56 protein-coding genes and 1 tRNA gene (1 of these 57 only partly in view) are annotated in these 56,250 nt (G+C 56.9%); 31 read left to right on the forward strand and 26 right to left on the reverse strand.

All coding sequences use genetic code 11. The features are described from left to right. Window positions 1–90: 90 nt before the first annotated feature. On the reverse strand, window positions 91–1,209 hold the full coding sequence (locus GPK89_RS01725) for an SLC13 family permease (RefSeq protein ID WP_252261396.1): 1,119 nt from the start codon (window positions 1,207–1,209) through the stop codon (window positions 91–93). 27 nt (window positions 1,210–1,236) lie between these two features. Further along, window positions 1,237–1,806 carry a rhomboid family intramembrane serine protease gene (locus GPK89_RS01730; protein WP_215691237.1) on the reverse strand — a complete coding sequence of 190 codons (570 nt, stop codon included), beginning with the start codon at window positions 1,804–1,806 and terminating at the stop codon, window positions 1,237–1,239. Window positions 1,807–2,161: 355 nt separating this feature from the next. Between GPK89_RS01730 and acpP the strand changes: the two genes are divergently transcribed. The 10 genes from acpP (at window position 2,162) to GPK89_RS01780 (ending at window position 10,052) form a co-directional block, all read left to right on the forward strand. Further along, window positions 2,162–2,392 (forward strand): acyl carrier protein, encoded by a 231-nt coding sequence (gene acpP, locus GPK89_RS01735; protein ID WP_215691238.1) that lies wholly within the window; start codon window positions 2,162–2,164, stop codon window positions 2,390–2,392. A 13-nt stretch (window positions 2,393–2,405) separates the two neighbouring features. Then, window positions 2,406–3,290, forward strand: a complete 885-nt coding sequence (gene accD / locus GPK89_RS01740) for an acetyl-CoA carboxylase, carboxyltransferase subunit beta (protein ID WP_215691239.1) — start codon at window positions 2,406–2,408, stop codon at window positions 3,288–3,290. Continuing rightward, the gene (locus tag GPK89_RS01745) at window positions 3,287–4,246 is read left to right on the forward strand and encodes an acetyl-CoA carboxylase carboxyltransferase subunit alpha (RefSeq protein ID WP_215691240.1); all 960 of its coding nucleotides are present in this window, start codon (window positions 3,287–3,289) and stop codon (window positions 4,244–4,246) included. Before accD ends, GPK89_RS01745 begins: the two co-directional genes overlap by 4 nt. Continuing rightward, a complete protein-coding gene (locus GPK89_RS01750) occupies window positions 4,243–5,196 on the forward strand; it encodes a beta-ketoacyl-ACP synthase 3 (RefSeq protein WP_215691241.1) in 954 nt (317 codons plus the stop codon). Before GPK89_RS01745 ends, GPK89_RS01750 begins: the two co-directional genes overlap by 4 nt. Next, window positions 5,193–6,134, forward strand: coding sequence for a nitronate monooxygenase (locus GPK89_RS01755; RefSeq protein WP_215691242.1), 942 nt, complete (start codon window positions 5,193–5,195; stop codon window positions 6,132–6,134). Before GPK89_RS01750 ends, GPK89_RS01755 begins: the two co-directional genes overlap by 4 nt. Then, window positions 6,131–7,069: an ACP S-malonyltransferase gene (gene fabD / locus GPK89_RS01760; RefSeq protein ID WP_215691243.1), complete on the forward strand. Its 939-nt coding sequence runs from the start codon at window positions 6,131–6,133 to the stop codon at window positions 7,067–7,069. The genes GPK89_RS01755 and fabD overlap by 4 nt, the downstream gene beginning before the upstream one ends. Before the next feature lie 2 nt (window positions 7,070–7,071). Next, a complete protein-coding gene (fabG, locus tag GPK89_RS01765) occupies window positions 7,072–7,824 on the forward strand; it encodes a 3-oxoacyl-[acyl-carrier-protein] reductase (protein ID WP_215691244.1) in 753 nt (250 codons plus the stop codon). Between the two features lie 8 nt (window positions 7,825–7,832). After that, window positions 7,833–9,083: a beta-ketoacyl-ACP synthase II gene (fabF, locus tag GPK89_RS01770; RefSeq protein ID WP_215691245.1), complete on the forward strand. Its 1,251-nt coding sequence runs from the start codon at window positions 7,833–7,835 to the stop codon at window positions 9,081–9,083. Window positions 9,084–9,085: 2 nt separating this feature from the next. Next, window positions 9,086–9,544: a 3-hydroxyacyl-ACP dehydratase FabZ gene (gene fabZ / locus GPK89_RS01775; RefSeq protein ID WP_215691246.1), complete on the forward strand. Its 459-nt coding sequence runs from the start codon at window positions 9,086–9,088 to the stop codon at window positions 9,542–9,544. Between the two features lie 64 nt (window positions 9,545–9,608). Then, on the forward strand, window positions 9,609–10,052 hold the full coding sequence (locus GPK89_RS01780; RefSeq protein WP_215691248.1) for a MarR family winged helix-turn-helix transcriptional regulator: 444 nt from the start codon (window positions 9,609–9,611) through the stop codon (window positions 10,050–10,052). A 294-nt stretch (window positions 10,053–10,346) separates the two neighbouring features. On the opposite strand, the gene GPK89_RS01785 is transcribed toward GPK89_RS01780, so the two are convergent. Beyond that, the gene (locus GPK89_RS01785; RefSeq protein WP_215691250.1) at window positions 10,347–11,099 is read right to left on the reverse strand and encodes a carboxymuconolactone decarboxylase family protein; all 753 of its coding nucleotides are present in this window, start codon (window positions 11,097–11,099) and stop codon (window positions 10,347–10,349) included. Next, the gene (locus GPK89_RS01790) at window positions 11,099–11,638 is read right to left on the reverse strand and encodes a flavodoxin family protein (protein ID WP_215691252.1); all 540 of its coding nucleotides are present in this window, start codon (window positions 11,636–11,638) and stop codon (window positions 11,099–11,101) included. Before GPK89_RS01790 ends, GPK89_RS01785 begins: the two co-directional genes overlap by 1 nt. Window positions 11,639–11,756: 118 nt before the next feature. Between GPK89_RS01790 and GPK89_RS01795 the strand changes: the two genes are divergently transcribed. Next, on the forward strand, window positions 11,757–12,059 hold the full coding sequence (locus GPK89_RS01795; RefSeq protein WP_337557140.1) for a MerR family transcriptional regulator: 303 nt from the start codon (window positions 11,757–11,759) through the stop codon (window positions 12,057–12,059). Window positions 12,060–12,228: 169 nt separating this feature from the next. Here the strand turns inward: GPK89_RS01795 and GPK89_RS01800 are convergent, their stop codons facing one another. From GPK89_RS01800 to GPK89_RS01820, 5 genes are read right to left on the reverse strand one after another with little or no spacing between them, the layout of a single operon-like run. Beyond that, a complete protein-coding gene (locus GPK89_RS01800) occupies window positions 12,229–12,921 on the reverse strand; it encodes a response regulator (protein ID WP_215691254.1) in 693 nt (230 codons plus the stop codon). Continuing rightward, entirely contained in the window at window positions 12,914–14,017 is a 1,104-nt protein-coding gene (locus GPK89_RS01805) for a sensor histidine kinase (protein ID WP_215691256.1), read from the reverse strand. The genes GPK89_RS01800 and GPK89_RS01805 overlap by 8 nt, the downstream gene beginning before the upstream one ends. A gap of 47 nt (window positions 14,018–14,064) precedes the next feature. Then, window positions 14,065–14,202, reverse strand: coding sequence for a hypothetical protein (locus GPK89_RS01810; RefSeq protein ID WP_215691258.1), 138 nt, complete (start codon window positions 14,200–14,202; stop codon window positions 14,065–14,067). 25 nt (window positions 14,203–14,227) lie between these two features. Continuing rightward, window positions 14,228–14,875 carry a potassium channel family protein gene (locus GPK89_RS01815; RefSeq protein WP_215691260.1) on the reverse strand — a complete coding sequence of 216 codons (648 nt, stop codon included), beginning with the start codon at window positions 14,873–14,875 and terminating at the stop codon, window positions 14,228–14,230. Window positions 14,876–14,891: 16 nt separating this feature from the next. Further along, a complete protein-coding gene (locus GPK89_RS01820; protein WP_346344812.1) occupies window positions 14,892–16,229 on the reverse strand; it encodes a TrkH family potassium uptake protein in 1,338 nt (445 codons plus the stop codon). A 323-nt stretch (window positions 16,230–16,552) separates the two neighbouring features. Between GPK89_RS01820 and GPK89_RS01825 the strand changes: the two genes are divergently transcribed. The 16 genes from GPK89_RS01825 (at window position 16,553) to GPK89_RS01900 (ending at window position 35,626) form a co-directional block, all read left to right on the forward strand. Then, window positions 16,553–17,323 carry a LytR/AlgR family response regulator transcription factor gene (locus tag GPK89_RS01825; protein ID WP_215691261.1) on the forward strand — a complete coding sequence of 257 codons (771 nt, stop codon included), beginning with the start codon at window positions 16,553–16,555 and terminating at the stop codon, window positions 17,321–17,323. Continuing rightward, window positions 17,311–18,588: a GHKL domain-containing protein gene (locus GPK89_RS16575; RefSeq protein WP_215691263.1), complete on the forward strand. Its 1,278-nt coding sequence runs from the start codon at window positions 17,311–17,313 to the stop codon at window positions 18,586–18,588. The genes GPK89_RS01825 and GPK89_RS16575 overlap by 13 nt, the downstream gene beginning before the upstream one ends. Before the next feature lie 219 nt (window positions 18,589–18,807). Beyond that, window positions 18,808–21,774 carry a glycoside hydrolase family 3 protein gene (locus GPK89_RS01835; protein ID WP_215691264.1) on the forward strand — a complete coding sequence of 989 codons (2,967 nt, stop codon included), beginning with the start codon at window positions 18,808–18,810 and terminating at the stop codon, window positions 21,772–21,774. Between the two features lie 15 nt (window positions 21,775–21,789). Next, window positions 21,790–23,406: a bacterial Ig-like domain-containing protein gene (locus GPK89_RS01840; protein WP_215691266.1), complete on the forward strand. Its 1,617-nt coding sequence runs from the start codon at window positions 21,790–21,792 to the stop codon at window positions 23,404–23,406. Window positions 23,407–23,515: 109 nt separating this feature from the next. Then, window positions 23,516–25,936: a glycoside hydrolase family 3 C-terminal domain-containing protein gene (locus GPK89_RS01845; RefSeq protein ID WP_215691268.1), complete on the forward strand. Its 2,421-nt coding sequence runs from the start codon at window positions 23,516–23,518 to the stop codon at window positions 25,934–25,936. Between the two features lie 13 nt (window positions 25,937–25,949). Then, window positions 25,950–26,495 carry a GtrA family protein gene (locus GPK89_RS01850; RefSeq protein WP_215691270.1) on the forward strand — a complete coding sequence of 182 codons (546 nt, stop codon included), beginning with the start codon at window positions 25,950–25,952 and terminating at the stop codon, window positions 26,493–26,495. A gap of 373 nt (window positions 26,496–26,868) precedes the next feature. Beyond that, the gene (locus tag GPK89_RS01855; protein WP_215691273.1) at window positions 26,869–27,447 is read left to right on the forward strand and encodes a GntR family transcriptional regulator; all 579 of its coding nucleotides are present in this window, start codon (window positions 26,869–26,871) and stop codon (window positions 27,445–27,447) included. Beyond that, window positions 27,444–28,100, forward strand: a complete 657-nt coding sequence (locus GPK89_RS01860) for a GntR family transcriptional regulator (protein WP_078784746.1) — start codon at window positions 27,444–27,446, stop codon at window positions 28,098–28,100. The genes GPK89_RS01855 and GPK89_RS01860 overlap by 4 nt, the downstream gene beginning before the upstream one ends. A gap of 371 nt (window positions 28,101–28,471) precedes the next feature. Next, complete coding sequence (locus GPK89_RS01865; protein WP_078784747.1) at window positions 28,472–29,746, forward strand: SLC13 family permease; 1,275 nt, start codon at window positions 28,472–28,474, stop codon at window positions 29,744–29,746. Between the two features lie 44 nt (window positions 29,747–29,790). Next, the gene (gene ttdA, locus GPK89_RS01870; RefSeq protein WP_078784748.1) at window positions 29,791–30,690 is read left to right on the forward strand and encodes a L(+)-tartrate dehydratase subunit alpha; all 900 of its coding nucleotides are present in this window, start codon (window positions 29,791–29,793) and stop codon (window positions 30,688–30,690) included. Next, the gene (gene ttdB / locus GPK89_RS01875) at window positions 30,690–31,322 is read left to right on the forward strand and encodes a L(+)-tartrate dehydratase subunit beta (protein ID WP_215691275.1); all 633 of its coding nucleotides are present in this window, start codon (window positions 30,690–30,692) and stop codon (window positions 31,320–31,322) included. The genes ttdA and ttdB overlap by 1 nt, the downstream gene beginning before the upstream one ends. 92 nt (window positions 31,323–31,414) lie before the next feature. Continuing rightward, on the forward strand, window positions 31,415–32,698 hold the full coding sequence (locus GPK89_RS01880; protein WP_215691277.1) for an SLC13 family permease: 1,284 nt from the start codon (window positions 31,415–31,417) through the stop codon (window positions 32,696–32,698). A gap of 261 nt (window positions 32,699–32,959) precedes the next feature. After that, entirely contained in the window at window positions 32,960–33,130 is a 171-nt protein-coding gene (locus GPK89_RS01885; RefSeq protein ID WP_215691279.1) for a hypothetical protein, read from the forward strand. A gap of 107 nt (window positions 33,131–33,237) precedes the next feature. After that, window positions 33,238–34,017, forward strand: a complete 780-nt coding sequence (locus tag GPK89_RS01890) for a tyrosine-type recombinase/integrase (RefSeq protein ID WP_215691281.1) — start codon at window positions 33,238–33,240, stop codon at window positions 34,015–34,017. 161 nt (window positions 34,018–34,178) lie between these two features. Continuing rightward, window positions 34,179–35,354 (forward strand): tyrosine-type recombinase/integrase, encoded by a 1,176-nt coding sequence (locus tag GPK89_RS01895; RefSeq protein WP_215691283.1) that lies wholly within the window; start codon window positions 34,179–34,181, stop codon window positions 35,352–35,354. Continuing rightward, window positions 35,351–35,626, forward strand: coding sequence for a hypothetical protein (locus GPK89_RS01900; RefSeq protein WP_215691291.1), 276 nt, complete (start codon window positions 35,351–35,353; stop codon window positions 35,624–35,626). Before GPK89_RS01895 ends, GPK89_RS01900 begins: the two co-directional genes overlap by 4 nt. Before the next feature lie 226 nt (window positions 35,627–35,852). Here GPK89_RS01900 and GPK89_RS01905 read toward each other — a convergent pair. Then, a tRNA-Arg gene (locus GPK89_RS01905) sits at window positions 35,853–35,929 on the reverse strand. 598 nt (window positions 35,930–36,527) lie between these two features. On the opposite strand from GPK89_RS01905, the gene GPK89_RS01910 reads away from it, so the two are divergent. Next, complete coding sequence (locus GPK89_RS01910) at window positions 36,528–37,100, forward strand: cysteine hydrolase family protein (RefSeq protein WP_215691293.1); 573 nt, start codon at window positions 36,528–36,530, stop codon at window positions 37,098–37,100. 51 nt (window positions 37,101–37,151) lie between these two features. Here the strand turns inward: GPK89_RS01910 and GPK89_RS01915 are convergent, their stop codons facing one another. The 13 genes from GPK89_RS01915 to feoB form a co-directional block, all read right to left on the reverse strand. Beyond that, entirely contained in the window at window positions 37,152–37,748 is a 597-nt protein-coding gene (locus GPK89_RS01915) for an AAA family ATPase (protein WP_215691295.1), read from the reverse strand. Window positions 37,749–37,989: 241 nt separating this feature from the next. Beyond that, window positions 37,990–39,051, reverse strand: a complete 1,062-nt coding sequence (locus GPK89_RS01920) for a glycosyltransferase family 2 protein (RefSeq protein WP_215691297.1) — start codon at window positions 39,049–39,051, stop codon at window positions 37,990–37,992. Further along, window positions 39,048–40,271 (reverse strand): glycosyltransferase family 4 protein, encoded by a 1,224-nt coding sequence (locus GPK89_RS01925; protein ID WP_215691299.1) that lies wholly within the window; start codon window positions 40,269–40,271, stop codon window positions 39,048–39,050. Before GPK89_RS01925 ends, GPK89_RS01920 begins: the two co-directional genes overlap by 4 nt. Before the next feature lie 121 nt (window positions 40,272–40,392). After that, window positions 40,393–41,370, reverse strand: coding sequence for a glycosyltransferase family 2 protein (locus GPK89_RS01930; RefSeq protein ID WP_215691301.1), 978 nt, complete (start codon window positions 41,368–41,370; stop codon window positions 40,393–40,395). A gap of 2 nt (window positions 41,371–41,372) precedes the next feature. Next, window positions 41,373–42,389, reverse strand: a complete 1,017-nt coding sequence (locus tag GPK89_RS01935) for a glycosyltransferase family 2 protein (RefSeq protein ID WP_215691303.1) — start codon at window positions 42,387–42,389, stop codon at window positions 41,373–41,375. A gap of 115 nt (window positions 42,390–42,504) precedes the next feature. Then, window positions 42,505–43,506, reverse strand: a complete 1,002-nt coding sequence (locus GPK89_RS01940; RefSeq protein WP_215691305.1) for a glycosyltransferase family 2 protein — start codon at window positions 43,504–43,506, stop codon at window positions 42,505–42,507. Continuing rightward, on the reverse strand, window positions 43,503–44,768 hold the full coding sequence (locus GPK89_RS01945) for a glycosyltransferase family 4 protein (RefSeq protein ID WP_215691307.1): 1,266 nt from the start codon (window positions 44,766–44,768) through the stop codon (window positions 43,503–43,505). The genes GPK89_RS01940 and GPK89_RS01945 overlap by 4 nt, the downstream gene beginning before the upstream one ends. A 164-nt stretch (window positions 44,769–44,932) precedes the next feature. Continuing rightward, complete coding sequence (locus GPK89_RS01950) at window positions 44,933–46,153, reverse strand: hypothetical protein (RefSeq protein ID WP_215691309.1); 1,221 nt, start codon at window positions 46,151–46,153, stop codon at window positions 44,933–44,935. After that, window positions 46,154–47,143, reverse strand: coding sequence for a glycosyltransferase family 2 protein (locus GPK89_RS01955; protein ID WP_215691310.1), 990 nt, complete (start codon window positions 47,141–47,143; stop codon window positions 46,154–46,156). It lies immediately after the preceding gene. Beyond that, window positions 47,140–48,255, reverse strand: a complete 1,116-nt coding sequence (locus tag GPK89_RS01960; RefSeq protein WP_215691311.1) for a glycosyltransferase — start codon at window positions 48,253–48,255, stop codon at window positions 47,140–47,142. Before GPK89_RS01960 ends, GPK89_RS01955 begins: the two co-directional genes overlap by 4 nt. Continuing rightward, window positions 48,255–49,124, reverse strand: coding sequence for a PPK2 family polyphosphate kinase (locus tag GPK89_RS01965; protein WP_215691312.1), 870 nt, complete (start codon window positions 49,122–49,124; stop codon window positions 48,255–48,257). Before GPK89_RS01965 ends, GPK89_RS01960 begins: the two co-directional genes overlap by 1 nt. 196 nt (window positions 49,125–49,320) lie before the next feature. Beyond that, complete coding sequence (locus GPK89_RS01970) at window positions 49,321–49,473, reverse strand: FeoB-associated Cys-rich membrane protein (protein WP_215691313.1); 153 nt, start codon at window positions 49,471–49,473, stop codon at window positions 49,321–49,323. Between the two features lie 28 nt (window positions 49,474–49,501). Next, on the reverse strand, window positions 49,502–51,874 hold the full coding sequence (gene feoB, locus GPK89_RS01975; RefSeq protein ID WP_215691314.1) for a ferrous iron transport protein B: 2,373 nt from the start codon (window positions 51,872–51,874) through the stop codon (window positions 49,502–49,504). Between the two features lie 179 nt (window positions 51,875–52,053). Between feoB and GPK89_RS01980 the strand changes: the two genes are divergently transcribed. Continuing rightward, window positions 52,054–52,548 (forward strand): N-acetyltransferase, encoded by a 495-nt coding sequence (locus GPK89_RS01980; RefSeq protein ID WP_215691315.1) that lies wholly within the window; start codon window positions 52,054–52,056, stop codon window positions 52,546–52,548. A gap of 210 nt (window positions 52,549–52,758) precedes the next feature. Here GPK89_RS01980 and GPK89_RS01985 read toward each other — a convergent pair whose 3' ends face one another. The 3 genes from GPK89_RS01985 to GPK89_RS01995 all read right to left on the reverse strand — a co-directional run bounded on the left by GPK89_RS01985 (window position 52,759) and on the right by GPK89_RS01995 (window position 55,609). Beyond that, window positions 52,759–53,295, reverse strand: a complete 537-nt coding sequence (locus GPK89_RS01985) for a hypothetical protein (protein ID WP_215691317.1) — start codon at window positions 53,293–53,295, stop codon at window positions 52,759–52,761. 125 nt (window positions 53,296–53,420) lie between these two features. Continuing rightward, the gene (locus GPK89_RS01990) at window positions 53,421–54,929 is read right to left on the reverse strand and encodes a sensor histidine kinase (protein ID WP_215691319.1); all 1,509 of its coding nucleotides are present in this window, start codon (window positions 54,927–54,929) and stop codon (window positions 53,421–53,423) included. Beyond that, window positions 54,926–55,609 carry a response regulator transcription factor gene (locus GPK89_RS01995; protein WP_215691321.1) on the reverse strand — a complete coding sequence of 228 codons (684 nt, stop codon included), beginning with the start codon at window positions 55,607–55,609 and terminating at the stop codon, window positions 54,926–54,928. Before GPK89_RS01995 ends, GPK89_RS01990 begins: the two co-directional genes overlap by 4 nt. Window positions 55,610–55,737: 128 nt before the next feature. Between GPK89_RS01995 and GPK89_RS02000 the strand changes: the two genes are divergently transcribed. Beyond that, window positions 55,738–55,962: a hypothetical protein gene (locus GPK89_RS02000; protein ID WP_215691323.1), complete on the forward strand. Its 225-nt coding sequence runs from the start codon at window positions 55,738–55,740 to the stop codon at window positions 55,960–55,962. A gap of 67 nt (window positions 55,963–56,029) precedes the next feature. Beyond that, window positions 56,030–56,250, forward strand: the start of a protein-coding gene (locus GPK89_RS02005; RefSeq protein WP_215691325.1) for a glycerophosphodiester phosphodiesterase family protein. 631 nt of this gene lie beyond the right edge of the window; the window shows 221 of its 852 coding nt (coding positions 1–221); it begins with the start codon at window positions 56,030–56,032; its stop codon lies off the right edge, out of view.

The raw sequence follows: 56,250 nt of genomic DNA on the forward strand, positions 1-56,250 counted from the left end.
GGCGGCGCTCGCTTTTGCTTGACTGCGCGACCATTTACGAATGTGGATTTTCGTTTAAAGACGTTAAATGGCAATAGAATTACGGAAATATCAGGTCAGGGCCCAAGCGCCCATCAGAAGGGCCAGAAACACTACATTGGAAATAGTAAACATCGCAAAATAGTGCCCTTTTTCAGCAGGTACTTCATTTGCAATCTGTCGATAAGAAATCAGGCTTGCCATGGATGCAATTAATGTGCCAAGGCCACCAAGGTTTGTGCCAATAATCAGCGCACGGAAATTATCGGTAAATCCAGAAAGCAGGATGGCAGCAGGCACATTACTGGTCACTTGAGAGGCCAGAACGGATACGAAAACCTCATGGCCGGCCAGAATATTCTGCAACCATCCAGAGAACGCTTCAATCCGACCTAAGTTCCCGATGAAAATGAACAGTGCTACAAAGGTAAGAATCAGAGAATAGTCTACGCGGCCAAGAGTGGGGCGGTCGGCAAAGAAGGCGCACAGCAAGATAGCGACGAATGCAACACCGTATGGGAGAACACGCAATACAACCAATAAACAGGCGACGAACAGAATACCGTACAACGCAATGAGTTTCTTGTTGGGTTCTGAGTTTACCGCAGAATGAGTTACAACAATGGCGGAACCTTCACGGCATAGCCATACTGCCCATATAGCAATAAGCACTAATGCTATGATGGAATAGGGGAGCATCAACAGAACAAAAGAGCTCATATCCATCCCGCTCTTGCCATACAAATACAGGTTTTGGGGATTGCCCAGTGGTGTAAGCATACTGCCAAGGTTGGCAGCTATCGTCTGCATACAGACGATAGGGAGGAGCAGTTTTCTACGAACAGATGCGTTCAAACGATTCAGAACGACAAACGTAAATGGCACGAATGTTAGCAGCGATACATCGTTTGTTATCAGCATACTGCTGAAGAAGCATAGGCCAGCGAGAACAACTGTTAGCTGCAAAGTGGTGCGGGTATGAGATAGGAGGGCATGGCCGAGTCTATCAAATACGCCTTGCCCTCTCAGTCCGGCCATAACTGTCATTAGCGAAAACAGGATTGCAAGAGTACGGAAATCGATATATCCGAGGTATTCTGCGTCCGGGGGGACAAAGAAAGCGGAAATGATCGCCAAACAAGTGGCAATGCTCAGGACAGGTTCTTTCTGAAAAATGTGCTTACTCATCATAAATAAGATTCTCTTCCCAATCATTCGTTATCTCTTCCGGACGGCAAAACCAAAAGCTGTACCGCAAATACCACCGACAATGTGCATAAAGTTAGCTACATTATCTTGTATAAAGAGGATACTGTATACCTGCTGGCTTAAGTACAGCACGCCAACCAAGATGAAGGTGATAGGGATATCTCCATTCTTACTGCCGGCCAAACTGGAGAGCATGATGAGCATGAATACGATACCGGATGCGCCAAGCAATGCAGAAGTGGGGAACAGCACACACTGCAATATGCCGGATACCAGCGCGGTCATAAGGATACCGCTTAGAAGTGTTCGGCTTCCATATCGTTCTTCCAAGGGTGGAGCGATAACAAGGAAGAGGAGCATATTGTTTATAAAGTGATTCCAACCGCCGTGGCCAAGGACATGACCGAACAACCGGACATAGAATAGCGGATCCGTCATCGACGAGCGATACACACTAAACAGGTGCGAGGTTGTCCAGCTGTTTGTTAAGTAGCCCAATACCAGAGAGGCGAGGGACAAAAAGAAAAAGGTCAGTGTGACGGGGGCATTGTATTGGAGTCGGATGCTGCTGCGTTTCATAGAAGTTCCTCCATCGTTATTGGATATTATTAGTATAGCACATTAGAGCGAAATATGTTGCAGAATAGAAAATAATCTGGAAGAGTAAAAAAAGTAAATAGAAACCATTTAAAGACGATTGGATATTTCACAGGGAAGATACGCAGCAGTGGTCAAATAGTAGTCAGCAAGGGCTGCCCCTGCAGCGGGATAATTTGTGTGCTATCCTTTTATAATACCGGAAGATGAGCACAATGACGCTTCAATTAGATAAATATTTTTATCTAATAATATTGACATTCGAAGCAAATGTGCTATAATGACCTCATTGGCAATTACGTCAATTTATTTAGTTAAATTATGTGAGGTACGTAGTATGAGCTTTGAAGAATTGAAAGAAGTATTTGTTGACACCCTGAGCTGCGATGCTGACAAGGTCACAATGGATGCCAGCCTGACCGAGGACTTGCAGGCGGACAGCTTGGATGCTGTAGAGCTGAACATGGCGTTTGAGGACAAGTTCGGCGTTACGATCGCCGACGAGGATCTGGGGACGCTTAAAACCGTGGGCGATATCTTCAACTATCTGGCTGCACGGGCAGCCTGAAGGGTATTGCGGAATGAGTGCCATTGAAAAGCTGTTCCCGACCAGCCCGCAGGAGCGCAGCTTTCAGATGAAAGCCCGCCGCGATGCCGGTACGGCTGCGCCCAACTGGGTGCCGCCGCAATTTGTCGCCTGCAAAAAATGCGGCCGCCGCGCCACCCGTCAGGTTTGGACCAAAAGCCTGTATGTTTGCCCCAACTGCGGGGTGCATCTGCCCATCGGGGCCTATTATCGGTTTAGTACGGTTTTGGATCACGGAACCTTTAAAGAACTGAACCCGGACATTGCGCCCAACGATGTGCTGCATTTTCCTGATTATCCGGAAAAGCTGGCCGCTGCTTCGGTCAAGACCGGCCTGAAAGAAGCCGCCGTTACAGCAACCGGCAAGATCGGCGGCGTGCAGGCGGTGGTCGCTGTGTTGGACAGCCGCTTTTTTATGGGCAGCATGAGCACCGCTGTTGGTGAGAAAATCACACGTGCGATCGAGTACGCTGCCGACAAGCACCTGCCGCTCATCATTTTTTCTGCCAGCGGCGGCGCACGGATGCAGGAGGGGATTTTCAGCCTGATGCAGATGGCCAAAACCAGCGCTGCGCTGGAACGGTTCAACCGCAGCGGCGGGTTGTACATCAGTGTGCTGACTCACCCCACCACAGGCGGAGTTACGGCAAGCTTTGCCAGTCTGGGTGATATTACGCTCGCCGAACCGGGGGCGCTCATCGGCTTTGCAGGGCCGCGCGTCATTGAACAGACCATCGGTGAAAAACTGCCCGACGGGTTCCAACGCAGCGAGTTCCAGCTGGAACACGGCTTTGTGGATCAGGTCGTGCCGCGCACCGAGTTAAAAGAGGTCTTAACACGGCTCTTGCAGCTCCACACACAGGGGAGGAAGCGCAGATGATCAAGGAAGTTTTGCAGCAATTGGAACCGCTGGACGCGCAGATCGACGCGCTGTGCAGCCGTGCCGATGACGCCGAAATGGCGAACACGACCGCCCATGCGGCCGAACTGGCCGAGCTTTCCGCAGAGGAAAATGCGCTTTTACAGCGCTGCACCTCGCTGACGGCGGAGGACCGTGTTTTTCTGGCCCGCCGCCCTGACCGCCCGCACATTACCGAAATAATCGATAACTTGTTTACTGACTTTTTTGAGCAGTGCGGCGACCGACAATGCAAAGAGGATGCGGCCATTTTATGCGGAATCGCACGGTTCCACGGGATGCCCGTTACCGTTTTGGGGCACCGCAAAGGGACCACGCTGGAAGAGAACCTGCGTTGCAACTTTGGTATGCCGGGACCGGAGGGCTACCGCAAGGCCCTGCGCGTGATGAAACAGGCAGAAAAATTTCACCGTCCCATCATCACTTTTATTGACACTCCCGGTGCTTACCCTGGCAAGGATGCTGAAGAACGCGGTCAGGGGGAAGCCATTGCCCGCAACCTGATGGAAATGAGCGGCCTGACCGTCCCGGTGTTGGCCATTGTCACAGGCGAGGGATCCAGCGGCGGCGCACTGGGGCTGGGCGTTGCCAACCACATTCTGATGCTGGAAAATGCCGTGTACTCAGTGCTCAGCCCCGAGGGATTTGCCAGTATTTTGTGGAAAGATGCTTCCCGCAGCGGTGAGGCATGCACCATGATGAAGCTGACGGCACAGGACCTGTACGCAGATGGCATCGTGGAAGAGATCATCCCCGAACCGCTGGGCGGCGCACAGCGTGGGCGGCAGCTGCTTTTCAGCCGGTTGGATACCGCTATTGCGGTACACCTTGCTGCCTTATGCAAGATGAGCGGCAAGGCCTTGGCCGACCAGCGATACAAAAAATACCGCCGCATCGGAGAAATGAGGGGCGCATGAAAGGTTTACAGCTGCTGGCTACCGGTGGGGCATTGCCCAACCGTGTGGTGACGAACGAGGATCTGCGCCGGCAAGTGGACACCAGCGATGAATGGATCACGACCCGCACCGGCATCTGCCAGCGCTATTACTGCACCGAAAACGAGGATGCCGCCACGCTGGCCATCACCGCCGCCCGTCAGGCCCTGACACACAGCGGTCTGACGGTAAACGACATTGCCTGCTGTGTTGTGGCAACGCTCTCGGCCCCAACGGCCACCCCAAGCATTGCCTGCCGCGTACAGGCTGCCTTGGGTCTGCCGGAAGACCGGCCTGCCTTTGATGTGAATGCGGCTTGTTCGGGCTTTATTTATGCCGCCGCCGCGGCCCACGGGCTTCTGAACACGCTGGGCGGGCGGTATGCGCTGGTCATTGGCTGTGAGGCACTCTCCCGTATGGTGGATCCGACCGACCGCACGACCTGTGTATTATTTGGCGATGGCGCGGGTGCGGCTATTTTTGAGCTGGCCGAAAATGTACCGTTCGCCGTAACTTTAGGCGCACGGGGCAGTGAAGCAATCCGCGCAGGCGGCCCTGCGGCCCGCGATACCGCACCGATCACGATGGACGGCAAGGCTGTTTTCCGCTTTGCCGTGGAGGCTATGCCGCGCTGTCTGCAAGCCGTGCTGGACCGCAGCCAAAAAACATTGGCTGACCTGGACTGGGTAGTCTGCCACCAGGCCAACAGCCGCATAATTGACCATTGTGTCAAAAGCTTACACGCAGAACCGTCAAAATTTTACAAAAACATAAGCCGTCACGGCAACACCAGTGCTGCCAGCATCCCGATTGCCCTGCATGAAATGGCGGAAAGTGATTTGCTGCGCCCCGGCCAGACGCTGGCCTGCATCGGCTTTGGCGGCGGGCTGACATGGGGCGGGATGCTGCTGACGTATGAGGGTAGAAAATGAAGCTGCTCAATGAAATTTTAGGTACAAAATATCCCATTATACAGGGCGGCATGGCCAATATCGCCACGGGCGAGTTTGCCGCTGCCTGTTCCAATGCTGGGGCGCTGGGGCTGATCGGCTCCGGCGGCATGGACGCGGATTCCCTGCGGGAAAACATCCGCCGCTGCCGCGCCCTGACCGATAAGCCCTTTGGCGTGAACATCATGCTGATGCACCCGCAGGCGGATGAATTTGCCAAAATCGTGGTGGAAGAGGGCGTAAAGATCGTCACCACCGGGGCGGGAAATCCGGGGAAGTACATGGCCGCCTGGAAAGCAGCCGACATCACGGTCATCCCCGTGGTGGCGGCGGCCATTTTGGCCAAACATCTGGAACCCCTCGGCATTGACGCCGTTATTGCCGAGGGTACCGAGAGCGGCGGTCACGTGGGTGAGATGACAACGATGGCACTTGTCCCGCAGGTCGTCGATGCCGTCCATGTGCCTGTCATTGCTGCGGGCGGCATTGCCGATGGGCGCGGGTTGGCTGCAGCGCTGGCATTGGGGGCGTGCGGTGTGCAGGTCGGTACCTGTCTGCTGGCAAGCACCGAGTGCCCGATCCACGAAAACTATAAAGCGGCCCTGTTGAAGGCCCGCGACAGCGATACCATCGTGACCGGGCGCATCAGCGGGACCCCTGTGCGCGTACTGAAAAACCGCATGAGCCGCGAGTACGTCCGCCAGGAAAAGGCCGGGGCTGACAAAATGGCGCTGGAACGCTTTACTTTAGGCAGTCTGCGCAAGGCTGTGTTTGACGGCGACACCGAGAGTGGCAGCCTGATGGCCGGACAGGCTGCAGGGCTGCTGCACGAAGTCCGCCCGGTGGAAGAAATCTTTGCCTTGATGGTAAACGATGCCAAAAACTGCATTGGTGGGCTGCACAAGGAGATCACCTTATGAAACTAGCATTTTTATACGCCGGGCAGGGCAGCCAGCACGTCGGCATGGGCCAGGACCTTTACGAGACTTTCCCGGCTTTCCGCGCCGCTTTTGACGAAGCCGACGCGGCGGTGGATTTTGATTTGAAAGAAGTCTGCTTTACCGACGCAGCAGGCGTATTGAACGAGACCCAATACACCCAGCCCTGCATGACGGCGTTTGCCGCTGGCCTTACTGCCGTACTGCGGGAGGCAGGTGTCACACCGGATTATGCGGCGGGGCTGTCACTGGGGGAGTATTCCGCCCTGACCTGCGCGGGGGTGTTCGATGTGCAGACCGCAGTCGCTTTAACCGCTTTCCGTGGTAAGGCAATGGCGGCGGCTGCGGCTGGGCGCACCTGCGGGATGACAGCCGTTTTAGGGCTGGACGAAGCACCCCTCCAGGCATGCTGCAATGCAGCTGCCGACAAAGGCGTTGTGCAGATCTGCAACTACAACTGCCCCGGCCAGCTGGTCATTGGCGGTGACAAAGCCGCTGTGGACGAAGCTGCCGCGCTGGCGCTTGCTGCCGGGGCACGGCGCTGCCTGCCGCTGAATGTCAGCGGCCCTTTCCATACCTCATTGATGCACCCGGCCGGGGATGCACTGCGGGAAAAATTTAAGGCTACCCACTTTGCGCCGATGCAGTTCCCGGTGCTGTTCAACTGCTTGGGACACGAGAGGGAGGCAGCCGACACCATTGCCGCACTGCTGGAAAAACAGGTGCAGTCCGGCGTGCGTTGGGAAGCGACCGTCCGCCGTCTGGCAGAATTGGGCGTGGACACTGCCATTGAGATCGGCCCCGGCAGGGCGTTGACCGGGTTTGTCAAAAAGACTGTGGGAAGTGCCATCTCGTGCTACCCGGTGGAAACTGCCACGCAGCTGCAACAGCTGCTGCGCACCCTGAAAGGAGCCTGACCATGCCGCAAACCGAAAACTTGCGCCGTGCCGCCCTGATTACGGGCGGGGCCAAAGGCATTGGCCGTGCCATTTGCCTGGCTTTGGCCGAAAACGGCATGAACATTGCCGTCAACTATGCCGGCAGCGCTGCCGCTGCCGAGGAAACGGCCGCAGCCTGCCGCGCCCTTGGTGTGCAGGCTATCACACTGCAGGCGGACGTGCGCAGCCCCGAAGCATGTCAGAAACTGGTAGAAGACACCGCGGCCGCTTTTGGGCGGATCGATGTGCTTGTCAACAACGCCGGCATTACCGCCGACAAATTGCTTCTGCGCATGACCGAAGCCGATTTTGACAACGTGCTTGCCACCAACCTGAAAGGGGCGTTTTTCTGCACCAAAGCGGCCTGCCGCTTTATGATGCACCAGCGATATGGGCGCATCATCAGCGTCAGCAGCGTTGTCGGTCTGCACGGCAACGCGGGTCAGGCCAACTACGCGGCCAGCAAGGCGGGACTGATCGGCCTGACGAAAAGCACTGCCAAAGAGTATGCTGCCCGCAATATCACCGCCAACGCCGTGGCTCCCGGCTTTATTGCAACGGATATGACCGCCGTGTTATCAGAACCAGCCCGTGCCGCAGCGGAAGCAGCCATCCCGGCAGGCAAAATCGGCCATGCCGAGGATGTTGCAGCGGCGGTGGCTTTTCTGGCAGGGGAGCAGGCCGGATACATTACCGGCCAGGTCCTTTGCGTTGACGGCGGAATGGGAATGTGAGGTGTGCAATGGACACAAAAAAGAAACGCCGGGTCGTTATCACCGGCCTTGGCACGGTAAATCCTACCGGCAATACCGTGGCTGAAAGCTGGGCCGCTGTTAAGGCTGGCCGCTGCGCCGTTGGGCCGATCACCGCTTTTGATGCGACCGATTTTAAGGTAAAGCTGGCCGCAGAGGTCAAGGATTTTGACCCCGCCGAACGTATCGACAAACGTGAAGCCCGCAAAATGGCGCGCTTTACCCAGTTCGCCGTGGCCGCCGCTGAGGAAGCGGTTCGGGACAGCGGTCTTGCACTGGAAGAAATCGACCGCGCACGGTTCGGTGTTATCCTTTCCAGCGGCATCGGCGGCCTGCCCACGATCGAGGAAGAACACACCCGCGGCCAGCAGCGTGGCTTTGAAAAAGTCAGTCCCTATTTTGTCCCCATGGCCATTGGCAATATGGCGGCGGGGCAGATTGCCATCCGTTTTGGCTTGCAGGGCATGTGCAGCTGCCCCACCACCGCCTGTGCAGGCGGTACCAATGCGATCGGCGATGCGTTCCATCGTATCCGCGATGGGTACGAGGACCGTATGCTCTGCGGCGGCAGCGAAAGCTGCATCAGCCCGCTGGGCGTGGGCGGCTTTGCCAGCATGAAAGCCCTTTGCACGGCGGACGACCCGGCCCGGGCCTCGATTCCTTTTGATGCCCGCCGCAGCGGCTTTGTGATGGGCGAGGGCAGCGGCGTACTGCTGCTGGAAGAGTTGGAAGCTGCCCGGGTACGCGGTGCCAAAATTTATGCCGAGGTCGTAGGCTACGGTGCCAACTGCGATGCTTACCACTTTACTGCCCCGGCCCCGGGCGGCGCAGGCGGTGCGGCCTGTATGCAGCTGGCGCTGGCCGATGGCGAGGTAATGCCTGAACAGATCGGCTACATCAACGCCCACGGAACGTCCACTCACCTGAATGACAGCTGCGAGACAGCGGCCATCAAAACGGTGTTCGGCGACCATGCGTACAAGCTGGCCGTGTCTTCTACCAAGTCGATGACCGGTCATTTGCTGGGCGGCGCCGGCGGGGTAGAGGGCGTATTCACCGCGCTGGCCCTGCACGATGCCTTTTTGCCCGCCACTGTCAATTTGCAGGAGCCGGACCCGGAGCTGGATCTGGACTATATCCCCAACCAGGGTCGCGCGGCGCAGGTGGAGTATGCCATGAGCGATAGTCTGGGCTTTGGCGGCCATAACGCCTGCGTGGTATTCAAACGCTGGGAGGGATGAGGATGAACTGTACGCCAAATGAACCGCCCCGGACCATGACCGCGGCAGAAATCGAAAAGATTCTGCCGCACCGCTATCCGTTTGCTTTGGTGGATAAGATTCTGGACTACACCCCCGGCCAATGGGCACGGGGCGTCAAATGCGTGACCCGTACGGAACCGTTTTTTGAGGGGCACTTCCCGGGACACCCCGTTATGCCCGGTGTGCTGATCCTGGAAGCGCTGGCCCAAACCGGAGCGGTAGCCGCGTTAAGCCTGCCGGAAAACCGCGGCAAGCTCGCCCTGTTCGGCGGCGTAAAAAACGCCCGCTTCCGCCGTCAGGTCATACCCGGCGATGTGCTGACATTGGAATGCGAGCTGATAGAACAGCATGGCCCGGTAGGCATCGGCAAGGCCACCGCATGGGTGGATGGCGTGCGCGCGGCCAACGCCGAGCTGACGTTTGTTCTCACGGATGCCTGAGGGCTGGTTTTGCATGGCGGAATGTGCTATAATAAAACCACTAACCTACAGGGGGATTCTCGCTATGCTGGACCAGACATTCGGACGGGTATATACCAAATTCAAACTGCATTTTTATAAGCAGATCTTCAGTCGATTCGAGGACCGCGAAGCCACGCTGACGACGGTAGAATCTTTCTGCATGGAAGTCATCATGGCATTGGGCGAACCTACGATTGCGCAGTTCAGCCACATGATGAATCTTTCTACCCCCAATGCCGCCTATAAAATCAACTCGCTGGTCAAAAAAGGCTATGTAGAGCGCATCCAGTCCACCACCGACAAGCGGGAATACCGCCTGCGCCCGACCCAAAAGTACATTGATTACTATAACATCAGCTATTCCTATTTGCACCTGGTCATGGAGCGCGCTAAACAACGCTTCACTCCTGATGACTTGGCTAAATTGGAGGAAATGCTGCAAGTCGTCTCCGATGAACTGATGCCGGAGATTCAACTGCCTAAATAATTATACCAATTCTAAAATCGTCTGCGATGGCGACCCAAACCCGCAATTGGTAAGCCGGGCAGAGGAAAGTTATCTGCCGGTCAGCTTACAAAGCGGCGAGCAAGTTGTTGCAGGTTCCGAAGAACAGCAGCCAGCAGAAAAAGCAATATAAAAATAGCCACCTGAGATTCCGAAGGTTCCCGGATTTCAGATGGCTATTTCTTATATTTGTTTAGCACTCCCGCATTCTTGCAAGGAGGGAAAATTTTGCATTGGTTTCAGTGCATTTTTGCGGTATTGATGATCCTGTGTTTATCACTGCAGCTCCTTATAGGTTTCTTCCTGCACCGGCTCGCACCACTCGTTAGAGGTGCCTTCGCCGGGCACTTCCACTGCCAGATGAGAGAACCAGCAATCGGGTGCAGCACCGTGCCAGTGCTTGACCTCCGGGGGAATGTTCACCACATCGCCCGGATGCAGCTCCTGCGGCGCTTTGCCCCATTCCTGATAGTAGCCCCGGCCTGCCACGCAGACAAGGATCTGCCCACCGCCCTTTGCGGCATGGTGGATGTGCCAGTTGTTCCGGCAGCCCGGCTCAAAGGTGACGTTGTAAATGCCAACCTGTGCGGTGGACAGGGGGGCCAGATAGCTTTTTCCGCTGAAATACTGTGCAAAACCGTCGTTGGATGCACCGATGGGGAACACCATTTCACTCTGGTGCTTTGCCTTGGCATCCTCTGCAGCGTCCTCTGCCCAGACTTCCTTTGCCATGCGGAAAGCCGCCCACGCCTTGGGCCAGCCTGCATAAAATGCCGCATGGGTCAGGATCTCTGCAATCTCAGTCCGGGTAATACCGTTGTTTTTCGCTGCCGTCAGGTGATACCGAAACGAGGAGTCCGTCAGTCCCTGCGCCATCAGTGCCACCACCGTCACAAGGCTGCGGTCCCGGAGGGAGAGTTTATCCTCTCGGCTCCACACCTGTCCGAATAGTACCTCGTCGTTAAGTTCCGCAAATTTGGGCGCAAATTCGCCCAGAGCATCCCGCCCTGCTGTCTGTTTCACTGCCATTATACGTTCCTCCCCATCTCGTAAGCCTGTGCCATGGCAGAGGTGTTCCGCACCGCACCCGGCTCGTAAACACCACCTGCTACAAGGACTCCCTTTTCCGCGGCACCTTCCACACAGTCTGCATAGCCCCGGAAGCAGGCCAGCGTAGTGTCCGCAGAGGCTTTTTCCTCGTCTGCCATGGTGGTGATGTAGTAAAATTCCTTGTCTTTGACCTCAAGCCACCGTGCCACGGTACGGTCGATCACTGTCTTCAACTGGGCACTGATGGAGTAGAAGTATACCGGGCTTGCCAGCACAATGACATCGGCATCGATCATCTTTTGCAGGATGTCTGCCATATCATCCTTGTGGACGCAGGCTCCACCGTGGGTGCTGCAGTAGTAGCAGCCGGAACAGGGAGCTACCTTTTTCTCAGCGACCCGGATCTTTTCTGCTTTGTGCCCGGCATCCTGTGCTCCACGCAGAAATTCATCGCATAGAATATCAGAGTTACCGCCCTTCCGTGGACTGCCAGACAAAATCAATACCTTCTTGCTCATAGGAACCTCCTTGACAGCGGAGTGCATCCGCATTATGGCTTTTGATAAAGTTTGATTTTATCATACAACTTAAAGCGCACTTTAAGTCAAGGGCTTTTTGAAAAAACGGAGGCTTCAGATGATCTATACCGTAGGCGAAATGGCACAAAAGCTGGGCGTACCTGCCTCCACCCTGCGCTACTACGACAAAGAAGGGGGACTTCCCTTTGTGGAGCGTTCCTCCGGCGGCATTCGGATGTTCCGGGGAACCGACTTCGAGTGGCTGCAGGTCATCCGCTGCATGAAAAAAGCCGGAATGTCCATCAAGGATATCCGGCAGTATATTGAGTTTTCCATGCAGGGAGCTGAGCTACGATCGCTTATGTATGAAAAACGCAGTTACAGCGTATTTCAAGCCTTTGAAGTCGTCAATTTCCAATAGTGGTCAAATGGTGGTCAAGCGTCAAGCGACATATCGACCAAGCAGGAGGGCTGATTCCGCCCAGCGTAAATTACATTGGTAACATACGCGAAAAGATTAAGTTCATCAATCCAGAAATAGATATAATAATATTCATCGCTTTTATTATATCCCTTTAGGGTAGATTCTTTTACACTTTCAGCATCCTGTACCCAATGCCGATATGCGTCTGGATATACTGCGGTGAATCCGCCTCGGATTCCAGCTTTTTGCGCAGCGTAGCCATAAAAACGCGAAGGGAAGCTACGTCATTGCCCCAGGAACTGCCCCAGACTTCGTGGGTGATATAAGTATGGGTCAACACTTTGCCGCAATTCTTGGCCATGACGCAGAGCAGCTTGTATTCGATAGGGGTCAGGTGCAGTTCCTGCCCTTTCAATGTGGCACAGCCCGCCGCAAAATCAATTTGCAAATCACCGTTGGTAAAAACAGAACTACCGGCGGCGTTTTGCAGCATCAAGATGCGGCGGAACGTTACCCGCAGCCGTGCCAGCAGCTCTTCTACCGAGAACGGCTTCGTCAGATAGTCATCCGCGCCGCTGTCCAAGGCTTCGATTTTATCGCTGTCCTCGCTGCGGGCGCTGATAACGATGATGGGCATCGCAGACCAACTGCGAATACGGCGAATCACCTCGATGCCGTCCAAATCAGGCAGACCAAGATCCAGCAGCATCACATCCGGCGCATGGATTGTTGCTTGTTGGAGCGCTTCTGAGGCAGTAGCCGCTGCAATGTACTTGTAATCCTGCGTTTTCAGTGTTGTGGTAATCAGGTTGCGGATAGGCGCATCGTCCTCCACGACCAGAATCAAGGGTTTATTCATGCAAAGAAACCTCCCCAAGGGGCAGTGTAAAAGTAAAAATGCAGCCGTGCGGCTTATTGTCGGACAGTGTAATGGTGCCGCCGTGGGCTGCGATGATCGTGCGGCAAAGAGCCAATCCCAACCCAAGGCTGCGGCGGCTGTCCGAGATTCGTTTTTCCCCGGTGGAGAACATCTCAAACACTTTTTCTTTTGCTTCATCCGGGATGCCGGGGCCGTCATCGCTTACCTGGATTACGGCGTTTTCCCCCTGCGCCGCGGCGGAAAGGACAATGTGTGACCCTGCGGGCGTGTATTTGATGGCATTGTCCACCAGATTGATCAACACCTGCACAACCAGCTTGGCATCCATGCGCGCCAGCAGCAGGTCATCGGCCATCTGCACAGTAATCGTGTGCTGTCCACTGTGCCGGTTGGTATGGCGCAGCGCCTCTTCGAACACTTCACTTACCAGTTCTGTGGAGATGGACAGATTCATCCTTCCATCCTCAATACGGGAAATGGAAAGAATGTTCTCCACCAGATTGATCAGCCACATGGAATCGTCGTAGATGTCCAGAAATGTTTGTTTCCGGGTGGGGGCATCCATCATCTCATAGTTGCTGATGAGGTTGGAGGCATTGCCGGAAATGGATGTGAGCGGGGTTCGCAGATCGTGGGAAATCGTGCGCAGCAAATCGGCGCGCAGCTGTTCGTTCTTGGCATGGACGGCAGCGCGCTCTTTCTCTTCGGCATTGCGGATATTCTGAATCGCCAATGTAACCGTGATGATGGAAACGATCAGCATAATGGCAAAGGTGACTGGGTAGCCGCGCTCGTATGCGTGCAGCGTCAGGCGGGGCTCTGTAAAACAAAAATTGAAAAGCAGCACGCTGGAAAACGAGCTTAAAAAGCCGCAGAAATAGCTTTTGGTAAAAAGCGAGGTCAGCAATGTCCCCAGAACATACACCGATATGATATTTTTGGTAAAAGAGAAATACCAGAAAATATTGCCAATGCCGGTTGCTGCGGCCAGAATCAACACGGTAATCAAAAGATCCTTTACCTGTCGGACGGCCTGCGCTTTCACTGTATCGGGAGATGGCTTTTTAATGTTCATGGCAAATCCTCCCTTCTGAAGGGTATCATATCATATTTTGGGCTGTATTACCAGCGGCGAAAGCCTTCCTGCCGCTCAAATTGTGCGCGGCGGGCGCCGCGCCAGAACGCATTACATCGGACACCGATAAAAACAAGAAAAAGCCCGGCAGCCAGAAACAGCAAAATCAGCAGTGCTGTTTTCAAATGAACCACTTCCCTTGGAAAACGATCAGATATGAAAACACCGGCTCAGGGCTTTTCCCTCGCCCAGTACCAACAGGGTGGTGTCACCGGGCAGGACTGTGTCCGAGTCGATGTTGACATCGGCAATTCCATTGCGTTTGATTCCTAGAATATTGATGCTGTATTTCTTGCGGATATTGATGTCGCCAACGGTCTTTCCAATCCATGCAGAAGGCACAGACACTTCCAGAATGGCGTGGTCGTGATCCAGTTCGATATAATCCAGCACATGGTCGGAGCCGTAACGGATGGCTGCCCATTTTGCCAGCTGCTTTTCCGGGTAAATCACTTCATCTGCACCGTTGCGCAGCAGAAATTTGGCCTGCACATCCCGTTCCGCACGGGAAACAACCATTTTTGCTCCCAGCTCCTTCAGCAGGGAAGTGGTTTCGAGAGAACTTTGAAAGTTTCCGCTGATTGCCACAATGCAGACATCAAAATTACGGACGCCCAACGCCTCCAGAAATTCCGCGTTGGTGCTGTCGCCGATCTGGGCGTTGGTCACAATGCTCAGCACTGCGTTGACGCGCTCCTCGTTTTCGTCTACTGCCATGACCTCATGGCCGAGTTTATTTAATTCTTCTGCAATATGGCGGCCAAATCGGCCCAAGCCGATCAATAAAATAGCTTTCATGGGATCTACCTTTCTTTTATCCTACGGTTATTCGTTCCTGCGGCAGCCGCGCCACGCTGCTTTTGCTGCCGGAGAGTGCTGCGTAGATCATGGTCAGTCCGCCGACACGCCCAATGAACATCAAGAAAATTAAAATCCCCTGCGAGACGATTCCCAGATGCGGTGTCAATCCCAGCGACAGTCCTACGGTAGCAATGGCCGAGGTCGTCTCAAACAGGCATTCGGACAGCGGCAAGCCCTCGACGGTGCTGATGATGAATGCCCCCGTCAGCGAAAGGACGAGATACAGTGTAAAAATGGCTGCGGCATCATGGACCGCTTTTTCTTCCATCCGCCGCCCGAACATTTCTGGGCTCTTCTGCCTGCGGAATACAGCAAAAGCATTGGCGACAAGCACCGCTATCGTTGTTGTCTTGATGCCGCCGGCAGTAGAACCCGGTGAACCGCCGATGAACATCAGCAGAATCGTAAGGCCGCGCCCGCTGCTGGACAAGGACGTGTAGTCTGCCGTATTAAAACCGGCTGTCCGGGGCGTTATGGACTGAAACAGAGAGAGCAGCAGCCGCTCCTGCGGTGTGACTCCTTTGAACTCAAAAAAGAAGAAGTATAGTGTTGGCAGCAAGATCAAGAGTGCCGTCGATGTCAGAATAACTTTGCTTTGCAGCCGATAGCGATGAAAGCGGAGCCGATTGGTCCGCACGTCATCCCATGTCAGAAAGCCAATGCCGCCTATAACGATCAGGGCGGAAATCGTCAGGCTGATAACCGGGTCGGCGCGATATGCGGTCAGAGAAACAAAAGGCGTGTCGGGAGTACCCATTAAATCAAAGCCCGCATTGCAGAAAGCGGAAACGGAATGAAACATGGCTTTCCATATCCCGGAAACGCCGAAATCACGGCAGAAAACCGGGAGCATACAAAGTGCACCGATCCCTTCCATCACCAAAGAGCTACGGATCACAAAGCCTGTCAGCCGCACAATGCCGCCCACTTTGGGGGCGGACATGGCCTCCTGCATCCGCCCGCGCTGTGAGAGGGAAATGCGCCGACCGGATAAAAGCGAGAAAGACGCGCCGACTGTGATCACACCCAGGCCGCCGATTTGAATCAGCACCATCAGAACAGCCTGACCAAACGCCGACCAGTGAGAAGCCGTATCCCGCACAACCAGCCCCGTAACACATACGGCGGAGGTTGCCGTAAACAATGCTTCATGGAAAGGGGTGACGGTATGTGCTTGTGCAGAGATTGGCAGCATCAAAAGCACTGCCCCGATAAGGATAACCATTGCAAACAGCAGAATAATGGACTGAAAGTAATTGAGCTTACAGGTTAAACGCCGATGAGATGGCAAAGAAAATCACACTCCAGCAGAATTTTCGTACAATACAGTATAGCGCCGCCCGTTTAAAGATGGTATTAAGCTTTTCTGCCGGGGTATTAAGATTGTGTTAAGACGACCGGGCTTGTTTGGTATATTTTTCACATTGGCACTTTGAGCCTAGTGCGACTGCACAGTAGTGGTCAAACGGTGGTCAAGAATCTTCCATGCGCAGCACGCGGCGTTCCGGAAATATCTTGAAAAAATTGGGCGATTCGCTCGTAAAAGGTTGACGCGGCTGCGTTCGGGGGTATATCATATTTGTATAGATCCTTGCGCGGAGGGAGGAACGCACGATGATCCGAATCGGCATTGTGGACGATGAAAAACAAGAAAGAGACCAACTGAAACAGGCACTGGCGCGGTTTGGCGCGGAGAACGGCACAGAACTGAACGTACAGGAGTTCGACTGCGCGGCAGTCTATCTGGCGGCGCAAGACCGTGATTTTGATATTTTATATCTGGACATTGATATGCCGCAGATGTCCGGCATGGAATTGGCCGAAAAAATCCGGGAGACAGATCAAGACGTCATCCTCATTTTTTGCACGAATTTGCAGCAATTCGCGCTGAACGGGTACAGTGTCGGCGCACTGGGCTTTGCACTGGGCTTTATTGTAAAGCCGATACAGTGGTACTCCTTCCATATGTATCTGACGCGGGCGCTGAAGGTGCTGCAAAAGCGCGCCGATCAAAAGGTCACGCCGCCGCACATTGTCGTCAAGGACGGCACCGTGACGCGGCTGCTGGATGCAGCGGAAATCGCCTATGTGGAGGTGCGCCAGCACGACCTGCTGTACAACCTGTGCAGCGGGGACGGTAAGACCGAGATCATCAAAAACCGCGGTTCGATGCAGGAAATCGCGGCGCAGCTGACGCCCTACGGCTTTGTGCGATGCAGCGCCAGTTACCTTGTGAACCTGCGCTGTATCACGGCGGTAAGCCGTATGAATGTCTATATCGGCGGGGCGGCACTGCCCATCGGGCGCACCTACAAGGACGCCTTCACCGAAGCATTCTCTCGATATATGGCAAAAAAGGAGTGGGAAGACCCGTGCCGGTCATAAATTGGATACTGAACCAGCAAGTCCAGCTGGGCATGATTCTATGCGCTGGCCTGTTTGTCCCGTGGGGGCAGCGCCGCAGCTGCTTCGTTCCGCGGCTGGCGGCGGGTGTATGGGGCTTTCTTGCGCTGACGGACACCCTGGCATTCCTGCCGCTTTGGGCAAAATTGCTGCTGTATACGACGCTGCTGTTTGGTCTGATATGGTTCAGCTTTGACTGCAGCCCGCTGCACGCCCTGTTTTATACAACCTGCGCCTACGCGGTGCAGCACATTGCCAGTAAGCTGGCCTATATGCCTATTATTTGGCTGATTCAGCATGGGCGCACGGACAGGCTCGTTACCTTTGTCATTCTGCTTTTCAGCAACCTTGTGGTCTGTCTGGTCATCTACCTGCTGCTCACCCTGCGCATCCGGCGCGGGCGCCTGCTGTTTGACAATGTCAAGACCGTGCTTTACTCCGGCTTTTTCCTGATTGCCGCGGTCTACCTGAGTGTTGTGCTGGAGGATGTCCTGGACAGCAGCGCAGAGTCCTACCTGACCGCCTATCTGGCGCTGAATGCGTTCTGCATCCTGTTTGCCATCACGATTCTGGCGCTGGAATTTTCAAATTGCAGCATCAAGAGTCTGGAACACGAGAATGAAATGCTGGCGCAGCTGCTGGAATGTGACAAGCAGCAGTATGAGCAGGCAAAAAAAGACATGGAAAAAATCAACATCCGCTACCATGACCTGAAACAGCAGTATTCCCGCGCCACAGATGAGGAACGCGCCCGTCTGGAAGAAGAGATGGACAACCTGAACCTGCGCTATCTCACCGGGAATAAGGCGCTGGACATCACGCTGACCCAAAAGTCGGCACTCTGCGGGCAGGCAGGTATTCAGCTGGTCTGCTCGGCAGACGGCAGCTGTCTGGAGGATATGAAGCACTACCACATTTACTCCCTGCTGGGCAATGCGCTGGACAATGCCATTGAGTGTCTGACGCAGGTAAACGATGCGTCTAAGCGGGTCATCACACTGGACATCAGCCGCTGCCGTGACATGGCGGTCATCCGCGTGCAGAATTACACCCCCGCACCGCCGACGCTGCGGGACGGCGCTATCGTCACAACCAAGCAGGATACCGAGGAGCATGGCTACGGCATAAAAAGCATCAAAAGCATTGCCGAGCAGTACGGCGGCACGGCAGACTGCTTTGTGGAGGACTCGATTTTTTATCTGGTGGTCACCTTCCCCTGCGGGAAAAGCCAAAAACAAACTGCATAACCCAAAAGCGACTGCCGAAAGGCGGTCGCTTTTCTTCTTTGTCATTTGTGCCGTGTTTTTTGACATTTACGCCAACTGCATTGACCCGGTCAACGCTTCCCTTTATGATAGCTTTGTGAAAAAGATATGAACGGTTTCTGCAAAAGGGGAAGTGCACAGCCCTTGGCAGCAAGCGCATCGTATCATTCATCTGTGACAGTTTAGGAAGGAGAAAAACCTATGGCACAAAAGGAAACCTCAAGCAAGTCCCGCCGTTGGCTGGGCTTGTCCGGCGCGGCTGTGCTGGTGGCCAACCTTGTCCTGACCGGAACGACTATTGCGTTCCAGCAGGAAGGCGAAGTCAACCACGCACTCGGCATCGAAGGCGCTGGCGCATCTTACGGCGGCACGGAGTTCTCCGCTGACGGCACCCTGTCTGATGCAAGCTACGAAAAGTACATCGAAGCCGCTTATCAGTTCTGTGAGCAGGAAGAAGAAGAGGGCAGCGTGCTGCTCTACAACCGCAACAACGCCCTGCCGCTTTCCGAGTCTGAGCGCAACGTCACGGTCTTTGGCCGCGGCAGCATCGACCCGGTGTTCCGCAGCACGGCAGGCGGTTCCTCCACAAACCCGGATTACCAGAAAACCCCCGTTGACGCCCTGCAGGATGCCGGCTTCAACGTGAACCAAACCGTGCTGGACGCCTACGCTTCCGCCGCCGCGCCGAAAGAAAGAAGCGTTTCCAGCGTGGGAGAATATGACCCGGCGCTGTTCACCGGCAGCGTCACCGACTCGTTTGCGTCCTACGGCGATGTCGCGTTTGTTACGCTGTCCCGCTTTGCCACCGAGGGCAATGACCTTGCGATGGTCAACGACGAGGGCAAGCGTATGCTGGAGCTGGACGACAACGAGAAGGCTATCTTCCAGCAAATCAAGGATTCCGGCAAATTCAAGAAAACCGTCGTCCTGCTGAACTCCGTCTTTGCGATGGAGATGGACTGGCTGGACGAGTACAATGTTGACGCTGTGCTGTGGGTCGGCAACCCCGGCTTCTACGGTATGCCCGGCGCCATCCGCGTTGTGACCGGTGAGGTCAACCCCTCCGGTCACACCACCGCCACCTTTGCCGCCAACTCCCTGTCCGCGCCCAGTGCCGAGAACTTCGGTCTGCACGCTTACAACTACGGCAGCAAAACGCCCCGCGCGGCAGGCGACAGCTTTGTCAGCTATAACGAAGGCATCTACGTCGGTTACCGCTACTACGAGACCCGCTACGAGGACACCATCCTCGGTCAGGGCAACGCCGATTCCACGGTTGGCACCAAAGCCTCGACCGACGGCTGGAACTACGCCGAGGAGGTCTGCTTCCCCTTCGGCTACGGTCTGTCCTACACGACCTATGAGTACAGCCTTGACAAACTGGACTACAACAGCGACACCGACACCTTCACGGCGACCGTCACGGTGAGCAATACCGGCGATAAGGACGGCAAGGCTACGGTGGAGCTGTACGGACAGTCCCCCTACACCGACTACGACAAGCAGAACAATGTCGAAAAGTCCTCGATCCAGCTGCTGGGCTATGACAAAATCGACGTGGCCGCAGGTGCATCCGAGACTGTCACGGTCGATGTGCCCGGCTACTTCCTCGCGTCCTATGACGCCAACGGCGCAAAGGGCTACATCCTCGATGCGGGCGATTACTACTTTGCCGTCGGCAACGGCGCACACGAGGCACTGAACAATGTGCTGGCCGCCAAGTGCGGTGACGCCGTTGCGGGCAAGCTGATCGATCAGGACGGCAATGTCGTCACCGGCAACACCGCCGCCGTGGCCACCTGGACCGCCCCCAACACCGAGGTCGATACCGAAAAGTACCGCAAATCCCGTTACAACAGCGATGTGGAAGTCACGAACACCTTCGACGACGCTGATGTGAACTACTGGGCGAACGACGACGAAAAAATCACCTACCTGTCCCGCAGCGCGTGGGATACGACCTACCCCACCACGCTGGAGACCCTGACGGTCAACGATAAGCTGTACAACGGTCTGAATATGCAGACCTACGTCAAGGCAGCCGATGCCAAGAGCGTTTCCGACTTCAACCTCGGCGTGGAGCTGGATGAGAAGATCAACTTCAGCGATATGATCGGCGTCGCCTTCGACGACCCGAAGTGGAACGACTTCCTTTCTCAGCTGACGCTGAGCGATCTGCTCATCAACATGGGCGACTCCAAGGGCATCAAGGCTGTCAAGGCTGTCAACAAGCCCGGCTGCACCATCGTCGATGGTCCCGAGGGCATGAACGGTCAGTTTAAGTACGGCGACCGCCGCAACTGCACCGGCTGGGCTACGCTGCCCATCGTCGGCGCAACCTGGAACCACGATGTGCAGACCCGCTTTGGCGAGATGTACGGCGAGGATGCACTGTATGCGTCCATCCCCATCGCCTACGCGCCCGGCGCGGACACCCTGCGCTCTCCCTACTCCGGTCGTACCTCGGAGTATTTCTCCGAGGACGGCGTTCTCAGCTACTATGCTGCCAAGGCCGTTTCCCGCGGTATGCGCAACAAGGGCCTGATCGGCACGGTCAAGCACTTCTTCCTGAATGAGCAGGAAGCCGGTCGTCAGGGCATCTCCACCTTTGCGAACGAGCAGGCCATCCGCGAGATCTATATGCGCGCCTTTGAGGGCTCTCTGGCTGAGGGCGATTCTCTCGGCGTTATGACCGCTTACAACCGTATCGGCGTTATGTACGCTGCCGCCAACCAGGGCATCCAGCACATCCTGCGCGATGAGTGGAACTACGGTGGCTACATCATCGACGATGCGCTGACTGCGTCCGAGTATTCCTCCGCCCCCGAAATGCTGATGGCAGGCAACAACATCTTCTGCCTGGATACCGCCCGCCCGAACGAAATCGAGAAGCTGATCACCAGCACCGATGACGGCGACCTGCTGCAGAAGGTCATCGACTCCAACCATTATCTGTACTACATCATGCTGCAGTCCTCTATGGGCGGCTCCGGCGCGGAGGACGTTGTCGTTTCCGACGCAGCCCCGTGGTGGCAGACGACCCTGCGCGCTCTCGATGTTGTGTTCTGCGCACTGGCCGTTGCCGCTGTCGTGATGTATGTGCTGCATACCTACACGGACGTTTTCTCCGAGGAAAAGCGGAAGAATCGTGCCGCCAAAAAGAATTGATGGAGGTGGAACCTGATGAATAAAGGCTTGAAAAATAAAGGGCTGGGCAGCTGGTTCTGCCTTGCCGCAGCGCTGGTCGCGCTGATCACCGGCATTGTATTCCTGCTCACACAGGCCACGGCCGCCCCTCTGGGTCACTCCGGCACGATGGCCGGCGTGGTGCTGCTGGTCGGTGCTGCAGCTTCGCTCGTTTTCTTCTTTGTTTCCGTTCCGTTCAGCGCACTGATTCAGGCGGTCATTTATAATATCGCCCTGTATCTTGTCGTTGTGCAGTTGTATTTCGTCTTTGCCGACGTCATCAACCATGTCACCTTTGCGGGCGGCAACGCCGGTCTGTGCGTGTTCTATATGGTCGGCACGTTCATTGCCTGCCTGCTCAGCGTGATCGCCTGCTTCTGCAAGCAGACGAAAACCGGCGAGGCAAAAGCCACCGGCAAACAGTTTGCTGCCGCCGGTGCGGTGGTCGTGGTCGCTGCGGTCTGCGTGGGCGGTTTCTCCCTGCAGAGCAGCAGCCTGCCCTCGGCCGACAATGCGGAGGTTGCCCCCGATGCGGCGCAGACCTCTGCCGAGGGTCCCGTTATGAACTACAGCGACAACGAGTTCACCTCCAAGACGCTGGATGACCTGGTTGCCATCCCGCAGGAAACCTGGGAAGCCAAGGAGCCGAACGGGGAAGTTGCCTACTTCTTCGAGGGGCAGTACACCGAGGGCTTCAGCACCATCGTGGATCCGGCCTGTCTGGATATGTACTGCTACACCGACGGTTCGATGTGGGGTTCCTTCAGCGGTCCCAGCACCTCCGTGGGCGGTGACTCTATCTCCCATGTTTACGGCTACTGGTACAACTACGATGAAAACGGCGAGAAGAACTTTGTCATTCATCTGCTGGGCAATCAGGACGCCGACGGCACTGTGCGCCCCACCGATGTGGATGGCGGCGCAGATGCGGATGTCTTCATCTTTGACACCGACCACGGCGCATACAGCATGGAAGCCAGCCTGAGCTATGGCGTTTATGGCGGTGCGTTCACCCGCAACATCAACATCTACGGTCAGCCCTATGCCCCTGCCAAGAGCCTGACGATCGATGCCTCCAACCTGCGCACCTTCTACACGGGCGACACCTTCAACCCGGGTGAGCTGGTTGTGACGGCTACCCGCGCCAACGGTGCGGAGGAGTCCATCTGGGGCGGTCGCTTGACCTTCACCGGTTACGACAGCGACACCACAGGCACCAAGACCGTGACGGCCTCCTTCCTGGGTGCGACCGCTACGTTTGAAGTGCAGGTCGAGGATCTGGTCACCGAGCAGTACACCGGCAGCTATGAGCTGGTGCAGGGCGAAACGCCCACCGCAACGGATGCCGTGCTGCTGGTGGATTACTCCCACAAGGTCTGCACGCTGACTGCCGCCGACGGCTCTGCCTCCATCACCGGCACGCTGGTGGATGCGCAGGACGATGCCCTTACCATGACCCTGAACGGCAGCGATGCCCTGACGGTGCCCATCACCGAGGGTGAGGACGGCAGCAAGCAGCTGACCATCCCCGCCCACGACGAAATCGTCTCCGGCTGGGGCTCCAGCACCACCTACTCCATCAACGAGGCTGTGGTCACGCTGGCGGCAGAGTAAGCGTCCATTGCCCCTGATAAAACATAATGGTACTTGCTGAATGAAAGCCGCGTCTGATGTCTGCTTGCAGGCGTTGGATGCGGCTTTTCTTATGAGAAGGGAAAAATATATGCAAAATACAGAACTTTTGCTGAAAAAATTGACCTTGGAAGAAAAATGTGCGCTGCTTTCCGGCGCGGAAACCTTCAAAACGCGGGGTATGCCCGAACACGGCATCCCGCAGATCTGGCTGTCGGACGGTCCCCACGGCTTGCGCAAGCAGGCGGGGGAGAGCGACCACTTGGGGCTGAACCCCAGCGTGCCTGCCACCTGCTTCCCCACGGCGTCGGCTGTTGCAAACAGCTGGGATGCCGCGCTGGGCGAGGAAATCGGCGCAGCCTTGGGCGAGGAAGCCGCTGCGCAGGAAGTGTCGGTGGTGTTGGGACCGGGGCTTAACATGAAGCGCAACCCGCTGTGCGGGCGCAGCTTTGAGTATTTCTCCGAGGACCCGTATCTCGCGGGCAAGCTTGCGGCGGGATATATTCGGGGCATCCAGTCCAAGGGCGTTGCCGCCTGCCCGAAGCACTTTGCCGTCAACAGCCAGGAAACGCGGCGTATGGCTTCGGATTCCATCGTGGACGAGCGCACCCTGCGGGAAATTTACCTGACCGGGTTTGAAATTGCCGTCAAAGAGGGGCATCCCCGCAGCATTATGTCGTCGTACAATCTTGTGAACGGTACGTATGCCAACGAGAATAAGCACCTGCTCATGGAGATTTTGCGCGGTGAGTGGGGCTTTGATGGCGCGGTCATCACCGACTGGGGCGGAAGCAACGACCACGCGCTGGGTGTGAAAAACGGCTCCACGCTGGAAATGCCCGCGCCCGGCGGGGACAGTGTGCGCGAACTGCTGGCGGCGGTGGAAAGCGGGAAAATCTCTGAATCCGACATCGACGCTCGCTTGTCAGAGTTGCTGCCGCTGGTGTTTGATACCAAGGCTGCGCTGGACGCTGCCCCGCGCGAGTTTGATGCGGCAGCCCATCATGCGCTTGCCCGCCGCGCCGCCGAGGAAAGCCTTGTGCTGCTGAAAAACGAGGGCTCTTTGCTGCCGTTGGCGGCGGGTACCAAGGTGGCTGTCATCGGCGACTTTGCCAAAAATCCGCGCTATCAGGGAGCAGGCTCCAGCATGGTGAACTCGACACAGGTGGATGTGCTGCTGGATAAGCTGATTGACTCCGAGTTGAACGTCATCGGGTATCAGCAGGGCTTTGACCGCCACGGTAAGCCGGATGCCGCTTTGCAGAAATCCGCCTGCGAACTGGCAGCACAGGCAAATACAGTTATTTTGTGCATGGGTCTGGATGAAATCGCCGAGAGTGAGGGTCTTGACCGCAGCAATCTGCGCCTTGCGCAAAATCAGGTGGATCTGCTGCAGGCTGTGGCAGCCGTCAACCCGAAAATTGTCGTGGTATTGTACAGCGGCAGCGTAGTCGAAACGCCGTGGCTGGACAACTGCCAAGCCCTGTTGTACGCCGCCTTAGGCGGTCAGGCGGGGGCGGGCGCCGTTGCGGATGCACTGACCGGCAAGGTCAACCCCTGCGGCAAGCTGGCAGAAACATGGCCGTTGGCCTACGCCGACATCCCCAGCGCCGCCGACTTTGCCACCCGCCGCAAGACTGTGGAGTACCGCGAGGGGCTGTACATCGGCTACCGCTACTTTACCACGGCGGAAAAAGCTGTGCGCTTCCCGTTTGGCTATGGCATGAGCTATACGACATTCGCGTACAGCGATATGGTCGCCGATGAACAGGGGGTCAGCCTTACCGTAACGAACACCGGCAGTGTGGCAGGAACGGAAATCGTGCAGATGTATGTTGCTAAAAAGAACAGTGAGCTTTTCCGTCCTGCAAAGGAACTGAAAGGCTTTGCCCGCGTAACGCTTGCCCCCGGTGAGAAACAGCGCATCACCATCATGCTGGACGATAAGGCGTTCCGTTTCTGGAATGTCAAGGCTAACCGCTGGGAGATCGAGGGCGGCGAGTACGAGCTGCTTGTCGGCGCAAGCGTGGAGGACATCCGGCTGTGCGAGAAAATCTCCGTGCATGGAACGGCTACCGTGCATCCGTATGAAGATGTGGACTTGGATTGCTATTATAAGGGCGATGTGCTGAGCGTTTCCGATGCGGACTTTGAAAAGCTGCTGGGGCATCCCATCCCGAACGGCAAAACCAAAATTGACCGCAATCTGACCTTGGGCGAACTGAACCACGCCCGCAGCCCGCTGGGCTGGCTTGTCTGGCTTGTGCTGACGATCCTGCTGGATGCCAGCTACAAACGCGGCAAGCCGGACCTGAACATCTTGTTCCAGTACAATATGCCCCTTCGCGCCTTGGCAAAGATGACGAATGGTGCCATCAGCATGGGCATGGTGGACGGCATTGTCATGGAATTGCAGGGCTTCTGGATCCTGGGTCTTGTGCGGGTGATTTATGAAGCGATTAAGAATGTGGTGCTGAATGCGCAGATGGAAAATCGTCTGCGCGGCGCTTGATGGAGGTTGCATTATGCAGTTTTGGAATAATTTTGCGGCAAAACACCCCGCCGCAGCCAAGTGGGTGCGCGAGGGCGGTCTGTTCGTCATCGTGTCGAACTTGATTACCGTGTTCAAGTATCTGCTGCTGCAATTTCTGCCCGCTGCGTTCAGCAGTCTGCCGGTGGTGGATTTCGGCTGGCCCGGCGTGGATGTGACCCTGTTTGGGGAAACCTTCAAGTGGAACATCCTCGGCTACGATGCCGCCCACGGCGGGCTGCCGTACTTCTGCGCGTATATGATCGCCATGGTCATTGGCGAGTGCATTAACTTCCCGATCCAGCGCAATTTCGTGTTCCGCAGCAAGGGCAATTTAGGCAAGCAGATTGCGTGGTATGTGTTGGCATTCTGCGTCATTACCTGCATTGTCAACTCCATCAACTGCGTATGGGTTGCCGTAGCCGGGCTGCTGGTGCCGGACTTCATCTATAACATCGGCACGACGGTTTTGAACGGCGGCGTGTCTATGGTGATTTTCTTCTTCGTCAACAAAATCATCTTCCCTGAAAGCGGGAAGTGATTCTGAACCAAAATCACATCAAGCCAAAAAGCGCATTGCAAAAGTACATTGCAATGCGCTTTTTAAGTGCGCCCGAAGGGATTCGAAGCTCCGGCACCTCGCGTCGGAGAACTACGACAGGACGGTATAGACTGGCGTTGGAATGTAAATTCTGTTGGTTTTGCACAGTGGCCTCCAAAACAAGAAAAAGCCCATTGTTGGTTGTCACAATAGGCTTTTCCGAGATTTTGCAGCACCACTGCACAGTAGTGGTCAAATGGTGGTCAGGCATGGCGGGGCATAAAAGCAGAAACATAGAATACGCTCCTCGCCACTTGACGCAACGAATGATTTTGTATACAATATTAATAAACAACAAATATGGAGGCGCTTGATGAAAAGTGTTTCTCTTGTTTCCTTAAAGGACCAAGCTGCCGCGGCGCTGCGGCGGGAAATATACGCGGGTGAGCTGCCGGATGGTGCCGAGCTGCGGCAGGAGGATATTGCCGCGCAGCTGGGTATCAGCCGATTGCCGGTGCGCGAGGCGATGCAGCAGCTGCAAAACGAGGGGCTGCTGGAACGCCTGCCCAACCGCCATGTGCGGGTGGTGGGGGTGACCGCCGCGCGTCTGCGGCAGAGCTTTGCCGTGCTGGCGGCTATGGAGTGCGAGTTGTTCGCGCTGGCAGACACCGCCCTGCGGGAAAAGGGGCTGCCCGACCCGGCGTGCGATGCGGAGTTCCATTTGGCAGCCGCCGAGGTGCTGGACAATCCAACGCTGTATCAGCGCTTTTTTACCCAGCGGCAAGGGTTGTTGGACGCCGCGCAGGCGCTGGGGGCGGCTGAACCCGCCGCATTGATCGAGCGCAACCGCGCCATTGCCGAGGCGTTCACGGTGGGGAAGGATACCGCGCCGCACATCCGCCGTTACTATGATGATCTGACCGAACAGACCGCAAAGGAGCTTGTCGTATGAGCCTTGCACCATTAAATCCCATCCAGATGCTGCCCGCCCGCGACCGTGTGGCGGCGGCACTGCGGGAAGCTATTTTAAGCCACCAGTTTGCCGAGGGCGAAGAATTGACCCTGAAGGACACCGCCGCCCAGCTGGGCGTGTCGTCTACGCCGATCCGCGAGGCATTCCAGATGCTGGCGCGGGAAGGGCTGATCGAGCTGCGCCCCAACCGCGGAGCCATCGTGCTGGGTATGAACGAGAAGCGCTTGCGCGACCACTACGAGACCCGCGCTGCGCTGGAACGCGCCGCTGTGGTATTGGTATGCCGCAAAAAGGCAGACATTGACCCCGTCAAGCTGGCCTACATACAGGCAGCGTCCGCGCTGGCGCAGAATGACAGCGCGGGCTACAGCGCGCAGAACCAAGCGTTCCACATGGCGATCTGGACTGCAGCCGACAACGACGCCATGAAAGAACTGCTGTCGAGTCTGTGGAACGGTCTGTCCATGGGTCACAAGGTCACGCAGGAGCACTACGCTGAAATCAGTATGAACGAGCATTACAAGATTCTGGACGCGCTGAAAGCCCGCGATGAGGTGCTGGCGGGCAATCTGATGGAATCCCACATCATGCGCAGCTTGGAAAATGTGCTGACGCATTTGAGAGCAGAGTGATTGACGGCGTAAGGAAAGCCGGATGTTCGCCCTTACAAGGCTGCAAAAACCGCCGCGTTGTTCATCCTGCACAAAACCATAACGGCAAAATTTGCAGTTTCGACAAACTTCAAAACACCCTATTGACATTTTCGGTCATTGGGTGTATTCTCTGATTGTCGATTGGATACATTATCAATTATCACCCACGACGTTTCACAGATTGGTTTGCGGCAGACCTCCTCTCCTTGCTGCCGCAAACCGCCGTATCCATCGGGGCAGCCGGAACGGCCGCCCCGTGAAAACCCGGACAGGGGCCCGTCCGGGTGATAGATTCCCCTGCGGTTTGGATACAATATTAAATATCAAAGCAAAAAAGGAGGCAACATCCAGTGAATCCCACAGTTATCACCCTCTGCTTTCTGGCATTTGCGATCATTATGTTCGTGCTGGAAAAGATTCCTCTGGGCCTGACAGCCACGATCGTTTCCGTGGGTCTGTGCGTGACCGGCGTCCTTGAACCCAAACAGGCGTTCGCCGGGTACGTCGATTCTAATGTCATCCTCTGCGTGGCTATGTTTGTGGTTGGGCAGGCGTTGTTTGAAACCGGCATGGCCAACAAAATCGGTGGTCTGGTCACCAAGTTCGCCAAATCGGAGCGTCAGCTCATCATCGCCATCATGGTCATCACCGGTCTTATGTCCGGGTTCCTGTCCAACACGGGCAGCGCGGCCGTACTCATTCCTGTGGTAGTCGGCATTGCGGCCGAGAGTGGTTACAGCCGCAGCCACCTGCTGATGCCGCTGGTTTTTGCGGCGGCACTGGGCGGCAACATCTCCATCATCGGTGCGCCGGGCAACCTGATGGGCGTCAGCGCCCTGAACGAGCTGGGCATCGAAACGAGCTTCTTTGAGTACCTGATCGTCGGCGGTCCTATGATGCTGGCGGGCATCCTCTACTTCGCCTTGTTCGGCTACAAGCTGCTGCCCAAAAACAGCGGCGCGGCATCGCTGGAGGATGACCAGTTTGCTGTCAAGGATTACTCCGACGTTCCCAAGTGGAAGCAGTATATGTCGCTGGCTGTGCTGGTCATCGCTATTCTTGCGATGGTGTTTGAAAAGCAGATCGGCATCAAGCTGCAGGTGTCCGCATCGGTTGGCGCCATCATTCTGATCCTGACCGGTGTCATCAGCGAAAAAGAGGCACTGAAGTCCATCGACCTCAAGACCGTGTTCCTTTTTGGCGGTTCGCTGGCACTGGCAACGGCGCTGGAGCATACCGGCGCGGGCAGCCTGATTGCTGATACGCTGATCGGCGCTATGGGCAACGAAGTCCACCCGCTGATCCTGCTGGTCGTCATCTTTGTCATCACCTGCACAATGACCAACTTTATGTCCAACACTGCCACCACGGCGCTGATGGTTCCCATCGCGGTGTCGCTGGCGCAGGGCTTGGGCGCAGACCCCCGCGCGGTGGTCATTGCCACGGTCATTGCAGGCAGCTGTGCCTACGCAACGCCGATCGGTATGCCCGCCAATACAATGGTTGTCGGCATCGGCGGCTACAAATTTATCGACTACGTCAAGGCAGGTCTGCCGCTGATCCTCGTCAGCTTTATCATCTGCATGGTGATCCTGCCGGTAGCGTATCCGTTCTTCCCCGCATGATCTCATAAACAAACATTTGAAATTTACATAGGAGGCATCCAATCATGACCAAAGAACAAAGTGTTGAACTCATGACCGACAAGATGGCGAAATTCGTCGCCTATGTCGGCAAGAAGCTGCCCGACGATGTCGAGGCTAAGCTGCAGGAGCTGCGTCAGCAGGAGACCACCCCGCTGGCAACCGCCATCTATGACACGATGGCGCGCAACCAGAAGCTGGCTGTTGACCTGAACCGCCCCTGCTGCCAGGACACCGGTGTGCTGCAGTTCTGGGTAAAGTGCGGCGTCAACTTCCCGCTGATGGGTGAGCTGGAGGCTCTGCTGAAGGAGGCCGTCGTCCGCGCTACCTTCGCCGCACCCCTGCGCCACAACAGCGTGGAAACCTTCGACGAAGTGAACACCAAGCGCAATGTCGGCAAGGGCACGCCCACCGTTTTCTGGGACATCGTACCCGATGACGACCACTGCGAAATCTACACCTACATGGCAGGCGGCGGCTGCACGCTGCCGGGCAAGGCGATGGTGCTGATGCCGGGCATGGGCTACGAGGGCGTGACCAAGTTCGTCCTGGACCAGATGACCAGCTACGGTCTGAACGCCTGCCCCCCGCTGCTCGTCGGTGTCGGCGTGGCTACCAGCGTGGAAACCGCCGCGCTGCTCTCCAAGAAGGCGCTGATGCGCCCCTTGGGCAGCCACAACCCCAACCCGCGCGCTGCCGAGATGGAGAAGCTGCTGGAGGACGGCATCAACTCCATCGGTCTGGGACCCCAGGGCATGAGTGGTAAGAACTCCGTCATGGGCGTGCATATCGAGAACACCGCTCGCCATCCGTCCACCATCGGCGTTGCCGTCAACGTTGGCTGCTGGAGCCACCGCCGCGGTCACGTGGTATTTGACAAAGACTTGAACGCAACTGTAACGACTCATTCGGGGGTGCAACTGTAATGGTAGAAATCAGAGACGGTAAAAAGGTTTTGGTCACGCCTGTCAGCGCCGAGGATCTGGCTGACATCAAAATTGGTGACATCGTGTATCTCGACGGCGATCTTATGACCTGCCGTGACGTGGCGCACCGCCGCCTGGTCGAGGGTGGTCGTGAGCTGCCCTACGACATCCGCAACAAGGCCATCTTCCACGCAGGTCCCATTGTCCGCCCCATTCAAGGTCAGGACGATGCCTACGAGATGGTTTCTGTCGGTCCCACCACCTCGATGCGCATGGAGAAGTTCGAGTATGAGTTCACCCAGCACACCGGTGTCCGCGTCATCGTTGGCAAGGGCGGTATGGGTCCCAACACCGAGCGCGCCTGCAAGGAGTTCGGCGCCATCCACTGCGTGTTCCCCGCCGGCTGCGCCGTTGTCGCCGCAACCGAGGTACAGCGCATTGCCGAGCATCACTGGGACGAGCTGGGTATGCCCGAAACGCTCTGGTGCTGCAAGGTCAAGGAGTTTGGTCCGCTGATCGTTTCCATCGACGCCAACGGCGACAACCTGTTCGAGAAGAACAAGGTTGACTTCAACAAAAAGAAGGACGCTGCCATCGAGGAGATCTGCAAGCACGTCAGCTTCATCAAATAAGCCATTCACTATTTCTCTATACAGCCATAAACGCACAAAGGGACACTTCGCATTCGTGCGGGGCGTCCCTTTGTGTTTCCGGGAGGAATTCTATGACCCTATTGGAGATTACTCTGCTCATTCTGCTGGCGACGATCCTTGCGTTTGTCAGCGGCAAAATCCCGTTTGCCGTCATCTCGTCCGGCATCATTCTGGCGCTGATTTTAACAGGCGTAATGACCCCTGCCGAGGCGTTCGGCGGGTTTATCAACACGAACGTCGTTATGTTTGTGGCGATGTTTGTGATTGGCGCAGGGCTGACGAAAACCGTCCTCATTGACAAGGCGCAGAGCCTTGTCGTGCGCTACAAGGACAACCAGCGGATCCTGATTTTTCTGTCCTGCGCAGCGGCGGCGTTTTTGGGTGCCATCACCAGCGCCACGGCAACGGCAGCCATTATGATCCCGCTGCTGGTGGGCATTGCCAACGACATCGGCACCAGCCGCAGTAAGCTGCTGTACCCGGCGATGGCGTGCGCCAACATTGCCACCCAGATGACCTTTATGGGGCAGGGCGCCAGCAATATGGCGTGGAACGATGTTATGATGAAAGCCGGTGCGCCCAACCCGCTGCACGTCTGGGATTTTACCGTGGCGCGCATTCCAATGCTGGCAACAGCGATTTTGTACATGACCTTTGTCGGCTACAAGCTCATGCCTGATATTCCGAACGGGAAGTTCTCGGATGGCGCATCGGGGCAGACCGGCAGCGAAAAAATCAGCCCCGCCAAGCAAAAGCTGGCTATGATCATCATTCTGGCAACGATTGCCCTGATGCTGCTGGAAAATATCATCGGCATCAAAATGTACCTGACCGCCTGCCTTGGCGCAGTGCTGCTGGTGCTGACGGGCGTGCTGAGCGAGAAGGAGGCGCTGGCATCCATCCACCAGCCGACGATCTTCCTGTTTGCGGGCGTGCTGGCGCTGTCCGATGCCATCCAGAAAACAGGCGCCGGCGATGTTGTGGCGGATTGGATGATCAAAATCCTGGGCGGTACGACGAATACCTACTTGATTATGGCTGTATTCTTCCTTGTGCCGTTTGTGCTGACGCAGGTCATGTCGAACCTTGCCACGCTGACGATTTTTATTCCTCTCGTCACATCTGCCTGCCTTAAGATGGGGCTTGACCCGCGTGCTGCCGTGGTGGGTGTTATCACCGCCAGCTGCATTTCCATTATGACCCCGATGGCCGCGCCCTGCCAGATCATGATCATCGAGCCGGGCGGGTATAAGCTGAAGGACTACTTAAAATGCGGCACACCCTTGGCGGCGCTGCTCTGCATGATGTCCATCCTTGTGCTGCCTATGATGTTCCCGCTGTATTATCTGCAATGATATTGGGGTAACACCGCACAATTCCCGCCTAACGGCTTAAGCACCGCTCCGGCGGCTGCGGCACGGCATCTGCGTTGCCAAAATGCTCGATAATACACAAAGTATTATCTGCGCTTTTGGCTTAGCAGCTGCCGCACCTTGCTCGCCGTATCAGCACTTAGAATTATGCGGTATGGCCTTAGAATTCTAGAATTAGAATATCCAGTTTACACCAAAGTTGGTGCAGGGGATGGCGTATTCATTCTTATTCAGCAGTATGTCATGGCTGAAGCGGAACGCATCGAGAAAAAGTTTAAGTATGGTGTCGAGGAAAGCGACCAGACCCACTTTGAACAGTACGCCGAAAATTGGCTCAAACGGCAGGAACCGTTTTTCAAAGCTACCACTTACGCAGGGTACAAACGCAATCTGGATATTGTGTCTACCCGTTGATTGGAGGGATCCCGCTTGCAAAGCTGCTCCCCATGACCCTAGAGGAAATGTGCGAGGAACTTCGGAAGCGCCCCGGACGGGGCAGGAAATGCATCAAGGAAACAACGGTGCAGAAATACCTCGAAACGGTTTCCTCGGTGCTGGAAGATGCCAAGAAAAATGACATCATTCCGTTTGATCCGGCGCACCGTGTCCGCAAGAAGCATTTTGAGAAGGAAGTGCAGCATATTCCGCAGAAATATGAAATGGGTAAACTGATGCGGGCAATTCAGAACGAACCGATTCTGTATCGGGCGTACTACACACTGGCAATCACGACCGGATTGCGGCGTGGGGAACTGTGCGCCCTGCAATGGAGGGACATAACCGGTGCTTGTGAACTGACCGTCCGCCGTTCCCGTAGCTGCGCATCCGGGCAGATTGTTGAGAGCGACACCAAGAGCCATCGGGAACGGATTGTAACCATTCCGCTGGGGATATGGGAGCTTCTGATGGCGCTGCGACAGCAGCAGGTGCTGCATAGCGGTGTTCCGGATAGAGAGCAACCGATTTTTACAGACCCCGACGGTCATGTGCCGCACCCGGATACTTTTACACGGCATCTGCGCAAGCTGTATAAAAAGTGTGGGCTATCGGAAGATTATCACCTGCATACCCTGCGACATTTCTACGCAACCTATCTGCTGCAGGAAGGCACCAGCAAACAGGTAGCGGCATCCCTGCTGGGTCATGCGGATACGGCATTTTTGGAGCGCACCTACTGCCACCCGCAGGAAGTGGCGAAGCGTCAGGCGGCAAACCTGATGCAAGATCTGCTGAACAACCAAAATCCGTGCTATGTTGCATTTATGAAAAATAAGAATAGAAAAGCCAAGAAGACAGGTTAAATAACAGGCGGCACCGTCAGAGATGGCGGTGCCGCTTTTGTCAGTAATAGGTAGAATTTTGGGTGAAAGATTGTTGGGTGTGGTGATAGCTTTCTGTCGCAGTTGTCGGTATGCTTTGTTGTGCTGCAGGTCAACAAAAAACACAAAGGAGCGTGCAAAGCATGGCATCTATCAGAAAACGCGGCAGTAATAGCTATTTGATTGTAGTATCCCGTGGGTATGATTATGAGGGAAATCGATTAAAATCAGTTCAAAAGACCGTTAAGCCACCCAAGGAGTATACGCCCAAACAGGCAGAGAAGTGGGTAAAGGAACAGGCAATTTTGTTTGAGAGAGAAGTACAGCATACGCCTGGACCCATCAATCGAAGCATTACGCTGGCAAAGTACATTGAGCATTGGGTGACCGACATTGGACCGAAAAAGCTGGCGGATTCTACATATCAACGCGATTTGCAGGACATTCGACGCATTCTGCCAGCACTGGGCAACTACAAGTTGACTGATTTGCGTAAAGAGGTTATCCGGGATTTTTACGAGGAAATGCGGCACACGCCGCGTCTGGACGGCAGAGGAAGTCTATCCGAAGAGTCGGTCGAGGGCTTGCACAACACGCTATGCGGCATTCTGTCGGCGGCTGTGGACGAGGGTTATTTGACCCACAATCCCGCATGGAGATGTTACAAACCGAAAGGACAAAAGAAAGAACGCCCGGTAGCTGATGAGGAAACAGTAAGGAAACTGATTACGGCTTTTGAAGGACAGAGTATGAAGTATGAAACTTATTTCAAGCTTGTGCTTGCTACTGGATTACGCAGGGGAGAAGCCTGCGGGCTGAGATGGAGTGATATCAACTGGCGAAAGCGTACCATCCATGTACAGCGCGGTGTAGTCAAGCTTAGTCACCAAGAATCCATCACTAAGGACCCCAAGACCAGCAGCGGTGACCGCATGGTGTATTTGAGTAAAGAAATGTGCCAGCTACTCAAGGCGTGGCGGAAAGAATGCGAGTGGGATAGGCAGCAGACAGCAAATGAAACTGTGGATGAGGATGACTACCTGTTCCGCCAGGCTAACGGCAAGCCGATGAACCCTTGCACATTCACATACAGATTCAAGCTGATTTTGAAAGCAAACGGCTTGCCGCTGGATTTGAATGTGCATAGCTTACGGCATACGAACGCCAGCCTGCTGATTGCGCAGGGCGTGGATGTGCGCACGGTGGCTAGTCTATTGGGTCATGCACAAGCAAGTACAACGCTGGATATTTATGCCCACGCCTTTGACAAGAACAAGCGAAAGGCACAGGAAAAGTTGGGAAAGGCGATTGGACTATGATGAAGAAAATCAAATTAACCAGAGCAAACAAAAGTATTACGCTGAAAGCACTCGCACCTTACTATTACCAGCAAAGGGCGCTTGGGCATGGCACACAAGAAGTTGGAAAGCTAATACTGAAAATCAATGCTCTCCCAGCCGATAAAAAAGCAGGTTTCTACGCAGAAGAAATTTTCCTTATGCGAAGCACCATAAATCAGTTGAGAAATGATCAACTGGCAAAAGGGCAATACACTGATGCCGCAGATGATATGCTGCTAAAATTATTCTAAATCTAAATAACATTAAAACAAAAAGCGCATTGCAAAAGTACATTGCAATGCGCTTTTTGGCGCGCCCGAAGGGATTCGCCAAGCCGCGCCCTAGAAACGCCCCGCCGGGGCGTTTCCGCCTCGCGGGACGCAAAGCGCGGGGCACGGGCTGTTCGAATCCTCCCTTTTGCTGCCCCATAAAATCCATGCAAAACAAAAAGAGCAGCACCCCATAAGGTGCTGCTCTTGGTGCGACCGGGAGGATTCGAACCTCTGGCCTTCCGGGTCGGAGCCGAACGCTCTATCCAGCTGAGCTACGATCGCTTATATATGAAAAACGCCGTTACAGCGTATTTCAATCTTGTAAAGTAGTCAATTTCCAATAGTGGTCAATTCGTGGTCTGACTACCGTTGACCACCGCGTTTTTGCAAGCGCAAATCACGCTGTATCGAACAAAAACAAGCCTAAAACCTGCGATGTCGCAGTTGTCGGAGCCGAACGCTCTATCCAGCTGAGCTACGATCGCTTATGTATGAAAAACGCCGTTCTGACGTATTTCAATCTTGTAAAGTAGTCAATTTCCAATAGTGGTCAATTCGTGGTCTGACTACCGTTGACCACCGCGTTTTCGCAATCACAAACGACGCTGCATCGAACAAAAACGCATCGAAAACCCGCCCTGTCGCAGTTGTCGGAGTCCAACGTACTACCCAACCGCGCCACAATTACTTATGGCTTACATAATTGACTTTATACAGTATAGCAAATCTCACAGAAAAATGCAAATGTTTTCTTCAACTATTTTTCTTCTTCTCCTAAAAAATCGCCCAAATATCCGCCCGTCCCATGCTCACCGCAGCCCTTTACATCCCGCGCATATTGCAGTATACTGGTTGCAAACGCAGAGAGGAAGTTGCAGCTATGAGCGACAAAAAAATCATCATCGACGTGGTAGTCGATGTGCAGAAGGACTTTATCACTGGGGCGTTGGCGAACGAGCAGGCGCAGGCCAATGTGGCGCATTTGGCGAAGGTTGCCAAGGCGCACGCTGAGGCGGGGCATTGGATGTTTTTCACCCGTGACACGCACGAGGACAACTATCTGGACACGCGGGAGGGCCGCCGCCTGCCGGTGGAACACTGCGTCGAGGGCGAGGACGGCTGGAACTTTGCGCCCGAGTTGGAGGACGCCATGGCCGCGACCGAGCCGGAAGTCACCCATATTGTCAATAAGCCGACATTCGGGAGCTATATGCTGCCCAGCGACATTCTGGACGAGCTGATGGCCCACAACAAGGCCGCGACCGATATTGAAAAGTTCGTCATCTACGGCTACTGCACCGACATCTGCGTCATCAGCAACGCGATGGTGCTGCGCGCGGCCTTCCCGGAAACGGAAATCGAGATTCAGTCTGATTGCTGCGCCGGGGTCACGCCCCGGTCGCACCAGACCGCGCTAGATGCCATGCGGAACTGCCAGTTCACCATCGTTTAAAGTTTACATCACAAAAATGCCGGTACAGCGTAAGTGCTGTACCGGCGTTTTTCAGTCCTCGGCGTCCTCGAGAATCGCCACGCACTTTTTCATAGAGACGGCAAATTCCTCGTCGTTGTTGTTCTGGAACAAAATCAAGTTATCTTTATGCTGGGGGTCGGCCAGGTTTTCCGGGATGGCAAAATTACACTGCTTAATGTACTCGTCCCAATGGGTCAGCTTCCAGGTGTCGCGGTCGGAGTTGCGGTCGATCATCCGCTGGTGGACGACCTCGGGCGAGGTCTCGACCCAGATGACGGCCAGCGTCGCACCTTTCTCAGCCAGTTTGGCCTTCAGATTGGCTATGAACGCATTGTCGCGCACTTCTTGAGTGAACGGCGCGTTAATGAGTACGATATCGTCATAGTCCAGCGCCTCCATGGCCAGGGCCAGGACGCAGTCATACTCATAATCGCGGATGTTGGCCTGGAAAAACGCGCTGCTGCGATCATACGGCTGCCCGGCTACCTTAAAAATCTGTTTGGACAAGACGATCAGCGTGTCCTTATCCAGGTAGACGATATGCTGCAATTCGTGAGCCAGCGCCTTGGCAACGTAGGTTTTGCCGCAGGCGGGCGGAGAGGTTACGAGGATCAGTTTTTTATCCATGGAGAGCCCTTCTCTATACAAACGTTATACGCTTGGCGTATAAACGTATTGTACGACAAACATTTAACAATTTCAATAGGAAACGTTTCCAAAAAGGACAAACCTTGCAAAGTGTATCAAGAAAAGGGCGGGAGCATGAGGAGAACGAAAGTGTGAATATGGATTTTTGTGCGCGACATAGAGGATTCGCGCCACAGCCCTCATAACACAAAAACAGCGGCCAGGCACCGCGGTTTTACGTTTAATCTCTGCGCATTTTTCCGCGCAGCAGGTAATAGCCAGCCCAATCCAGCTTGCCGTACAGGGGTGAGCCGGTGCGCTTGGCCTCGGCCAGCGCCCAGATCAGGCGGGTACTGTGCCAGCGGCAGGGAAGGTAGTAGGCCGAATAGGCTCCCTCAATTTTCATGCGTTCCAGCAAAGCGTGCATCCAGGGGCTGCGCAGCGCGGCGATGGCCTTATCCCGGCGCACGCGGGCACTCTTGGCCGGGTCACGGCGCAGGATGTCGGCGACACCCTCGGCAAAAACGGTCAGCTCGGCACGGTGCAGGGGGCGCATATCCTCCTGTGGGCAGTGGGCGGCGTTGCAGGCACGGTTCAGCTTGGCAAAATGCTCGGGCCAAATCTTGCAGTAATCTGCGTGATATCGGGTCGAGAGTGTCCCGCCGCGGCTGCAATCGTAAAAAGTCAGCGGTGCGGTCAGGGCCGTATAGGCGAAATCCGGGGTAATTTTGCCCAAAAGTTCGACATAATCCAATACGAACTGTAAATCTTCGCCCAAAGTATACTGTCTGTCAAACTGTACCTGCTGGGCATAGACCGTGCGGTAGAGTTTATTCCAAGGCATCGCCAACAGGCAGTCCAGCCACAGCCGGGCCAGGCCGCTCTGGGGGCGGGTTTCGGCGGCGGCTGTTACCGGCGCAGTGTCGTTTTCATCGGTGGTGTAGTGCCAGCAGACGAAAGAATTCGGTGCGGCGTTCTGGGCGTCCAGGGCAGCCTGCAAAGCCCCGGGGCGCAGGGCATCGTCCGAGTCAAGAAAGACGATATACTCGCTGCCCGCTGCGGCCAGACCGCTGTTGCGCGCACCGGAAACGCCCAGGTCGTCCTGATGGATGACCGTCACGCGGGGGTCACGCGCGGCCCAGGCGTCGCACAGTTTGCCGCTGTTGTCAGGGCTGCCGTCGTCCACCAGGATGCAGGCCAGCCCGCCTGCCACGTCCTGGGAGACAACGCTCTCGACGCAGCGGTCCAGCGTAGCCATGGCCTTGTAGACCGGCACAATGACGGTGATGGTCGGCTTGCTCACTGGGCACCTCCGTTTTCGGTCATGTCGCGCACGATGCGCACAAATTCCGCATAGTAATGTTCTACCGAGAACGCCTTTGCGCGCTCGGCCCCGGCCGCGCCCATCTCGGCGCAGAGGGCCGGGTGCTCGTACAGCATACGGATACTCCACGCCAGCTGGTCGGCCACGGTGTCGCCGCGCTCGACAAGCACTGCCTGGCTTCCTTCCAGGTACTCGGGCATACCGCCGCTGCGGGTGGCAAGCACCGGGCGGCCGCAGGCCATGGCCTCCACCGCTACAAGACCTGCGGCTTCTTCCACCAGGGTGGGCACGCAGCATAGGTCGGCGAGGCGGTAATAGTCTGGTAAATCTTCATTAGGGATATAACCGGTGAACTGCACCCGGTCGCCCAGACTCTTGGCCTGCTGCTCCAATTTGCGTTGGAACACACTTTGTTGGGTGCGGGCAAAGAAGGGGCTGCCCACGATCAGCAGTTTGACGTAGGGCAGCGGCAGCGACGCGACGGCCTCCATCAATTTGTGGATGCCCTTGTCCGGGTCAAGGCGGCCGCAGTAAAGGACGATGAAATCCTCATCGGTAAAGCCCAGCTGGGCGCGCAGCGTTTTGGACGCCGGGCCGGGGCGAAAGCGGTTCGTATCAATGCAGTTATGCAGAATGTAGGCGCGCTGGTGGTCAATGCTGCTGGTGGAAAGGTACTCGCCGCGGATGAACTCGCTGATGGCCAGCACGCCGCCATAGATGTCATCCATGACCGGGGTGCAGGTCGTTTGGCCGTGCAGGTGCGCCAGGCAGCGCCTGCGGCCATACATACGGCTGATGGCGCTGCATTGGGTCAGGTTGCCGCCCTCGCCGATAATCAGGTCGGGCGGGGGCAATTCCAGTGCGAGGGAAAGCTGAACTTTTTGATACCAGGGGTCATAGGGGGCGGCGATGCCGACGCACCGTTCCAGAAAGACCATTGGCCAGTAGCGGCGGTGCCCGCTGGGGCGCGGCACGTAAAGCATTTTGGTGTGCTGCCAGCCCTCGGCAGCGCGGCGGGCGACATCATCGGGCACACTGGCGCACAAAAGCTCCAGCTGACCCTGTTTCTCGTTTTCACGGATCAGATGGGTCAGCAGGGTTTCCACCGCACCGCCCTGCACCGCAGGCACCGGCAGATCCGGCGGCGGTATCAGCAGCACGCGGGGACGCTTTTCTTTGTCGTGATTTCGTAACGCCAATGCAGGCTCCTTAGAAAGTGGATTTTGAACAGATATAGGCTGCGTGTAGGGGCCGGGTATGCCCGGCACGCAGCTTTCCCGCAGGAAGGCAGTTCCCGGCAGGTTGAGGGCCGCGCGAACCTTACTTGATCGGGCACAAACTTTGTGCGCTCATCATGGCCCAGCGGGCGGCGCTAAGCTTTTCGGTCATCTTCATGTTGCGGCAGTTGGGCAGGTAGCTGATTAAGCCCTGCATCAGAAACTGCTCCTTGCTGATGGCCTTGACCAGCTCGGGCGTCGGGGCCTGGCGTACCTTTGCGCAGAGGAACAGATACCGCCGCCAGCAGGCCGCATAGGCGGCATCCACGACCGTGCGGTCAGCGCGGTTCTCCACATAGAAGCGGTAGCGGTCGGCCAGACCGTCCACAGCGTCAAAGGCTTCAGGTTTGATGTTGGTGCGGCAGATGCTGCCGTTGCGCAGGCGGTAATGGTAGAGCGGCTTGTCCACACAGACGACCTTATCGCAGCGCCAGAACAGGCGGTGTGCCACAAAATCATCCTCATGCAGGCGGCCTTCGGGGTAGTGCAGCAGCTTCCAGACCTCGGCGCGGTAGAGTTTGTTCCAGGCCACGGTGTAGACCGTGCCGTAGGGGGTGTAGAACTCATTCAGCAGATTTTTCCCACAGAAAATACCCTCCTGCGTGGGGCGGGTAAAGTAGGCCGGGTCACAGCTCTTGCCGTCCTCCTGCACGTCCTCGACCGAGCAGAGGGACATATAGGCGTCGTGCTCCTCGCAGGCGTCGTACAGCGTCTGCAAAAAGCGCGGCAGTACGATATCGTCGGAGTCGACGAAGGAATAGTAGCGGCCCTTGGCGTTATCAATGCCCGCATTGCGCGCAGCGGACAGGCCCTGGTTCTCCTGGTGAATGACCCGCACGCGCGCGTCCAAGGCAGCATATTTATCGCAGATTTCGGCGCAGCCGTCGGTGGAGCCATCGTCGATGAGCAGCACCTCGATGGGCACATTGATCTTCTGGGCCAGGATGCTCTCGATGCACTCTTCCAGATACGGCTTGGTGTTGTAGATCGGCACGATCACGCTGATCGCAATGTGTTCCATGGTTAGTTCCCCTTCCTCTTGTGCAGACGTCCCCAGGCCGCCGCCGCGCCGTAGGTCAGCGTGGGGCTTGCGCAGAAAGCTGCGGCCCGCAGCTTCTCGCCCAGCGGCAGATGCTTACTGGCTATGATATCCGGCAAAATGGCGTCCAGATGATTTTTGTGCGCCAAAAATTTAGGCTTCAGTTCGGGCAGGTTACCTGCCGCGTCGGATTGGCACCAGAACTGGTAAAAAATCTGCCAGTACCGCACAACGGCCCAGTCGTAGTATTCCTCGCGCCCCGGCCGGGCCGAGAAATACTGCAGCCATTCCCAGTACATCCGCAAGTCATCGATTTTGCGGGGCGGGAAGCCTGCCGTCGTGATCTGCCCGGCGCGGGTGCGGTAATGGTAGAGCACGTCGCCCAGGCAGTTGCAGCGCTCACCTTCAAAGACGCGGTGCAGCACGCTGGCATCGTCGCCAAACAGCATCGTCTCATCGTAATGGATGCCTTTTTCCTTGAAGAGCCGTGCGTCAAACAGCTTGTTCCAGCTCAGCGGCCCATAGAAACTGCCGGTCTGGAATGCCTCCAGCAGCAGTTCCTGGGCGTCGCGCACGCCGGTCTGGCGGATCGTGACCATCCGGCCCTCGATCTTGCTGCCGCCGGCGTCAATGCAGTCCGCCGCACAGGCCGCCAGCCGCACGCCGGGGGCCTGTACTGCGTTATAAAGCGTCTCGAACATCGTCGGCTCGATGAGGTCGTCGGAATCCACGATGCCGATGTAGTCGCCCCGGACATTGTCCAGCCCGGTATTGCGGGCGTGGGCGGGGCCGCCGTTGGCCTGGTGGAATACCCGGATGCGGGCATCCTGCGCGGCCAGTGCGTCACAGACTTCCGCCGAGCCGTCGTGGCTGCCGTCGTCGACGAGCAGCAGCTCAAAATCGGTGAAGGTCTGCGCCAGGATGCTTTCCACTGCGGGGCGCAGATAAGGCCCTGTGTTGTACACCGTGGAGATTATGCTGATTTTGGGATGGTCAGACATAGGTACTTCCTTTTATAGTAACTGCCTTGTAGGAGCCGGGCATGCCCGGCCCGGTCGTGTAAGGCGAGCGGGCGTTTATGGGAAGGCGGAGGGCCGTATTCTATATGCGCCCGCATTACAGCAGCCGCTGTTTGATGAGCGTATACGCCGCCAATAACCCCGGCCAATTCCATGCCACACCAATACGGTACGGCACGGCCAGAATCTTGTTTGGGTCATTCCGCAGCCGCTCCTGCAGGGCGGCGCGGGCGTCATTGTCGGCCAGGATCTCAGCAAACAGTGCGCGGCGCCTTGCATACGGCAAATCCCCCCTGCAGCCAGTCAGCAAACCGTACTGGTTCAGGCAGGCCCGCAGGCGGCTGGTGTGCTCGTAGGGCGCGGGGTCCAGGCCGCTTTTCCGCAGCAGGGCGGCCAGCGCCGGGCGGGTGATGCGCTCGGCGTCCAGTAAATCCCCCCGCAGACGGCGGGACAGACTGCCAGACTCCATATCATACTGCTTATAGTATACACCATGCAGGCAATAAATGGCAGAGGAAATTTGTAAAAATTGTATGTTAAATAAAACATCCTCATTGATTTGCAGCCGATCGTCAAACCGTAGGCCGCCCAGCGTGCGGCGGCGGAACAGCTTAGGATAGGGCGCAGCCAGCAGCCCGGTGTCAAACAGCAGGGGAGAGAGCGCCCCGCCCAGTGCGGCCAGGTCGGCGTATTCGCCCGCAGGCAGGTAGTCCGTGGGCTGGATATCACCTGTGGAAACCCGCGTCAGGCCGAACAAAATCATATCGGCGTCGGTGATTACGCCGTCCAACGCAGACCACAGCCCGGGCAGCAGCGCGTCGTCGGCATCCAAAAACAGTACCCATTCGCCGCTTGCCGCGTCCAGCCCGGTATTGCGGGCTGCGCCCGCGCCGCCGTTTTCGCGGTGCAGGGCCGTTATGCGTGGGTCTGCGGCGGCCAGCTCGTCACAAAGCGCCCCGGTGTCATCGGGGCTGCCGTCGTCCACCAGCAGGATCTCTATGTCGGAGGGAGCGTCTGTCAAGGCACTTGCTACGGCGCGGCGCAGCGTGGCCGCAGCCTTATAACAGGGGATGATGATGGAAACGTTACGGATGCTCACTTGTGTTCCTCGCGCAAAATAGTCTCGTAGATATGTATCAAATCATCGGCGTTGCGGGCGGCGTCGTGGGTCCGCAGCGCCCGGGCGCGGGCGGCCTGGCCCATGGCCGTGCCGCCGTCTGGGCTTTGCAGCACACGCAGGATCGCGTTGGCCAGCGCTTTTTCATCCAGCGCGTCGCCGTACAGATAGCCCTCGCGGCCATCTTCCAGCATTGAGGGGATCCCCCCCACGGCGGCGGCCACGCAGGGCAGGCCCAGCAGCATGGCTTCGCCCAGGCTGTTGGGGCTGTTCTCGCAGCTGGACGGCAGCAGGAAAACGTCGGCCTCCAGATACGCCTGGCGCATGGCGGAGGCGTCCAGCGGGCCGGTGTAGCGGATGTGCCCCGCCACGCCCAGCTGCGCGGCCAGCCGCTTGCAGTAGAGTTTGTAAGGGAACATCCGGTCGATGACCGGGCGCAGCAGCGGGCCTTTGTCCAGCGGGGGCCAGCCCGCAATTTGCAGCTGGGCGTTGCCGTACTGGGCCAGCACGGCAGGCAGTGCCTTGATGGCGGTGTGCAGATTTTTCAGCGGGTAGTTGCCTTGGGGCAGAAACAGCACCGGCGCGGCAGCAAACTCCCGCGCGTGCCAGAGCGTGCCGGTGTAAAACAGCGGGCGCAGTGTTTCGTTGCAGTGGTAGTAGCGGGCGCTCTGGGTCAGGGCGGCGCAGGCGGCACGGTCGAAACCTGTGCGGCCGGTCACATGGCGGGCATCGTGCAGCAGAGCTGCTTCTTTTGACGCCAGTGCGTCAAAATTTGCCTGCATATTGTCCAACAGCTCCCCGGGCACGGCGCGGTCAATGGCGTGCCACACCGCGCCCGAATGGCGGTAGGCGTCGGGCACGCCGTCGCACAGGTGGGCGGCGCAGTCCCGCATGACACCCTGGATGCTGAACAGCACCGGCAGGTTTTGCGCCCGGGCGGCGTCGGCCATCACGGCGGCGGCATCGTACTCGGTGCCCCAGATGTGCACAAGGTCAAACGCCCCGGCCTGCAAAAGCGGCGCAAAGGCGGCGGCATCGGCCACGATGCGGTAGTCCACGCCGTCCGCTGCGCCGCTGGCATCGGTCTTGCCGACGCTGAGCACCGTCAGGTGCAGATCGGCGTGGGTGCGCAGTGCGGCCAGCTGGCCGGTCAGCCAGCTGCCGCTCACGTCGCTGGCCCTTGCCAGTCCGCACGCCACCGCCGCCTGCGGCAGCGTCGTTTTTACAAGCCAGAGAATGTGCATGGGGTGCTCCTTCTATAACCAAAATGATTGCCAGGCTAGGGGCGGGGCTCTGCTCCGCCCGGAAGCCTTTCGATGGTATCCCTTTTCCCGGAAAGCCTGTCACACGGCAAATGGGCACGGGCGGAGCAGAGCCCCGCCCCTACGGTTGCACTAGGGCGTTACTATCACATTCCCCGCAAAAACGCCTCCGCCACCTTTTCGGGCGTAAACTCTGGGTAGAGCTTCGCCACCTCGGCGAACGGCAGATGTTTTCCCTTTACATCATGCAGCCACTTGTCCAATTTTGCCACTACGCCAGGCGTCACGTCTTCCCCCGCGTGCAGCACCAGTGCCAGCGGGTAGCGGGCCAGGTAGGGCAGGGTGGGGTCACTCTCGCTCACGGCCAGGTGCAAGACCGGCTTGCCGGTGGCAAAATAGCCGAACAGCTTGCTCGGCATCTGATTGTCGTAGGCGTTGCCCAGGCTCACCAGAACATCCGCGCTGTTTTCCAGTGCGTCGGCGTCGGCGGGCGAGAGCATCCCCGGGCGCACAAATCTTGCGCCCATTTTGTCCGCCAGCTGGGCGGCATCGGCGGCGAACCGCTCCCAGCCGCCGCCTGCCATCGTCAGGGTCACGTCTGTGCCGGGCAGGGCGCTGAACAATGCCGCCGCAAAGTGCGGCTCCCGCAGTTCCGGGTACAAGCTGCCGCAGAAAACGCACCGCATATCGTCGTGTTCTTCCGTGCGGCACTCCCGCGGCAGCAGCGTCGGGAAGCCCAATACATGGGTCTTTTCGCACCAGTTCGCCAGCGGGGCATCGTCGGCATAGTCGGGTACGGCCTGCGGTGTGATGAAGGTCCCATCCAGCGCGTCCAGCAGCCGACCCTCCCTTGCAAAGCCGCCCGGGGCCGTGTAGTCCCGGTTGCTGGCGTAGGGGTCTAGCTGCCACAGGTACTTTTTACCGCCGATGGACGCCTCCTCCAGCGCAAAGGCCGCGCGGTAGGGTGCACAGACAGCACAGACGGCGTCATAGTGAAATTCCGCGTCCAGCCGCTCGATTTCCCGCTGCGTATCCACGGTGCGGCGGGGTCTTTTCAGCACCAGCTGGCGGAACGCTGCCGCCACAGCTGTGGGGTGGGCGGCCAGCCGGGCCAGCCGCAGCGGTACCGGCGTGCCGCCTCTGCGGCCGTTTTCCAGCGCCTCATTCATCAGGCGCTCGTCGGCAAAGGCCAGCAGATACTGCACGACCCCTTCCGGCGGGGCAGGCGGGGTGTGCAGGCCGTCCCACAAGGTCAAAATATGTACGGAGTGGTCGCAGGCAACCAGCTGTTCCGCCAGTCGGAACCCCATCAGGGCGTTGGCGCTGGCGGCGTTCTCCACCCGGTCCAGTACGAATAAAATGCGCATTTATTGTCGGTCCTTCAAGAAATTTTGGCACGCCCAGCGCCACAAACGCGGCGCGTGCAGCGTCAAAAATGCCGCAAGCTGTATGCTGCGCGGCAGCTGCGGGTTGCGGCCCAGCTGGGAATCTTTTTCCCCGGCTGCAATCGCCACCTTTAGCTCACACAGCTGGGTACGGTAATCGTCGGCGTTGGCACGGCGTAAAATCATGCTGGCCAGGTAGACGAGCTTTTCATAATAAAAGGCGTTCACGCTCTCGCGCAGGGCGTCGGGGGCGGTTGCGCGTATCTCAGCAGCGGCGCGGCGCTGGTCGTCGATGCTCTGCGGCGGCAGGGCGCGGTGGCTGGCGCTGGCCGCGTGCTGGCGGTAGTGGTAGCCTGCAAAATCGCAGTAGGCACACCCTGGTGCTGCCAAAAATACACGCCAGTTCGCCAATAAATCTTCATTGTAGGCCAGGCCGTTGTCCAGCATTTCCTCGGTCAGCAAATCGGCCGAGAACAGCTTGTTCCACAGGCCGTAGTCCACGGCGTGGTCATGCAGCAGCGCGTCCAGATGCGCGGGGCTGCGCAGGACCTTACAGTTGGACGGTACGGCAGAATTTGCCGGTGCAGCGTCGGTAAATGTGTCATAGCGGCAGCAGGCCAGCGGCAGGCCGCTGTTGGTCACGGCGGCGTACAGCGTGTCCAGCAGTTCCGGGTGATACAGATCGTCCGCGTCGCAAAAGGCATACCACCGTGCGCCCAGCTCTTGGGCGCGGCGCAGTCCGGCTGTACGGGCCGCGCAGACACCGCTGTTGGGCTGGTGCATGGCCACAAACCGCTGGTCGCCCGCCGCAATGGCATCGCACAGGGCGGGGGAACCGTCCGTGGAGCCGTCGTCCACCAAAATACACCGAAAGGCGTCAAATTTTTGTGCGGCAATGGCATCGGTGCAGGCGGTCAAAAACGCCGCCGCGTTATGTACCGGCACAATGACTGCAATCTCGCAGGGCTTCATTTCGTCACCTCGGCATAGCGGCGCAGGTAAAATTGTTGCAGCACTTGAGCGCTGGTGTGGATATCATACCCAGCCTTCACGGCCTTTTCCAGCGCCTGCGGGTCACGGCGGAAAGATGCCGCCGCGATTGCATTTGCCCAGGCGGAAACATCGTTCAGCGGTAAAAATTTCACCCGGTCGGTAAAGGCCGCGCCCGCGTCCACCGTGTCAGACACAAAGCAGGGCAGGCCCGCGGTCTGGGCTTCCACCAGCACGACAGGGAGTCCCTCAAACAGGCTGGGCAGCATAAAGGCGTCCATAGCATCATAAAAACTTTGCATATTGCTTCGCACACCGGCAAAAATCACGCTGTCGCCCAGGCCCAGCTCGGCGGCCAGGTTTTGCATTTTTTCCACGTAGGCAGGTTCACCGCCGCCCAGCAGCACCAGCCGTGCCTTGGGCAGACGTGTACGCACTGCAGCAAAAATTTTCAGCAGCCCAGGGTGGTTTTTCTGGGCCGAAAACCGCCCCACGTGGCCGAACAAAATCTCCTGGTCGGTCACGCCCAGCTCGCCCCGCAAAAGGGCGCGGCGCTGGGCATCGCGGGCGGCAAATCGCGCCGTGTCAATACCGTTGGGCACTACGGTAAACGGCGCTTTGCCGTACAGCATCTGCCCGGCTTTCTCGCTGCAGGCGAAGCGGTCGGTCAGGCCAAAGCGGAAAAAGCTGCTCATGACGCGGTCCAGCTGGCCCACCAGGTTCGGCTCATAGGCAGTGTTGTGGCTGTGGCCGCACCGTACCGGGATGCCCGCCCGCTTGGCCACAGGGTTATAAAACATCCCAAACCCGCTGTAATGGCCGTGGATGATGCGCCACTCCGGGTGGGCGGCAAACAGGGTGCGCAGCGCGCGCAGGTAGCGGGGGATGTTATTGTCCTGCCGGACGGTCAGTTTGTAAATACGGCCGCCCAGGGCACGTATCTCATCGTCAAAAAAGCACGGCTTATCGTAATGGTAGAGGAAATCAAACTGCACCCTTTCGCGGTCGATGGTGCGGTATACGTTCATGACGAACGTCTCCATGCCGCCGGCGTCCATGGCGGGCATGATCTGCAAAACACGGATAGGCGGCATCACTCGGCCTCCAGTTGGGTGCGGCAGTCCTTGAGCGCGGCCTGTGCGGCGGCGCCCAGCTGCGGGTAGGCGTGGCTGCACTGCTGCAAAGCGTCCAGCACAATTTCACTGACCAGATAACGGGTGTACCACTTGCGGTCGGCGGGCAGCGCATACCAGGGGCTTTCCGGCGTGGCGGTGGCGTCGATGACATCCGCGTATACGTCCAGGTATTCGTCAAAATGCGCCCGCTCGGCCAGATCGCTGGACGAGAATTTCCAGTTCTTGGCCGGGTTGTCGATGCGCTCCAAAAACCGCTTTTTCTGCTCTTTCTTGGAGATGTTGAGGAAAATTTTCACAATGCGGTAGCTGTTGTCGAAAAGATACTCCTCATAATTTCTGATCTGGCGGTAGCGCTTTTTAAAAAATGCCTTTTTGCTCTCGCCCAGCACGCGGTCGGCCATCTGGTAAGTCTTTTGCAGGTCGTGTACCTGCACCACAAGCACATCCTCATAATAGCTGCGGTTGAAGATGGCGATGGTCCCGCGCGGGGGCAGCGCTTTGTTGACGCGCCAGAGGAAGTCGTGCTTCAATTCCTCGCTGTTGGGCTGTTTAAAGCTCGTGACCTGCACGCCCTGGGGGTTCAGCCCGGACATAACGTGTTTGACCGTGCCGTCCTTGCCTGCGGCGTCCAGCGCCTGCAAAACAATGATAAGCCCTTCGCGCCCATCGGCGTAAAAGGCGTCCTGCAAAGCGGCCATTTTTTGCAGATTCTCGGCCGTTTTGGCTATAATTTCGTCCTTGTCGGGCGCGTCGTCCTTGCCATCGCAGGACAGCGCGCGCAGATCACAGGCGCGGGAGCCGTCAAAGCGGTATTTATCGGCTTTCATGGGCAGAACCTCCCCCAAAATATAGATATAAATAGTATACCCGGTTTTGATGGATTGTGCAACCTTGGCAGCAAGAAAAAAGGCCGGGCATTAAGCATAGGGGAGTAGAAACGCGAAACCCGGAAAGAAAAACAAGATGGGAAAACAGAGCCATTTGAAAAAGGCTTTCCCCGCGGGGAAAGCCTTTACAAGTGCGTTACTTCTTTTTCTTCTCGCTCTCGGCGCATTTGTTGTGGCAGCCGGCGCAGTTGCCGCCGCAGCCGCCCTGCCAGCCGCCGTTCTGGCAGATAAACAGGATCGCCAGCGCCAGCAAAACAAAAATAATTACAACAACAATGACACTTGCCATGTAGGATACCTCGATTTATTGTATTGCGTTATACAAAACCTATTAAACTGCCTACACAGTGTACCACAAATGCCACGCCCCATGCAATAGCACATTGCATCAAAACTACCCCGGCAGCAGCTTTAGCACCGCCCAGCTCACGCTTGACAGCCGCAATGGCGGCCACACAGGGCGTATACAGCAAGGTAAATACCAGAAATACGATTGCCGTGAACGGCGTAAACAGCGTAGCCAGCGCAGTGGTATCGCCGCCCAGCAGCACAGTCAGGGTGGAAACAACGCTTTCTTTTGCGGTAAAACCGGTGATAAGCGCCGTAGAAACACGCCAGTCGCCAAAGCCGAGCGGTTTAAAAATGGGGGCAATAAAGCTGCCGATGCCCGCCAGCAGGCTGGCGTCCGGGGTGGCGGCTACATTGAGCCGTGCATCAAATGTTTGCAGGAACCAGATAAGCACCGTGGCAACAAAAATAATGGTGAATGCCTTTTGCAAAAAGTCTCGGGCTTTCTCCCAAATCAACTGGCCGACACTGCGCGCAGAGGGAAAGCGGTAGTTGGGCAGCTCCATGACAAAGGGAACCGGCTCACCTTTGTATTTGGTGAATTTTAACAGGATGGCGTACAAAATTCCGCACACAATGCCGGTCAGGTACAGCCCGATCATGACAAGGGCCCGGTACTGCCGCGGGAAAAACGCCGTTGTGAACAGCGCATAGATGGGCAACTTGGCCGAACAACTCATGAACGGTGTGAGTAGAATCGTCATTTTGCGGTCGCGGTCACTGGACAATGTGCGGGTCGCCATGATGGCCGGTACAGAACAGCCAAAGCCAATCAGCATGGGAACAAAGCTGCGGCCGGAAAGGCCGATACGGCGCAGCAGCTGATCCATAACGAAGGCAACGCGGGCCATGTAGCCGGTGTCCTCCAGAATCGAAAGGAAAAAGAACAGTGTGACAATAACCGGCAAGAAGCTCAACACACTGCCTACACCGGCAAACACGCCGTCAATGACAAGGCTATGTACGACCGGGTTGATGCCGTAAGCGGTCAGCGCACGGTCAGTCAAATTTGTCACGGCATCGATGCCCAGGGTCAAAAGGTCGGATAAACCTGCACCGATCACACCGAAGGTCAGCCAGAACACCAGCGCCATAATGCCGATAAAGCATGGCAAAGCCGTATATTTGCCGGTAAGTATCTTGTCGATTGTTACGCTGCGCTTGTGCTCGCGGCTTTCGCCGGGGCGCACAACGGTTTTTTCACACAGGCGTTCAATAAAGTTGAACCGCATATCGGCCAGGGCGGCCTCACGATCCAGCCCGGTTTCACTTTCCAGCTCGGCAATCGTGTGGCCCAGCAGTTCCTTCTCGTTCTCATCCAGATCCAGCGCTTTTTCAATCAGCGGATCGCCCTCCACAAGTTTGGTCGCGGCAAAGCGCACAGGCAGGCCTGCGCGGGCGGCGTGATCTTCAATCAAATGGTTCACAGCATGGATACAGCGATGCACCGCGCCGCCCTTGCCGTCGCCAGCATCGCAAAAGTCGATGCGGCCGGGCGTCTCGCGGTGGCGGGCCACATGCAAGGCATGTTCGACCAGTTCGTCAATACCCTCGTTTTTGGCGGCAGAGATGGGCACGACCGGAACGCCGAGCAGTTCTTCCAGCTCGTTGACCATGACCGTGCCGCCATTGGCGCGGACTTCGTCCATCATATTTAGCGCCAGCACCAGCGGGATATTCAGCTCCATCAGCTGCATGGTCAGATACAGGTTTCGCTCAATGTTTGACGCATCTACGATGTTAATGATGCCATCCGGGTGCGTGTTCAGCAAAAAATCGCGCGTGACGATCTCCTCGCTGGAATAAGGCGACAGGGAATAGATACCCGGCAGATCGGTGACGGTGGCCTCGCTGTGGCCGCGGATAACGCCGTCCTTGCGGTCCACCGTCACACCGGGAAAGTTGCCGACGTGCTGGTTGGAGCCGGTAAGCTGGTTGAAAAGTGTCGTTTTACCGCAGTTCTGGTTGCCGGCCAGGGCAAAGCGCAGCGGGCGGCCCTTGGCAATCTCCGAACCATTCTTGCGGTCATGATAGCTGGGGGCCTTGCGCAGTTCGCCTACACCTGGGTGGGGGACAGGGGTGTGCCGCTGCTCACTGCGGGCGGCGCGATCCGTTTCGTGGATATTTTCCACTTCAATTTTCGCGGCGTCTGCCAGGCGCAGGGTCAGCTCATACCCACGCAGCTCCACCTCGATAGGGTCGCCCATCGGTGCGACCTTGCGCAAGGTCACTTCGGTGCCGGGGGTCAGCCCCATATCCAACAGGTGATGACGCAGTTCGCCCTGCCCGCCAATCGTGCGCAGCACAGCATCCTGCCCAACTTTTAGTTCTGCCAGTGTCATTTTACAATCCTCTTTTGTCTAAAAGTTTGGCTCTTCTAACTTTGCAGATACAGTGTAGCACACACAGGGGCCGGATGCAAGAAAAATATCAAAAAAGCGGTAAGCCGCCGCAGTTTCAGTGATTGTGCACCGGGATGAAATATGATATACTTTGCGGGTATTATTAAGGAGTGCTGTCTATGGAATTGACCGTCCGCGCGGCAACAACCGCCGAGTTGCCGGAACTGATGCAGTTATACACAAACGCCCGGGCCTTCATGCAGACCCACGGCAACCCCACCCAATGGCACGCAGGCTACCCCGGTGAAGCCCGCCTGGCCGCTGAAATTGAGCGAGGCGTCTGCCATGTGGTGATGGGGGAGAAGACCATTCAGGCGGTGTTCTGCCTGATACCCGGCGACGACCCCACCTACCATCACATCGAGGATGGTGCCTGGCCCGAGGATGTACCCTACGCGACGATCCATCGTCTGGCGTCGGCGGGGCACGTGGGCGGCATCGGGCGCTTGTGCGTGCAGTGGTGTTTACAGCAGGGCCTGCCGGTACGCGCCGATACCCACGCCGACAACACCTATATGCAGCACACGCTGAAAACCTGCGGCTTTGTGCGCTGCGGGACAATTTACACCGAGGACGGCACGCCAAGGTGGGCGTACTACCATTACGCAATATAAACAACAGCGCCCCGCATTCCCGGTATATGGAATGCGGGGCGTTGCTGTGCTAAAAGGCTTCCCCCCTGGGGGGAAGCTGCCCGCAAAGCGGGCTGATGAGGGGCAAGTTTGCCATGCCACCCTACAAAGCGAAACTTACGGCAAGGCCCCCCTCATCCGGCCTGCGGCAACCTTCCCCCAAAGGGGGAAGGCTTTTTCGCTACATTTTATTTACCGTCCAAACACGGAACTTAACCCGCTGAACAGATTCACGATGCTCTGCACCTGGGATTGCAGACTGTTCACGGTGTCCATCAGGGCGGGTAGCTGGGTCAGGGCGTTGTTCAGCGCGTCCACGTCGATTTTTTTCAACTGGTCGGTGATTTCCGGAAGGTCCTGCATCATGGCGTCCAGCTCGCTCTGGTCCAGCGTGGCAAGGCTCGTGTTCACCGTGTCGGCCAGGTCGTTGACGCGGCTGCAGGCGTCCATGACGTTGTTGTAGGCAATGTTCATCCGCCAGCCGAAAAACGCCAGCGCCGCCAGAATCACGACCACCAGCACGACGCTTAAAATCATCCGTTTGCGCTGGTTGGCGATAATGCCGCGGTTCTGCCGGTCTTGCAGCTCCAGCTGGGCCTCAATGCGGTTCAGCTGGGCTTTCAGGTCGGCGGCATCCAGCTTGCCGTCACGGTTTTCATCGTTGGAGCGCGTCAAATCGTCCACGCGGGCTTTCAACTGCTCATCCATTTTGGCGTTTACGTTTTCCATGTGGGGGCCTCCTTTTTGGGGTGCTGTGGTGTGGGGGCCGGTCGTGCCCGGCCCGCGGCTGTATCGGCAGATGCTGCTTACGGGTAAGTTGAGGACCGGACATATCCGACCCCTACGGCTGGCAGTTATTTATTTCTCGTATCCACCATCTCGAACCAGAACGTTGACCCTTTCCCGACGGCGCTGTTGACACCGAAGGCGAAGCCGTGCTGCTGCAGGATGGCTTTGGTGATGGACAGGCCCAGGCCGGTGCCGGTGCGGCCGCTGTCCTGCCGAGCGCGGTAGTAGCGGTCAAAGATGTAGGGTAAATCCTCTGGCGGGATGCCGGGGCCATGGTCCTCAATTTCAATGCGGCAGCCCTTTTCCTGCGGGATGGCCCGCAGCACCACGACGCCGTCCGCGCCAATGTGGTGAAACGCATTGCCCAGCAGGTTGTGCAGCACCCGTTCCATCATAGCGGGGTCAGCGCTCACCGGGCAGGCGTCGTCGGCCTGCAAGTCGAGCTTCCAGTGATTTTTGTCGCACAGTGCATCGTAGCGGCCCGCCACTTCAAAGCAAAGTTCGCTCATGTCAAAGTCAACAAGGTTCGGCTTTTCCGCGCCGCTCTGCACTTTGCTCAGTTCCATCACGCTGTTTACCAGCGTCGAGAGGCGATCCGTCTCATCGACAATAATGTTGCATTGCTCAGTGCGCTTGGCATCGTCACTGCCGGTCAGGTCGCGCACCGTCTCGGCGTAACCCTTTATCAGGGTCAGCGGCGTGCGCAGGTCGTGGCTGACGTTGGCGAGAATGTCCTTTTCCAGCTGGGCGCTGCGCTTGACCTCGGTGGCCATATAGTTGAAATCCTCGGCCAGACGTCCGATCTCGTCGTGGTGCTCCACCTTGATGGCGACGTCATAGTTGCCCGCTGCGATCTCCTGTGCGCCGTTGGACAGCTTGCGGATGGGGTTGGTGAACCAACGGCTGAACAGCATGGCAAACAGCAGGTCAAGCACCAGCAGAAGCAGCGCCACAGGGCCCAGGATCGATCGCAGCACCTCGGCGGCGGTGGTGATCTGTGCCAGACTTGTGGAGACGATGACGCCGTACTGGCCGTCTGCCGAGAGCCGCCCCACGCACATCTGCATGGTGGAACCGACCTTCACGATCTGGTACAGCTCACCGTTCTGGAACAGCTTTTGCCGCAGCTGAATGGCTACATGAGTGTCCACATTGTAGCCGAACGCGCCGTCGAATGCACCGGTGCTCTCGTGCAGCAGGCAGGGGTACATACTCTCGTAGGCTTTCAGGCAGCGCAGCGTTGTGTCGGAAAAATCAACGCAGCAGCTGTCCACATTGATTTTTTTGTCCTGGAATGTCTCGCTGACGCCGTCCCAGAAATCCTCGTTCAGCGTCAGGCCCAGATAGCTTCGGTTGGAGATCGCGCTGTCCGACTGGTCGATCAGCGCCGTGATGGCCGCCGCTTTGGCGTCCAGCTTATTGCGGATATTACGGTTGTACTGCGGTGCCAGCGCGTAGGTGATGATGCCCCACACCAGCAGCAGCGTAAACAGCGTAATGCCGCCGATAAACAGCATCAGCTGCCAGCGGATGCTTAATGCAAAGGGCTTTTTAGGTGTGTTGGGCTTTCTCATAGCGTATCCGGGTCGAATTTGTACCCGATGCCCCATACGGTGGTGATGTATTTGCGGCAGGGGCCAAGGTGGCTGCGCAGCATTTTGACGTGGGTGTCCACGGTGCGATCCTCGCCGTAATAGTCGTAGTTCCAGACCTTTTGCAAAATCTTCTCGCGGCTCAGGGCAATGCCCTTGTTGCTGACGAGGAACACCAGCAGGTCAAACTCCTTGGGGGTCAGCGGGGCCTCCTGCCCGGCTACTTTCACGCTGTGGCTGGCCGTGTCGATGTGCAGGTCGCCAAAGGTGTAGCTGCCGGAGTCCTCGGCCGGTTTGGGCATCGTGCGGGCCAGCACGGCCTTGACGCGGGCCACCAGCTCCCGCGGGGAGAAGGGCTTGACAACGTAATCGTCGGCACCGCTTTCCAGGCCGGCCAGCTTGTCGTACTCCTCACTGCGGGCGGTCAGCATGATGACCGGGGTCATGATCTTGCGGGTGCGCATCTCCCGCAGGCAGGTCATGCCGTCCATAAACGGCATCATAATGTCCAAAATCACCAGGTCAATGCCGCCTTGGCTCAACGCACTGAGGGCAGCGGTACCGTCACCGGCTTCCTCGCAGGTGAAACCGGCATATTGCAGATGCTCACGGATGAGGTCACGGATACGCGGCTCATCGTCAACGATCAGAATTTTTGCCATGGGAAAAGACCTCCTTGCTGCTTTCTCCATTTCTATTTTACCACAATACAACGCAAGAGTGGAAGAATTGTGAAAAAATCGAAAAAAATTTACAAAAGTGTGATAGAATAGGAATATGAAATCCCGAAATGCAGGCGCGGTACTGGTTTGCCTTTGGCGATGCCGAGGATCACTACAAATACCGTGCCGTCGTCATGCAGGCTTACCCGGCCGGGCGGTTCCCGGTGTTTGCGGGGCATAACTATATGCAGTACCAGATACGCGACCCGCGGGGCTTTGCGGCCATGCTGGACAGCATTTTACAATATGACACCATTCCGGACCTGCCGATGGTGCGGCGCGAAAAATCGTAAAATCTGCAAACGGCTGTTGCATTTTGCCGCGCGGCGCGGTACAATGGCGGCAGGAGAGTGACTACTTATGAAAATCCTGTTTTGCATTGTGTTGATTTTGGTGCTGCTGGTGCTGTTCGCCGTCTGGCCGAATAAGCGCCGGGACGCCCTGCGTGCGCCGTTTGTGGGGCATAACTGTGCCCACCGCGGCTACTTTGGCAAGGATCAGCGCCCGCCGGAGAACAGCCTGCCCGCCTTTGCCGCCGCCGCGCAGAATGGCTACGGCATCGAGCTGGATGTGCAGTTTAC

It is taken from the genome of Gemmiger formicilis (assembly GCF_018784445.1).
Taxonomy (GTDB): Bacteria; Bacillota; Clostridia; order Oscillospirales; family Ruminococcaceae; genus Gemmiger.

Excerpts from the sequence above, each read along its gene's own strand:
- GPK89_RS01725 (WP_252261396.1), bottom strand. The coding sequence starts at position 1,209 with ATGATGAGTAAGCACATTTTTCAGAAAGAACCTGTCCTGAGCATTGCC.
- GPK89_RS01730 (WP_215691237.1), bottom strand. The coding sequence starts at position 1,806 with ATGAAACGCAGCAGCATCCGACTCCAATACAATGCCCCCGTCACACTG.
- acpP (WP_215691238.1), top strand. The coding sequence starts at position 2,162 with ATGAGCTTTGAAGAATTGAAAGAAGTATTTGTTGACACCCTGAGCTGC.
- accD (WP_215691239.1), top strand. The coding sequence starts at position 2,406 with ATGAGTGCCATTGAAAAGCTGTTCCCGACCAGCCCGCAGGAGCGCAGC.
- GPK89_RS01745 (WP_215691240.1), top strand. The coding sequence starts at position 3,287 with ATGATCAAGGAAGTTTTGCAGCAATTGGAACCGCTGGACGCGCAGATC.
- GPK89_RS01750 (WP_215691241.1), top strand. The coding sequence starts at position 4,243 with ATGAAAGGTTTACAGCTGCTGGCTACCGGTGGGGCATTGCCCAACCGT.
- GPK89_RS01755 (WP_215691242.1), top strand. The coding sequence starts at position 5,193 with ATGAAGCTGCTCAATGAAATTTTAGGTACAAAATATCCCATTATACAG.
- fabD (WP_215691243.1), top strand. The coding sequence starts at position 6,131 with ATGAAACTAGCATTTTTATACGCCGGGCAGGGCAGCCAGCACGTCGGC.
- fabG (WP_215691244.1), top strand. The coding sequence starts at position 7,072 with ATGCCGCAAACCGAAAACTTGCGCCGTGCCGCCCTGATTACGGGCGGG.
- fabF (WP_215691245.1), top strand. The coding sequence starts at position 7,833 with ATGGACACAAAAAAGAAACGCCGGGTCGTTATCACCGGCCTTGGCACG.
- fabZ (WP_215691246.1), top strand. The coding sequence starts at position 9,086 with ATGAACTGTACGCCAAATGAACCGCCCCGGACCATGACCGCGGCAGAA.
- GPK89_RS01780 (WP_215691248.1), top strand. The coding sequence starts at position 9,609 with ATGCTGGACCAGACATTCGGACGGGTATATACCAAATTCAAACTGCAT.
- GPK89_RS01785 (WP_215691250.1), bottom strand. The coding sequence starts at position 11,099 with ATGGCAGTGAAACAGACAGCAGGGCGGGATGCTCTGGGCGAATTTGCG.
- GPK89_RS01790 (WP_215691252.1), bottom strand. The coding sequence starts at position 11,638 with ATGAGCAAGAAGGTATTGATTTTGTCTGGCAGTCCACGGAAGGGCGGT.
- GPK89_RS01795 (WP_337557140.1), top strand. The coding sequence starts at position 11,757 with ATGATCTATACCGTAGGCGAAATGGCACAAAAGCTGGGCGTACCTGCC.
- GPK89_RS01800 (WP_215691254.1), bottom strand. The coding sequence starts at position 12,921 with ATGAATAAACCCTTGATTCTGGTCGTGGAGGACGATGCGCCTATCCGC.
- GPK89_RS01805 (WP_215691256.1), bottom strand. The coding sequence starts at position 14,017 with ATGAACATTAAAAAGCCATCTCCCGATACAGTGAAAGCGCAGGCCGTC.
- GPK89_RS01815 (WP_215691260.1), bottom strand. The coding sequence starts at position 14,875 with ATGAAAGCTATTTTATTGATCGGCTTGGGCCGATTTGGCCGCCATATT.
- GPK89_RS01825 (WP_215691261.1), top strand. The coding sequence starts at position 16,553 with ATGATCCGAATCGGCATTGTGGACGATGAAAAACAAGAAAGAGACCAA.
- GPK89_RS01835 (WP_215691264.1), top strand. The coding sequence starts at position 18,808 with ATGGCACAAAAGGAAACCTCAAGCAAGTCCCGCCGTTGGCTGGGCTTG.
- GPK89_RS01840 (WP_215691266.1), top strand. The coding sequence starts at position 21,790 with ATGAATAAAGGCTTGAAAAATAAAGGGCTGGGCAGCTGGTTCTGCCTT.
- GPK89_RS01845 (WP_215691268.1), top strand. The coding sequence starts at position 23,516 with ATGCAAAATACAGAACTTTTGCTGAAAAAATTGACCTTGGAAGAAAAA.
- GPK89_RS01850 (WP_215691270.1), top strand. The coding sequence starts at position 25,950 with ATGCAGTTTTGGAATAATTTTGCGGCAAAACACCCCGCCGCAGCCAAG.
- GPK89_RS01855 (WP_215691273.1), top strand. The coding sequence starts at position 26,869 with ATGAAAAGTGTTTCTCTTGTTTCCTTAAAGGACCAAGCTGCCGCGGCG.
- GPK89_RS01860 (WP_078784746.1), top strand. The coding sequence starts at position 27,444 with ATGAGCCTTGCACCATTAAATCCCATCCAGATGCTGCCCGCCCGCGAC.
- ttdA (WP_078784748.1), top strand. The coding sequence starts at position 29,791 with ATGACCAAAGAACAAAGTGTTGAACTCATGACCGACAAGATGGCGAAA.
- ttdB (WP_215691275.1), top strand. The coding sequence starts at position 30,690 with ATGGTAGAAATCAGAGACGGTAAAAAGGTTTTGGTCACGCCTGTCAGC.
- GPK89_RS01880 (WP_215691277.1), top strand. The coding sequence starts at position 31,415 with ATGACCCTATTGGAGATTACTCTGCTCATTCTGCTGGCGACGATCCTT.
- GPK89_RS01885 (WP_215691279.1), top strand. The coding sequence starts at position 32,960 with ATGGCTGAAGCGGAACGCATCGAGAAAAAGTTTAAGTATGGTGTCGAG.
- GPK89_RS01895 (WP_215691283.1), top strand. The coding sequence starts at position 34,179 with ATGGCATCTATCAGAAAACGCGGCAGTAATAGCTATTTGATTGTAGTA.
- GPK89_RS01900 (WP_215691291.1), top strand. The coding sequence starts at position 35,351 with ATGATGAAGAAAATCAAATTAACCAGAGCAAACAAAAGTATTACGCTG.
- GPK89_RS01910 (WP_215691293.1), top strand. The coding sequence starts at position 36,528 with ATGAGCGACAAAAAAATCATCATCGACGTGGTAGTCGATGTGCAGAAG.
- GPK89_RS01915 (WP_215691295.1), bottom strand. The coding sequence starts at position 37,748 with ATGGATAAAAAACTGATCCTCGTAACCTCTCCGCCCGCCTGCGGCAAA.
- GPK89_RS01930 (WP_215691301.1), bottom strand. The coding sequence starts at position 41,370 with ATGGAACACATTGCGATCAGCGTGATCGTGCCGATCTACAACACCAAG.
- GPK89_RS01935 (WP_215691303.1), bottom strand. The coding sequence starts at position 42,389 with ATGTCTGACCATCCCAAAATCAGCATAATCTCCACGGTGTACAACACA.
- GPK89_RS01945 (WP_215691307.1), bottom strand. The coding sequence starts at position 44,768 with ATGCACATTCTCTGGCTTGTAAAAACGACGCTGCCGCAGGCGGCGGTG.
- GPK89_RS01950 (WP_215691309.1), bottom strand. The coding sequence starts at position 46,153 with ATGCGCATTTTATTCGTACTGGACCGGGTGGAGAACGCCGCCAGCGCC.
- GPK89_RS01955 (WP_215691310.1), bottom strand. The coding sequence starts at position 47,143 with ATGAAGCCCTGCGAGATTGCAGTCATTGTGCCGGTACATAACGCGGCG.
- GPK89_RS01960 (WP_215691311.1), bottom strand. The coding sequence starts at position 48,255 with ATGCCGCCTATCCGTGTTTTGCAGATCATGCCCGCCATGGACGCCGGC.
- GPK89_RS01965 (WP_215691312.1), bottom strand. The coding sequence starts at position 49,124 with ATGAAAGCCGATAAATACCGCTTTGACGGCTCCCGCGCCTGTGATCTG.
- GPK89_RS01970 (WP_215691313.1), bottom strand. The coding sequence starts at position 49,473 with ATGGCAAGTGTCATTGTTGTTGTAATTATTTTTGTTTTGCTGGCGCTG.
- feoB (WP_215691314.1), bottom strand. The coding sequence starts at position 51,874 with ATGACACTGGCAGAACTAAAAGTTGGGCAGGATGCTGTGCTGCGCACG.
- GPK89_RS01980 (WP_215691315.1), top strand. The coding sequence starts at position 52,054 with ATGGAATTGACCGTCCGCGCGGCAACAACCGCCGAGTTGCCGGAACTG.
- GPK89_RS01985 (WP_215691317.1), bottom strand. The coding sequence starts at position 53,295 with ATGGAAAACGTAAACGCCAAAATGGATGAGCAGTTGAAAGCCCGCGTG.
- GPK89_RS01990 (WP_215691319.1), bottom strand. The coding sequence starts at position 54,929 with ATGAGAAAGCCCAACACACCTAAAAAGCCCTTTGCATTAAGCATCCGC.
- GPK89_RS01995 (WP_215691321.1), bottom strand. The coding sequence starts at position 55,609 with ATGGCAAAAATTCTGATCGTTGACGATGAGCCGCGTATCCGTGACCTC.
- GPK89_RS02000 (WP_215691323.1), top strand. The coding sequence starts at position 55,738 with ATGCAGGCGCGGTACTGGTTTGCCTTTGGCGATGCCGAGGATCACTAC.